The following is a 54,769-nucleotide window of genomic DNA, read 5'->3' as shown; positions in this document are numbered from 1 at the left end:
ACGCCAGGATCAGGTCCGTGCGCCGCTCCTGCAGGGCCGGGATCAGCTCGTCCCAGGCGAACCGCTGCAACTGGCAGTCGGTTTTCATCTGCTCGCACAAGGCATTGGCGATGTCGACATTGAAGCCCTTGAGCTGACCGTTCTGATCGAGCTCCTCGAAGGGCGGAAACTGTCCTTCCATGGCGATTCGCAGGGGCTCCGCCTGGACCGTGAAGGCCAGCAACCCTGCCACTAACAACCCGTACGCACGCATATCCACGCCTCCTTGTTGCAGGTCGGCCGGTACTGCCAGGTGCCCTCTACCGGAAAAAAACGGCGCCATACGGGCGCCGTAAGGTCAAAGGAGCAATCGGAGCAGACCTTAAGAAAAACGGCTGCAGCCCGTGGTTGCATGGCCACGGGCTGGACGACGCGTTACAGAATGCTCAGCGGGTAGTCGACGATCAGACGAAATTCGTTGATATCGCTGTAGTCGTTGGACGCTTCCGAGTTGCCGCGGTAGGTGGCAGCGCGAGCGCGGAAGGACAAGTCCTTGGCCGGCCCGTCCTGCAGCACGTACTTCACATCAACATCCAGCTCATGCCACTTGGCATTGTTGTAGCCGCCATAGGTGCTGTCGCCACCGCCGGCGAAGTTGTCGCCATCGACGCTGTAGTCACCGGCGTCTTCAGAGCCCTGCCCGGTGACATAGCGCGTCATGAACGTCAGGCCTGGCACCCCGAAGGTCGCCAGATCGAGGTCATAGCGGGCCTGCAGCGATTTCATGCCGGGGGCGTTGAAGTCGGAAATCTGCACGGCGTTGGCCAGGAAGATCGAGTCACCACCGACATAGTCAAACGGCGTGTCGCCGTTCACCTGCTGGTGCGCCAGGGTGAACTTGTGCGCGCCAATCTTGTAGGCGGCCGCCAGGCTCCAGGTGGTGTTGCTGACCTCGCCAGCCAGCTCCTCGCCGGTGGAGTCGGTGCGGTAGACGTTGAAGTCGAAGTTCAGCGACTGATCTTCAGCCAGACCGATGTGGTAGTTGGCATTGGCATAGTGCTGATACCAGTGATCTTCGGCTTCAGAGGTGTAGAGCATGACGCTGAGGTCATCGGTGATGCCGTAGGAGCCACCCACGAAGTCCAGGGTGCGCACATCGGTATCGGAGTAATTGGTGTGCAGGTTGTCGTCGCTGTTGGTCGAGTCACGGAAGTTGTACGCGGTGAAGTGACCCGCCTCCAGGCTCAGACCGGAGATGTCGCCACTGCTGAGGTGCAAGCCGGTAGCGGTTTCCGGCAGCAAACGGCTGTCGGCGGTGGCAAACACCGGCGCACCGGTACGCAGCTCACCCCACTTCAGCTCGGTGGAAGACAGGCGCGCCTTGAGCGCACCACCGACTTCACCGTAGGAGTCAGGCACTTCGGCGTCGGCGGTCTTGTTGTTGCTGATCGGCAGCAGACCCGTGCCGGTGCGGCCACGACCGCTATCCAGCTTGATGCCACCGAACGCATGGGCATCGACACCCACGCCAACGGTGCCTTGGGTGTAACCCGAGGCGAATTGTGCGTGCAGGCCCTGCGCCCACTCTTCACGGTAGCCATTGCGCTCATCCGCCGGCTTCGCGCGGTTGGTGCCCTGGCTGTTGCTTGCACCGTTACGGAAATCCCGATTGATGTAGAGGTTACGGTTGAGCAGGTTGAGCGAGCTGTCCTCGACAAAACCCTTGGATTCCTGCTGATCACCCGCCAGCGCCAGCTGGGTGCTGGCAGCGCTGATAGCCAGCGCGAGACAACTCAGTTTTACAAGGTTCATGACTTACTCCGTTTAGTGTTATTGAAAAGCCCCTCGCAGGGCTTCAGGTTTTTGCCGACCCGGTCAGACAAACAGTTCCGGTGTGAACACCGCTGGCCGTACGCCCCTGCTGATCACCGCCTCTAGGCACAACGTCGACTCGCCATCCAGCCAGCAGACGAAGTAACCCGCGCTTTTCAGGCGCTTGAGGCGAAACTTCCACTCGCGTTCCAACAGCTCCCCGGCACTGGCCAGGCGCTGCTGCAGCTGGATCACCGAGTAGAAGCCGGCTGGCGTTTCGACCCGTTCGAGGACCAAAGCGACCGGGCTTTTCAGGGCCTGCACCGCGGGCTCGTGGTCGTGCAGCAGCTTGTCCAGGGCGAACAACTCCAGATGGGTTAATTGCATGAGTACCTTCTCGACTGGCTTTTCTCGGGCACAAAGCGCCCCGCTCGCCCTGCCGCAGCAGGGCGAAATCAAGGTTTTTTCAGGGGGTCAGGACGGCTCGGCGAGACCGAGCAAACGCGCCAGGCTGTAGGCCACTTCCTCGCGGCTGACCACACGCTCGGGCTCGAAGCGGCCCTGCTCGGCACTCAGCCAGCCGGCGCCGACCGTCAGCGCGGCGGCTTCGGCCACGGCCGGATCCAGGCCTTGCACATCCTTCAGTTCGGCACGCTGGACCAGGCTGGTCTTGGCGAAGCCCTCGACCAGCGCCTTGCAGGCCAGCGCCCAGTCCTGGCGGGTGACCGGGCGCTCGCCCTCGAAGCGGCCATCGGCCTGCAGCCAGCCATGGGAAAGCACTACCTCGATCTGCTCGCGCAGTGGATGCTCGGCCGGCACGTCGGCCAGCTTGGGCAGCTTGTCCAGCGCCGGCTCGGCGGCCAGGGTCATCTGCAGGGCATTGGCCAGTTCGAAACGGGTCAGCGCGCGCTTGGGCTCGAAACGGTTGCTGGCATCGCTGGTCATCAGGCCGCGGAAGGTCACCGCGCGCACCGCCTCCGGCCAGCGGCTGCTGCCGACGTCCTGTGGGGTGCTGCGTGCCGGGTCGCGCAGGGCGGCATCGACCGGGGTGATGTCCAGGCGCACGCCACTGACCGTGTAGTTGGTCAGGGAATCCTGGAAGCGGCTGTGGGCGCTGAAACCCTCGGTTTCGCTGAACTCGAAACGGTAACCGTAGTGGTAGCCGTTGGCCGGGTTGTAGCGGGTCATCAGGCCCACCTGGCGGGTGGCGGTGTTGTCGGCCAGGCCATAGAGTACCGCACGCGACATGGCCGAAACGGCGGAGAGATCGGTGAGCAGCTGGTTGCCGACCAGGTATTCGTTGCCGGCGGTGATCGCCGCCTTGCCCTCGGCCGGCTGCACCTTGCCGCTGTTCAGGTCGTAGCGATCACCATGGCCGAGCATGGCCAGGCGCACGTTCTGCAGGCGCGTGCCGTAGACCCCGAAGTCCTTGCTGGCCTGGCTGGCATCCATCACGGTCAGGTAGCCCTCACCGAGCACTTCCAGCTGGCCATCAGGCTTGACCCAGATCGCGGTGTTGGTATCCAGGCCGAAACCCTTGGCCGGCTGCTGGCCCACCAGGTAGCTGGCCATGCGCGCGGCCCGCCCGCTGCTGGTTTCCTCGATCTGGTCGAAGTGCTGGTCGATGATGCCGGCCTTGAACAGCCCGGCGCCCTTGAGCAGGGCGGTACCACGCTGGTCGGCCTGCTGCGCGACGCCGAAGTCGAGGGTGTCCATGACCACCCCGTAGGCGGTCGGCATGGTCGCCCCGAGGATGCTCGCACCGGCACTGCTGCCCGCCACCACGCCGCCCTTGGCGAACACCTGGCGCACCGCCTTGAGGGTCAGCGACTCGCTGCCATCGGCGTTGTACAGGGCGCGGGCGATGCGCGCCTGGTCGCCGCCAACGAACCATACGGCGGTCGCCTCGGTCAGCGGTTTGACCGCAGCCGGGTCGTTCATGCTGGTCTGGTAGTTCTGCTTGTCGATGCCGACGATGCTGATGTGCTCGGCCGGTACGCCCAGGGCTTGCAGCTCGCCCTGGAAGCGCTTGCTCGAACTCAGGCTGCCGCTGGCGGTGGGCATGATGGCGATGCGAGCCTGGTCGGCACCGCCGGCCAGCTCGATGAGCTTCTCGTATACCGCCGTGTTGCTGGCGCGCAGCATGCCGCCCACGGCCAGCAGGTTGCCATCGGCCAGGGCCGGCGCAGAAAAACCGCAAAGGATCAGGGCGGCGACCAGGGCGCCACGTTTCGGCTGCATTGTCATTCTTGTTGCTCTTGTTGTTGTGAATACCACGGGCCCTGACGGCCCAGCCCAGCAGACCCAGCGCATCCTCCTGATCCCCCGGCACGCCAACCGCGCACCGACCACTCCCTTGCCCCGAAACCCGCTCGACGGGGCGCAACCGCGCTGAATGTTTTTTTTCAAATAATCATATTTTTGAAATCTTGTATATCAACAAAAAGCAGCAAGCAACCCCAGATTCAGGTCATTTAACCGACCAAACGATCAGGAAATTACTAACAAAAACACTATTAAACAGGCACTTAAGGCAAAATCGTCGAACCACTCAAACAATTCACGGACGAATCCTTATTGACACGTTTTTTTCTTATAAGTACCGTTAACGAACAAAAACGTATCACCAAACTACAAATTACTGATGGGCTTGCTGTACCGAGGCAGCCACCACAGGGCAGGCACCCACAAGGTTCCTGCTGCACCCATTCGCCAGCGTGCGAAGCAGCACCGCCCGCCAGACGGCCACCGGCCGCTCCGACGAGCTCAATCGCCACTTAAAGGAGTCATCACAATGAAAAAAATCGCACTTCTCGGCGCCCTGGCGCTCAGCGCATTCAGCGCCATGGTCCAGGCGGAGGAAGCCGACCTGCGTATCGGTATCGAAGCGGCCTACCCACCCTTTGCCTTCAAGACGCCGGACGGCAAGATCAGCGGTTTCGACTACGAGATCGGCAATGCCCTGTGCGAACAGATGCAGGTCAAGTGCCAGTGGGTCGAGCAGGCATTCGACGGCCTGATTCCGTCGCTGAAAGTGCGCAAGGTCGACGCCGTGCTGTCGTCCATGTCGATCACCCCGGACCGTCTGAAGTCGGTCGACTTCACCAAGAAGTACTACCACACCCCCGGCAAGCTGGCGATGAAGGCCGGCAGCGTGGTCAACGACCCGCTGGTCGACCTCAAGGGCAAGAAAGTCGGGGTGCAGCGCGCCTCGACCTATGATCGCTACGCCAGCGACAAATTTGCCGACGCAGGCATCGAGGTGGTGCGCTACGGTTCGCAGAACGAGGCCTTCCTCGACCTGGCCAACGGCCGTCTGGACGCCACCCTGGCCGACGTGGTCAACATCGGCGAAGGCTTCCTGAAAACCGACTCCGGCAAGGGCTTCGCCCTGGTCGGCCCGGACTTCAACGATCCCAAGTACTTCGGCAATGGTGCCGGTATCGCCGTGCGCAAGGGCGATACGGCCACCGCGGAGAAATTCAGCAAGGCCATCGCCGCCCTGCGCAGCAACGGCAAGTACCAGGAAATCCAGAGCAAGTACTTCGCCTACGACATCTACGGCCAGTAACAGCGGCCCGCGACGTGCACCCGACCAATCGGCCAGGTGCATGTCGCATTAAGGCCCCTCATTCAATCGCAGCGCCTGCCCGCCAAGCCCTCGCAGAAGGCAAAGCCATGTAGTGCACGCCTGCACAGACTCCAAGGAAGCGCCATGCAACACCTTGAGTATTCCCTGCCCTGGAGCGGTCTCGGCACACAGCGCAACCTGTCGGTGTTCCGTTTCGGCAGCGGTGCGCGCAAGGCCTATATCCAGGCGGCCCTGCATGCCGATGAGCTGCCGGGCATGCGCGTCGCAGTGGAGCTCAAGCGGCGCCTGCAGGAGCTGGAAAACGCCGGCTGTCTGCGCGGGGTGATCGAACTGGTCCCCGCCGCCAACCCTATCGGCCTGGCCCAGATGCTCCAGGCCACCCACCAGGGCCGCTTCGATTTTTCCAGCGGCAAGAATTTCAACCGCGACTTCCCCAACCTGGCCGCGCCACTGATCCACAGCCTGCAAGGCCAGCTGGGCGATGACCCGGCCAGCAACATCGAACTGATCCGCCAGGCCATGCGCCGCGCGATCAGCCAGCTGCCCGAGCCGCAATCGCAGCTCGACGGCCTGCAGCGCCTGCTGTTGCAACACGCCTGCGACGCCGACGTGGTGCTCGACCTGCATTGCGACTTCGAGTCGGTGATGCTGCTCTACGCCCTGCCGCAAGCCTGGCCACGCCTGCAGGGCCTGGCCGCGCGCCTGGAGGCCAAGGCGGCTCTGTTGGCCGAGGACTCCGGCGGCCAATCGTTCGACGAAGCCTGCGCCGCGCCCTGGCTGCAACTGGCCGAGGCCTTCCCCGGTGCGCCCGTACCGCTGGCCTGCCTGACCGCCACCGTGGAACTGGGCGGCATGGCCGATACCGAACCGCAACGCGCCAGTCGTGACGCCGAGGCGATCCTCGCCTTCCTCGCCGACCAGGGGCTGCTCGGCGGCAACTGGCCGGCCATCCCCGCCAGCACCTGCAGCGCCACCCCTTTCGCCGGCGCCCAGTACGCCTATGCGCCACACCCGGGCGTGGTCAGCTTCCTGCAGCCGCTGGGCGCCCAGGTCAAGGTCGGCGACCCGCTGTTCGAAGTGCTTGATCCGATCAGCGACCGCCGCTCCCTGGTGCGCGCCAGCACCGACGGCGTGCTCTACGCCCGCGAACGCCTGCGCTTCGCCCAGCCCGGCCTGTGGCTGGCCAAGGTCGCCGGCGCCACGCCGATCCGCACGGGTCGCCTGCTCAGCGACTGACCCAGGCGCGCAATGTTTCTGGCAAGGACGCCACCCTTTTCTTCCGCACCGACGGCCGGCCACAGGCTGGCGCTCGGCCACCGGCAACGCGCCTTCGGATACACTGCGGCCTAAGAGCCTATTCAAAGTCTCGCGAGCTAGAGCCAGGCAAGGCGAAATCGGGCGAAGAAGCGCAGTTTACGAGTTGTAAATGAGCATTCTGAGCCCGATTTCAACGCAGCATGGCCGACGCGCAGCAGACTTTGAACAGGTTCTTACCGTGGTGGTTACCGCCCTTCCCGAACAGGCCTGCACACGCATGACATCCACGCCCAGCAACGTCACCGTCTACGCCTCGCCAGTCATGCGCAAACTGGCGGCCATCACCCCGGACCTGCAACCCTCGCTGCGCAAGGTGGCCGACTTCATCCTGCGCCACCCGCTGAAAGCCGCGACCCTGACCATCGAAGAGCTGGCCCAGGAAACCGCCACCTCCGCCGCTGCGGTCAACCGCCTGGCGCGCGCCATGCAGCTGGGCGGCTACAGCGCCCTGAGGTCGGCACTGGTGGCCACCCTGCAGGAACTGGTGTCGCCGGTGGACAAGCTGCGCAACGAACTGGCCCATCGCCCGGACGGCACCTTCGGCCTGCAGGAACAGATGCAGATCGCCAGCAGCAACCTGGGCAGCACCGCCAACAGCAACAGCATCGCCGCCTTCGAGGCTTTCGTCGGCAGCCTGACCGCCGCCCGGCGCATCTACATCCTCGGCTTCGGCAACAGCGCCTACATGGCCGGCCTGGCCGCCGCCAACCTGGTGCCCTATTGCGCCGACGCGGTGGCAGTCAGCATGGAGGGCGGCAACGAGAACGCCGCCTATCGCCTGGCCAGCATCACCGAGCACGACGCCCTGCTCGCCATCTCCCTGCCCCGCTACTCGCTGGACACCCTGCAGCTGGCGCGCTTCTCCCTCGAACGCGGGGCCAAGGTACTGGCCATCACCGACTCGCCAGCCTCGCCGCTGGCCGCCATCGCCGACCACTGCCTGTTCGCCCCGGCCAGCCACCCGGTGCTGATCAGCTCCAACACCGCCGTGCTGGCGCTGATCGAAAGCCTGGTAGCGGCCGTGATGACGCGCAACAAGGAGGCGGTGAAGCTGGCCGCCGAGCTGACCGAAAGCGTGCTGTCCTATCTGCATGTGCCAAGCAGCGAGATGCCGGCACGCAAACGCCTGCGCAAGCGCAAGGAGCGCTGAGCCCCTGCCAGGCCAGGCGAAGAAAGGTAACTGCGGGTCGCTTCCTCGACCGTGACGAGCGATTACCGGGTGTAAGCTTATGACCAGGCAGTCATCAGGAGCACGGCATGGCCCTCAGCGTATTCGACCTGTTCAAGATCGGCATCGGCCCCTCCAGCTCACACACGGTCGGCCCGATGCGCGCCGCGGCGCGCTTCGTCGAGGGGCTCAGGCGCGAGCAGCTGCTGGCCGCCACGGCCAGCCTCAAGGTCGAGCTGTACGGCTCGCTCGGCGCCACCGGCAAGGGCCATGGCAGCGACAAGGCTGTGCTGCTCGGCCTGGAAGGCGAACAGCCGGACAGCATCGACACCACCACCATAGACCCGCGCCTGGCGGCGATCCGCGCCAGCGGCGAGCTGAACCTGGGCGGCGAGCGGCGCATCCGCTTCGTCGAGAAGGAGCACCTGGCGCTGATCCGCAAGCCTCTCGACTTCCACCCCAACGGCATGATCTTCCGCGCCTTCGACGCCGCCGGCCTGCAGATCCGTGCCCGCGAGTACTACTCGGTGGGCGGCGGCTTCGTGGTCGACGAGGAGGCCGCCGGCCTCGACCGCATCGTCGAGGACCAGACCGTGCTGGCCTACCCCTTCCACAGCGCCAAGCAGCTGCTGGCCCTGTGCGGCGAGCACGGCCTGTCGATCAGCCAGCTGATGCTGGCCAACGAGGCGGCCTGGCGCCCGGAAGCGGAGACCCGCGCCGGGCTGCTGAACATCTGGCAGGTGATGCAGGACTGCGTCGCCGCCGGCTGCCGCAACGAGGGCATCATGCCCGGCGGGCTCAAGGTGCGCCGCCGCGCCGCCGCCCTGCAACGCCAGCTCAGCGAGCACCCGGAAGCCAGCCTGCGCGACCCGCTGACGGTACTGGACTGGGTCAACCTCTACGCCCTGGCGGTCAACGAGGAGAATGCCAGCGGCGGCCGGGTGGTCACCGCGCCCACCAACGGCGCGGCCGGCATAGTGCCGGCGGTGCTGCACTACTATCGGCGCTTCGTGCCCGGTGCCTGCGACGACGGCGTGGTGCGCTTCCTGCTCACCGCCGCCGCCATCGGCATCCTCTACAAGGAAAACGCCTCGATCTCCGGCGCCGAGGTCGGCTGCCAGGGCGAGGTCGGCGTGGCCTGCTCGATGGCCGCTGGCGCCCTGTGCGAAGTGCTCGGCGGCAGCATTCAGCAGGTGGAGAACGCCGCCGAGATCGGCATGGAACACAACCTCGGCCTGACCTGCGACCCGGTCGGCGGGCTGGTTCAGGTGCCGTGCATCGAGCGCAACGCCATGGGTTCGATCAAGGCGATCAACGCCGCGCGCATGGCTCTGCGCGGCGACGGCCAGCACTTCATTTCCCTGGACCGGGTGATCCGCACCATGCGCGATACCGGGGCGGACATGAAGAGCAAGTACAAGGAAACGGCGCGCGGCGGCCTGGCGGTGAATATCATCGAGTGCTGAGCACCGGGTGCGACCGGCTCCCGCACCGACGCGTGAGCGAGTTGGACGCAACCGGAAAGGCGCCCTAGTCTTCTGCCCAGGATCGCCTCACCGGCAGACGCTCTGCCGGCCGCCGTGGATGGCTCAACCGGAGCAACTGAGCGCATGAAAGACTCCATTCGCTATGCCGACTACCTGCGCACGATAGGCGCAGGGCGCCGCGAAATCCCCCTGCGCGAATTGACCGCGGCACCGGTTCGCGATGCCGACGGGCGCTGGCGAGCCGCACCCTATCAGGCGGCGAAACTGCAGCGGGATGAGGTCGTCGCCGTCCTCAAGCCCTATATCAACATCCGCCTGATGGAACAGCTGCGCGCCGTGGTTCCCCTGGCGCTGTACCTGGCGCTGTTCCAGATCATCATCCTGCGCCAGTTGGTGGAAGACTCGCTGCTGGTCGCGGGCGGCCTGTTCGCGGTGATAGTCGGGCTGATGCTGTTCATGGAGGGACTGAAACTCGGCCTGATGCCGTTCGGCGAAATCATCGGCAGCAACCTGCCACGCAAGTCATCCCTGCCAGTCGTCCTGCTGGTCACCCTGCTGCTCGGCATCGGCGTGACCTTCGCCGAACCCGCCATCGGCGCATTGCGCGCCGCCGGGCAGAATGTTTCCGCAGAGCGTGCGCCCTACCTCTGGGCGATCCTCAACCAGTGGACCGGTGAACTGGTGCTGGTGGTTGGCGCCAGCGTCGGCCTGGCGGCGGTAACCGGCACGCTGCGCTTTCTCTATGGCTGGAGTCTGAAGCCATTGATCTATGCCTCGCTACTGCCGGTGCTGCTGCTGACGGTGTATATGGCCCGCGACCCGGAGCTGGCCAAGGTCATCGGCCTGGCCTGGGACGCCGGCGCGGTCACCACCGGCCCGGTCACGGTGCCGCTGGTACTGGCGCTGGGCATCGGCATCGCGGCGGCGGCCGGCAAGGGCGGCTCCGGGCTGTCCGGCTTCGGTATCGTCACCCTGGCTTCGCTGTTTCCGGTCATCGGGGTCATGCTGCTGACCCTGTACGTGGCGGGCAGCGCCACGCCGGCCGAGATCATCGCCGCAGCGCAGGCCGCGGCCGGTGCCGGGCAAGAGGCGGCCGCCTGGTACAGCGTCAGCCCCGGCCTGGAGATCGTCTCGGGGGTACGCGCCATCGTGCCGCTGGTGATCTTCCTGCTGATCGTCCTGAAGCTGCTGCTGCGCCAGAGCCTGCCACGGCGCAACGAGATCCTCCTGGGTATCGCCCTGACCGTGGTCGGCATGTGCGTGTTCAACCTGGGGCTGACCTACGGCCTGTCCAAACTGGGTGGCAGTGCCGGCTCGCTGATACCGGCGGCCTTCATGCAAATTCCCGGCGCCGACAAATCCCCGCTCTACCTCTATGAGGTGGGCCTGGTGCTGGCCCTGGCCTTCGCCTGGCTGCTCGGCTACGGCGCCACGGTCGCGGAACCCGCGCTGAATGCGCTGGGGGACACGGCGCAGACCCTGACCAACGGTGTTATCCGCAAGAGCAGCCTGATCCGCGCGGTGTCGATCGGGGTCGCCTGCGGCATCGCCGTGGGCGTGGCCAAGCTGGTGTTCGACCTGCCCCTGGTCTGGCTGGTGCTGCCGCCCTATCTGCTGGCCGCCGTGCTGACGGCGTTTTCCAGCGAAGAGTTCGTCAATGTGGCCTGGGACAGCGCCGGCGTCACCACCGGCCCGATCACCGTGCCACTGGTGCTGGCCATGGGCCTGGGGCTGGGCAATGCCACCAGCGCCGTCGAAGGCTTCGGCATTCTCAGCATGGCCTCGGTCGGCCCCATCATCAGCGTCATGCTGCTCGGGCAGTGGGCCCGGATTCAGATGTGGCGGCAGGCCAGGGCCGCCACCGCACAGCCTGCGAATCAATTACTGGCAAAGGGAGAATCGACATGAAAACGGAGGGCATCACCTACCTGACCGACGTTGCGCTGATCACCTGCATCGTCGCCGCCGGGCGCGCCGACCTGGTGATTCGTGCCGCCCAGGGCATGGGCGCGCCGGGGGCGATCGTCTACCACGCCCATGGCTTCGGCCCCCGGGAGCGTCTCGGCCTGCTCAGCATCGCCATCGATGCGGAGAAGGAAGTGGTCAGCCTGCTGGTGGCGGCCGACTATCAGGACGCCCTGCTGGAAACCATCTATCACGCCGCCGGGCTGGATGTTCCGGGCGCCGGGATGATCTATGCGACGCCGGTTGAAAAAGTGGCCACCTACATCCCCCGCGAAGTGCTGGAGAGGAGCAACCCTTCGTGAACGGGATGACTATCGGTATACCGGGCGGGGCAGCCAAGCTCATCACCTGCGTGTTGCCCGACAACGGCACGGATCGCCGGGTGCTGCGCATGCTGCGCGATGAATGGGGCATCACCCGGGCGCACAGCGTGCACTGCCGTGGCGTGGCCGTGCTGCAGGCGGCCAAGGCGCAGCCTAACAAGGTGCCGGAAGCCGCACTGGCGCGGGTCCTGAGCGTGGTCGTGGATGAGCAACAGGCCGACGAGGTGTTCGACTTCATCTGTGCGCAGGCAGGACTGGACCAGCCGGACAGCGGCTCGGTGTATATGACCGCGCTGCACTTCGCCACGCCGCTGACGATGCCGGCGGGCGTCCCGGAAGAACCCGGCGCGAAGACCTCGGAGGTTTAGCAGGAACGCGCTGCAGCAAGGTGCAGCGCGGGTGCGGCAAACTCTCTCTGGCCAGGGCTCATGCACCTGGCCAACCAGCGATCACTGACGCAGGCGATACCCGGTCTTGAACATCCAGCTGACGATCGCCACGCACAGCAGCAGAAAGCCCACCGTCATGCCCAGGCTGACCGCCACGTTGACGTCGGACACCCCGTAGAAGCTCCAGCGGAAACCGCTGATCAGGTACACCACCGGGTTGAACAGGGTCACCTGCTGCCACAGCGGCGGCAGCATGCTGATCGAGTAGAAGCTGCCGCCGAGGAAGGTCAGCGGCGTGACGATCAGCGCCGGCACCACCTGCAGCTTCTCCCAGCCATCGGCCCACACGCCGATGATGAAGCCGAACAGGCTGAAGGTGATCGCCGTCAGCACCAGGAACAGCGCCATGACCACGGGATGGGCGATCTCGAAATCGACGAACAGGCGTGCCGTGACCAGGATGATCAGGCCGAGGATCACCGACTTGGTGGCCGCCGCGCCGACGAAGCCGATGAGGATCTCCAGGTAGGAGATCGGCGCCGAGAGCAGCTCGTAGATGGTCCCCGAATACTTCGGCATGTAGATGCCGAACGAGGCGTTGGAGATGCTCTCGGTCAGCAGCGCCAGCATGATCAGCCCCGGCACGATGAAGGCGCCGTAGCTGACGCCCTGCACCTGGGTCATGCTCGAACCTATGGCCGAACCGAATACCACGAAGTACAGCGAGGTGCTGATCACCGGGGTGGCGATGCTCTGCAGCAGGGTGCGCCAGGTGCGGTGCAGCTCGAACAGGTAGATGGCCTTGATGGCATACAGGTTCATGCGCGCTCCTTTTCGTGCACCAGGCTGACGAAGATATCTTCCAGGGAACTCTCGCTGGACTGCAGGTCCTTGAAGTCGATGCCGTGCTGGGCCAGGTCCTTGAGCAGCTCGGCAATGCCGGTGTGCTCGCGCTGGGCGTCGAAGGTGAACACCAGGGCGTGGCCGGCATCGGCCAGTTCCAGGCCGTAGCTGTCCAGCTCGGCGGGCACGCTGGCCAGCGGGTGCTTGAGCTGCAGGCACAGCTGCTTCTTGCCGAGCTTGTGCATCAGCACGTTCTTGTCCTCCACCAGGATGATCTCGCCCTTGCGGATCACGCCGATGCGGTCGGCCATTTCCTCGGCCTCCTCGATGTAGTGGGTGGTGAGGATGATGGTCACCCCACGCTCGCGCAGGCGCCGGACCATGTTCCACATGTCGCGGCGCAGCTCCACGTCGACCCCCGCGGTGGGCTCGTCGAGGAACAGGATCGACGGTTCGTGGGACAGCGCCTTGGCGATCATCACCCGGCGCTTCATGCCGCCGGACAGTTCGAAGATCTTGGCGTCGCGCTTGTCCCACAGCGACAGGTCCTTGAGCAGCTGCTCCAGATACTGCGGGTCGGGCTTCTTGCCGAACAGGCCGCGGCTGAAGCGGACCGTGGCCCACACCGTTTCGAACACGTCGTTGACCAGCTCCTGGGGCACCAGGCCGATCTGCGAGCGGGCCGCGCGGTAGTCGGCCTTGATATCGAAGCCGGCCACCCGCACCCGGCCCTCGCCCGGATTGACGATGCCGCAGATGATGCTGATCAGGGTGGTCTTGCCGGCGCCGTTGGGGCCGAGCAGGGCGAAGATCTCGCCCTTGTCGATCTGCAGATTGATCTGTTTCAGCGCCGGGTGGCCGGACGCATAGGTCTTGCTCAGGTTTTCGACCGCGATCACCGATTCCACGGCGGCTCCTTGGCAGGCAGCAAAAGGGCGATTGTAGAGCAGGAGCCGCCACCGCTGCTTGGCAAGCTTGGCGCCGGCGTCAGGTTTTTTCGCCCTCGGCCAGCACCTTGAGGCTGGCCAGGCCCTGGTCGAAATCCTTGCCGACCATCCTGTCCATGTTGCACAGCAGGCCCATGGCCTTGCCGACGAAGTGGTTGCTGCCGCTCATGCTCCAGCTCACCCGCGTGCCGCCGGCCTCGGGCTGGAAGCGGAACTCGGCGATGTTGTCGGCCTGGAACGGCTTGATGAACTGCAGCTCCATGCGCACCAGCGCGCCGGGCTGGCTGGCGCTGATACGGCAGCTGCCCTCGCCCACTTCACGGTTTCCGAGCCAGCGATAGATCGCCCCAACCCCGCTCGCCGGGCCCTCGTAGCTGACCCGCATGGCCGGGTCGCGCCTGGCCCAGGGCGACCACTGGTGCCAGCGGTGGAAGTCGTTGACCCAGGCGAACACCTGCTCCGGTGCGGCCTGGACCAGCGCCGAGCGCTCGATGCGGAACGCCGCCGGACGCGAGGCGATGAATACCGCCAGACCGGCGAGCAGCAGTACCAGGAAGATCAAAAGGCTCATGGCTGCAGGCCGAACAGCGCCTGGCCGCTCTCGGGGTCGAACGGCACCGAGAAGTGCTCGTGGGCGATCAGCCAGCGCCCGCCCTGCTTGCGGTAGCCCTGGCTGACGCGCAACCAGCAGCCCTGGCTCTTGCCCTCGGCGTCGGTGCCGGCGCAGTAGGCGAGGAAGTGGCCGAAGCCCAGCTCGGCGCCGGCTTCCTGCTGCAGTTCGCGGACCTCGAAGGTGGTCGGCCCGGCACACATCTGCAGGCACATCTGCCAGTGCGCCCGGTAGGCGGCGCGGCCCTTGAATTGCAGCTGGAGGATGGCGTCGAAGGCCAGCACATCCTCGGCGTAGTGCGCGATGATGGCGTCCAGGTTCTTGGCCAGGTTGGCGGCGACCCAGCTGTCGATCAGGGTGCGCAGTTCGGTGTTGCTGCTCATGTTCTTCCCTCCTTTTGCGCTCAGGCGCAGCAGTCGTGTGGCGCCACTTCGGCCTCGCCATAACGGTCGTGGTGCCGGTTCCAGAACAGCCCCTTGCCGTCCAGGTCGGGCATGCCGTCCCAGCCTTCGCCACGGCCGAACGGCGTGAGGTCGAGGTAGTGGTAGGTGTTCATCAGCATGTCCAGGCCGCGGGCGTAGGTGGAGTAACAGTGGAATACCCGCTCGCCGTCGCGCAGGAACACGCTGGCGCCGGGCAGCTCGCCCTTGACCATATCCAGCTGGCCCAGGCGCTGCAGCTCGGCCTGGTCGCGGTAGTTGTATTCCACCGGCGCCTCGGCCGCGTCGATGCTCACGTGGAAGTCATAGTTGAAGCGGCTGCCGAACGACGAGTACCAGGGCAGCGTCCAGCCCATGCGCCGCCTGAAGGCCTCCAGCTCCGCCAGCGGCGCCCGCGAGACCAGCACCAGATGGGTGTCGCGAGCATGCAGGTGGGACTGATGGCCGATGTTGTCGACCAGGAAGGAACAGCCGGGGCAGCCCTCGCCTTTGTCGCGGTGGTACATGAAGTGGTAGACGATCAGCTGGCGCTGGCCGGCGAACAGCTCAAGCAACGGCACCTCGCCATCCGGGCCGTGGAAGCGGTAGTCCGCCGTGACTTCCACCATCGGCAGCTGCCGGCGCGCGGCATTCAGCGCATCGCGTTGATGGGTCAGGGCCTTTTCCTGCTCCAGCAGGGCCAGGCGTGCGGCCAGCCATTGTTCACGGCTGGCGATCTTCGGGTAATCGGCATTCATGGAGATTCCTCCCGGCAGCGACTGCCATGGGGTGCGCCGTGCGCACCAGTCAGGGTCCGAGTTCGCGGTGCGCGGCGCAGCCTACACCTGCAGCTGGCGCACCGGCCGTACCTCAACGCTGCCGACCCGCGCCGCGGGGATGCCGCCGGCGATCTGCAGCGCCTCGTTGAGGTCGCGCGCCTCGATCAGGTAGAAGCCGGCCAGCTGCTCCTTGGTCTCGGCGAACGGCCCGTCGGTGATGCTCAGCTTGCCGCCACGCATGCGCACCGTGGTGGCCGTGGCGACCGGCTCCAGCGGCTCGGCGGCAAGCATCCGGCCGCTCTGCTGGACGGTCTGCGCATAGTCCAGGCACTCCGCATCGCGCGGGCTCTCCGGCAGGCTGTGCAGCAGTTTTTCGTCGCTGTAGATCAGACACAGGTATTTCATCGGTTTCCTCCCTGGCAGCGTTTTTCGCTGCGGTTATCCACTAGTCGCCTGGCGCAGCGCAGGATCGACAGGCGCGGAAAATATTTTTCGGCGACCCACGACCGCTCCCACCACACCTGCTTTATGTAGGAGCCAGCTGGCTGGCGATCAGCGGCCCGCACAGAGCGATCGCCAGCCAGCTGGCTCCTACAACGCCGGCAACTCGGCCAGGCGGCGCTCGAGAAACTGCCGGTCGGCGCCCTGCTGGCTCAGCTGCAGGGCGCGCCGGTAGGCCGCGCGCGCCGCCTCCCAGCGCCCCAGGCGGCGGTTCAGGTCGGCGCAGGCGGCATGCGCCAGGTGGTAGTCGGCCAGCTCGCCGCGTGCCAGCAGCGCCTCGACCACCTGCAGGCCGGCCGCCGGGCCGTCGCGCATGGCCAGGGCCACCGCGCGGTTGAGCTCGATCACCGGCGACGGCGTGGCGCGCAGCAGCACGTCGTACAGGCCGACGATCTGCGCCCAGTCGGTGGCCGCCATGCTCGGCGCCTCGGCGTGCACCGCGGCGATGGCCGCCTGCAGGCTGTAGGGGCCGAAGCGCCGCGACTGCAGGGCGGCCAGCACCAGCGCCGCGCCTTCGGCGATCAGGCTCCTGTCCCATAGGCTGCGATCCTGCTCCTCCAGCAGGATCGGCTCGCCGGCCGCCGAGCTGCGTGCCGCGCGCCGCGACTCGTGCAGCAGCATCAGCGCCAGCAGGCCCTGCACTTCCGCCTCGGGCAGCAGCTCCAGCAACAGGCGGCCGAGGCGAATGGCCTCGGCGCACAGGTGCTGGCGGGTCAGCTCGGCGCCGGAGCTGGCGAAGTAGCCTTCGTTGAACACCAGATAGACCACCTGCAGCACCGCCTGCAGCCGCTCGGCCAGCTCGTTGCGCCCCGGCACTTCGTAGGGAATGCGTGCGTCGCGGATCTTGTTCTTCGCCCGTACGATGCGCTGGGCGATGGTGCCGGGCGTGGCGAGGAAGGCGCGGGCGATTTCCTCGGTGCTGAGGTCGCAGACTTCGCGCAGGGTCAGCGCCACCTGGGCCTCGAAGGCCAGGGCCGGGTGGCAGCAGGTGAATACCAGGCGCAGGCGGTCGTCCTGCAGATGCTCGCCATCCCAGGCCTCGCCCTCGGCGAGCGGTTCGGGGCCGTCGTCCAGGGCCTGGAAACGCGCCTGGCGGCGCAACTGGTCGATGGCCTTGAAACGCCCGGCCGACACCAGCCAGGCGCGCGGGTTGGCCGGCACGCCCTGGCTCGGCCACTGCTCCAGGGCGGCGCGGAAGGCCTCGTGCAGCGCCTCCTCGGCCAGGTCGAAATCGCCGAGCAGGCGAATCAGGGTCGCCAGCACCCGCCGCGACTCCTCGCGGTACAGGCGCTCCAGCGCCGTCTCGAATTGCTGCGTTTGCCGATCCATCGCCTCGTCCGTTTGCGCGGTAGACCCAAGAGCCTAACCACTGCAGCGCCGGGATGCACACAGAGTGACCAACGGCCCGGTTCAGAACCTGCTCAACGTCTCGCGAGCCAGAGGCCAGACTGTTGTTAACGACGCATGGCCGACACGCAGCAGACTTTGAATAGGTTCTCAGCGGCGCTTGAGGTTGGAGCGCAGCTTGTAGCGGTCGCCGGGATGGGTCAGGCGCGCGTAGCTGATCAGGTGCTCGTCGGACCAGGTGCGGCGGATCATCGACAGGCACGGCGCGGCCGGGTCGATCTCCAGCCAGGCGGCGGTCTGCGCATCCACCAGCACGGCCTCGACCACGTGCTCGACATCGCTGATCGGGCAGCTGGCCACCAGCACCTCGTTGGGCGTCTGCTGGGCAAAGTCGCTCTGCAGGTAGTGCGGCACCCAGCGCGGGTTGACGAAGCGGTCCTCGAGCTGGATCGGCACGCCGTTCTCGCGGTGCACCAGGATGCTGTGGAACACCTGGGCGCCCAGGCGCAGGCCGAGGCGCAGGGCCACCTCGTCGTCGGCCTCGATGGCTTCGCAGCGCAACACGTCGTTGCTGTAGGCATGGCCGCGGCCGCGCACTTCGGCAGCGATATTGAGCACTTCATGCAGCGAGGATTCGGCCTTGCGGTCGGTGACGAAGGTGCCGAGGCCGGCCTGGCGCACCAGGTAGCCCTGCTGCACCAGGTTGTTGATCGCCTTGTTGGCGGTCATCCGGCTGACCGAGAAATCCCGTGCCAGCTGTTCTTCCGGGGGGATCTGGTGATTGACCGGATAGTCGCCGCCATGGATACGCTCCAGCAGAAACTCTTCAATCGCCTTGTAGCGCGGGGTGGTACTGCTCACAACGGCTCCTTGAGGTGGTACCCGGTGCGCCGATGATAGCGAGCGCCCATGGGCGGCGCCATCTGCGCAACCCATGAGCGGCACGGCCGCGTCAGAGCAGCATGGCGGCGATCCAGCCGGCCGCGAGCAACGGCAGGTTGAAGTGCAGGAAGGTCGGCACCACGGTGTCCCAGATATGGTCGTGCTGGCCGTCGGCGTTCAGCCCGGCGGTTGGCCCCAGGGTCGAGTCCGAGGCCGGCGAACCGGCATCGCCCAATGCTGCGGCGGTGCCCACCAGGGCGATGATGGCCAGCGGCGAGAAGCCGAAGCTGATGCCCAGCGGCACATAGATGGCGGCGATGATCGGCACGGTGGAGAAGGACGAGCCGATGCCCATGGTGATCAGCAGCCCCACCAGCAGCATGATCAGGGCCGCCAGGCCGCGGTTGTCGCCGATCAGTTCGACCGAGCTGCTGACCAGCGTTGGCATTTCGCCGGTGGCCGTCATCACCGCGGCGAAGCCGGCGGCGGCGATCATGATGAAGCCGACCAGGGCCATCAGGCGCATGCCCTGGGTGAACACGTCGTCCTGCTCGGCCCAGCTGATCACCCCGCTGAGCGAGATCACGGCAAAGCCGATCAGGCCGCCGAACACCATCGAACCGCTCCACAGCTGCACGCCCAGGGCCAGCAGCAGGGCCAGGGCGATCAGGCCGAGCTGGCGCGCGCTCAGCGGCGTGCTGCTGGCGCTGAGGTGCTCGCCGGCCACCGCCAGCTCCTCATAGACACGCTTGCGCCGGTAGCTGTACACCGCGATGAGCAGCCCCAGCACCATGCCCAGGGCCGGGATCAGCATGGCGCGCGGAGCCATTTCGCGGCTGACGGTCAGCCCCTGGGCATTGCCGGCCTGGTTGATGTTGCCGATCAGGATGTCGTTGAGAAAGATGGTGCCGAAGCCGATCGGCAGCGACATGTAGGTCACGGTAATGGCGAAGGTGATGGCGCAGGCGGTCAGCCGACGATCCAGCTGCAGGCGGTTCATCACGTGCAGCAGCGGCGGCACCAGAATCGGGATAAAGGCGATATGCACCGGGATGATGGTCTCGGCGGCGAAGCCGGCGAGGATCAGGCTGGCCAGCATGCCCCATTTGACCAGGGCCAGCTCGCCGGCCTTATGGTGGCTGCGCCCCAGGTGCTCGACCACCCGCGCCGACAGGCGCTGGGCAATGCCGGTGCGCGACAGCGCCACGGCGAAGGCGCCCAGGGTGGCATAGGCCAGGGCTACCCCGGCGCCGCCACCCAGGCCCTGGTTGAAGGCCTCGATGATCGCGCCGATCGGCATGCCTGCCGCCAGCCCGCCAACCACGGCCGCCACCACCAGGGCGAAGACCACGGACACCCGCAGCATCGACAGGGTGACCATGACCAGTACCGCCAATACGATTGAATTCATTGCGACTCCTCTTGTTGTTGTTTTTTGCGCCAAGAAGCCCCCGTGGCCCGTGTCGGAACACGGGCCAGGAGGGTATTGCGGGGAACGGTCAGCCCAGCGAAGGGAGCATGCCGGCCGGCAGCAGCGGGTTCAGCACGCGGCTGGCCAGCAGCTCATTGGCCGCGGCGATGTCCGGGGCGAAGAAGCGGTCTTCCACGTAGTAGGGCACCTGCTCGCGCAGGGCCTGGCGGGCCTGCTCCAGGGCCGGCGAGCTTTTCAGGCCCTCGCGGAAGTCCAGGCCCTGGCAGGCGCCCAGCCACTCGATGGCCAGCACGCCACGGGTGTTGGCGGCCATCTCCCACAGGCGCTTGCCGGCGGCCGGGGCCATGGACACGTGGTCTTCCTGGTTGGCCGAGGTCGGCAGGCTGTCGACGCTGTGCGGGTGGGCCAGGGCCTTGTTCTCGCTGGCCAGGGCGGCGGCGGTGACCTGGGCGATCATGAAGCCGGAGTTCACCCCGCCATTGGCCACCAGGAACGGCGGCAGCTGCGACATATGCTTGTCCATCATCAGCGAGATGCGCCGTTCGGAGAGCGAGGCGATTTCGGCGATGGCCAGGGCGATATTGTCGGCGGCCATGGCCACCGGCTCGGCGTGGAAGTTGCCGCCGGAGATCACGTCGCCTTCGGCGGCGAACACCAGGGGGTTGTCCGACACCGCGTTGGCCTCGATGCCGAGCACTTCGGCGGCCTGGCGCAGCTGGGTCAGGCAGGCGCCCATGACCTGCGGCTGGCAGCGCAGCGAGTAGGGGTCCTGCACCTTGTCGCAGGCCTCGTGGGAGCGGCCGATCTCACTGCTGGCACCGAGCAGATGGCGGTAGATGGCGGCGGCGTCGATCTGCCCGCGCTGGCCGCGGGCGGCATGGATGCGCGGATCGAAGGGTGCGCGCGAACCCAGGGCGGCCTCCACGGTCAGGCCGCCACACACGGTGGCCGCGGCGAACAGGTCCTCGGCCTCGAACAGCCCGCGCAGGGCGTAGGCGGTGGACACCTGGGTGCCGTTGAGCAGGGCCAGACCCTCCTTGGCGGCCAGGGTCATCGGCTCCAGACCGGCAATCGCCAGCGCCTCGGTCGCCGGCAGCCACTGGCCCTTGTGCCGCGCCTGGCTTTCGCCGAGCAGCACCAGGGACATGTGCGCCAGCGGCGCCAGGTCGCCGGAGGCGCCCACCGAGCCCTTCTGCGGGATATGCGGGTAGACCTCGGCATTGATCAGGGCGATCAGCGCCTCGATCACCGAACGGCGGATGCCGGAGCAGCCGCGGGCCAGGCTGTTGACCTTGAGCAGCATGATCAGGCGCACCATGGCGTCGTCCAGCGGCTCGCCGATGCCGGCGGCGTGGGACAGCACCAGCGAGCGCTGGAGTTTTTCCAGGTCGTCGTTGGCGATGCGGGTCGAGGCCAGCAGGCCGAAGCCGGTGTTGATGCCGTAGGCGGTGCGGCCCTCGGCGATGATGGCGTTGACGCAGGCCACGCTGGCCTCGATGCCGGCATGGGCGCGCTCATCCAGGCGCAGCGTCAGCGGGGCCTGGTAGGCGGCGCGCAGCTGGGCCAGGGTCAGTTGACCGGGGGTCAGGGTAAACAGGCTCATGCTTGGGCTCCTTGGGTAGCGGCGATCATCGGCAGGTCGAGGCCCTGTTCACGGGCGCAGTCGACGGCAATTGCATATCCGGCATCGGCGTGACGCATCACCCCGGTGCCCGGGTCGTTGCGCAGCACGCGGCCGAGACGGGCGCGGGCTTCGGGGGTGCCGTCGGCGACGATGACCACCCCGGAATGCTGTGAGTAGCCCATACCGACGCCACCACCATGGTGCAAAGACACCCAGGTCGCGCCGCCTGCGGTATTCAGCAGGGCGTTGAGCAGCGGCCAGTCGGACACGGCATCGGAGCCGTCCTGCATGGCCTCGGTCTCGCGGTTGGGGCTGGCCACCGAGCCGGAGTCCAGGTGGTCGCGGCCGATGACGATCGGCGCCTTCAGCTCGCCGCTGGCGACCATGTCGTTGAAGGCCTGGGCCAGGCGCGCGCGGTCCTTCAGGCCGACCCAGCAGATGCGTGCCGGCAGGCCCTGGAAGCTGATGCGCTCGCGGGCCATGTCCAGCCAGTTGTGCAGGTGGGCATCATCCGGGATCAGTTCCTTGACCTTGGCGTCGGTCTTGTAGATGTCCTCCGGGTCGCCGGACAGCGCCACCCAGCGGAACGGGCCGATGCCCTGGCAGAACAGCGGGCGGATATAGGCCGGGACGAAGCCGGGGAAGTCGAAGGCGTTGGCCACGCCCTCTTCCAGGGCCATCTGGCGGATGTTGTTACCGTAGTCGAAGGTCGGCACGCCCATCTGCTGGAAGGCCAGCATGGCGCGCACGTGCACGGCCATGGACTGCTTGGCGGCCTTGACCACCACGGCTTCCTCGGTCTTGCCGCGGGCCACGTACTCGTCCCAGCTCCAGCCGATCGGCAGGTAGCCGTGGCGCGGGTCGTGGGCGCTGGTCTGGTCGGTGACCATGTCCGGGCGCACGCCGCGCTTGACCAGCTCCGGGAGGATCTCGGCGGCGTTGCCGCACAGGGCGATGGAGATGGCCTTACCTTCGCCGGTGTACTTGTCGATGCGCGCCAGGGCGTCGTCCAGGTCGCTGGCCTGCTCGTCGACATAGCGGGTCTTCAGGCGGAAATCGATACGCGACTGCTGGCACTCGATGTTCAGCGAGCAGGCGCCGGCCAGGGTGGCCGCCAGGGGCTGGGCGCCGCCCATGCCGCCGAGGCCCGCGGTCAGTACCCACTTGCCCTTGAGGCTGCCGCCGTAGTGCTGGCGGCCGGCCTCGACGAAGGTTTCATAGGTGCCCTGGACGATGCCCTGGCTGCCGATGTAGATCCAGCTGCCGGCGGTCATCTGGCCGTACATGGCCAGGCCCTTGGCATCCAGTTCGTTGAAGTGCTCCCAGGTGGCCCAGTGCGGCACCAGGTTGGAGTTGGCCAGCAGCACCCGCGGCGCGTCCTTGTGGGTCTCGAACACGCCCACCGGCTTGCCGGACTGGATCAGCAGGGTCTGGTTGTCTTCCAGGCGGGTCAGCACCTCGACGATCTTGTCGTAGCACTCCCAGTTGCGCGCGGCGCGGCCGATGCCGCCATACACCACCAGCTCCTTGGGGTTCTCCGCGACTTCCGGGTCGAGGTTGTTCATCAGCATGCGCAGCGGTGCTTCGGTCAGCCAGCTCTTGGCGGTCAGCTGGGTGCCACGGGCGGCGCGGATTTCGGTATCGCGGAAACGGCTCATTGCGGGCTCCTGTTGTTGTTCGGGGTCAGAGAGTCAGTAGATGGATCAGGCGCGCCGCCACCTTGGCGGTACGGCTGTCGATGTCGTGTTCGGGGTTGAGCTCGGCCAGGTCGGCCAGGCGCAGCTTGCCGCTGTCGCGGATGCCCTCCAGCAGCGGTTCGAGCAACGCCAGGCTTACCCCGCGGGCGGCCGGGGCGCTGACGCCGGGGGCCTCGCAGGCCGGCAGCACGTCGATGTCGATGGTCAGGTAGATGGCATCGCAAGCGGCGACAAAGGCGTCCAGCTCGGCGCCGATGGCCGCAAGGGTGGACTCGCGGATCTCGCGGTCCTCGCGCACCAGCACCTGCAGTTCGGCGGCGCGCTGGAACAGGGCGCGGGTGTTGCTGGCGCGGCTTACCCCTAGGCAGGCATAGGCAAAGGGCCAGCCGCGGGCGGCGCACTGCTCGGCGATCTGGGCGAAGGGCGTGCCGGAGGAATGCACATGCGCCGGGTCGCGCAGGTCGAAATGGGCGTCGAAGTTGATGATGCCGATGCGCGGCGCCGGCTGGCCCGAGAGGTGCTCGGCGATGCCCTGCCAGCTGCCGAAGGCCACCTCATGGCCGCCGCCCAGCACGATCGGCAGGTGCCCGGCATCCAGCAGGGTGCAGACCCTTTCGCCGAGGCAGGCCTGGGCGCCTTCCAGGTCGCCATCGGCGCAGAGCACATCGCCGGCATCATAGGCCGGCCCCTGGCGATGCCAGGCCAGGTTGGCCAGGGCCTTGCGCATGGCCAGCGGCGCACTGGCGGCGCCGACGCGGCCGTGATTGCGGCGCACCCCTTCGTCGCAGGCGAAACCGAGCAGGGCCACGCCCGGCTGGCTGTCTTCGGCCAGCGCCTGGATACGCTGGTGCCAGCGCGGGCTGTCCGGCTCGGGGTCGATGCGCCCGCGCCAGGCGGTCATGTCGTGACGATCAGCAGGCATGGGTGAGGTCTCCCTTGAAGATGCGTTGGCGCAGGCGCCCCGGCTGCACGGCGTAGGCCAGTTCGGCGGGCTGCTGGATATCCCACAGGCACAGGTCGGCGGGGGCCCCAACCTCGATCCGCCCCAGGTCGGGGCGGCCGAGGGCGCGAGCGCCATGGGCGGTCATGCCGCTCAGGGCTTCGCGCGGGGTCAAGCGGAACAGGGTGCAGGCCAGGTTGAGCACCAGGGTCGGAAAGCAGATCGGTGAAGTGCCGGGGTTGGCGTCGCTGGCCACGGCCATGGGCACGCCGTAGCGGCGCAGCAGCTCGATGGGCGGCAGCTGGGTCTCGCGCAGGCAGTGGAAGGCGCCGGGCAGCAGTACCGCCACGGTGCCGGCCGCGGCCATGGCCTGTACCCCGGCCTCGTCGAGGAACTCGATATGGTCGGCCGACAACCCGCGATAGCGGGCAGCCAGGGCGCTGGCGCCCTGATTGGACAGCTGCTCGGCGTGCGCCTTGACTGCCAGGCCGTGGCGCTGCGCCGCCTGGAACACCAACTCGCACTGGGCCGGGCTGAAGGCGATGTGCTCGCAGAACACATCCACCGCATCGGCCAGGCCCTCGGTGGCGGCCGCCGGGATCATCTCGTTGCACACCAGCGCGACATAGCCGTCGCTGTCGCCGGCGAACTCCGGCGGCAGGGCATGGGCGCCGAGCAGGGTGGTGAGCACCCGCACCGGCTGCAGCTCGCCCAGGCGGCGGGCCACGCGCAGCATCTTCAGCTCGTCGGCGACGCTCAGGCCGTAGCCGGACTTGATCTCGACCGTGGTCACGCCGTCGGCCAGCAGGGCCTGCAGGCGCGGCAGGCTGGCCTCGACCAGCTGCTCCTCGCTGGCGGCGCGGGTGGCGCGCACGGTGCTGAGGATGCCGCCACCGGCCCTGGCGATCTCGGCGTAGCTGACGCCTTCCAGGCGCTGCTCGAACTCGCCGGCGCGGTTGCCGGCGTACACCAGGTGGCTGTGGCAGTCGACCAGGCCGGGAGTCATCACCCCGCCACGCCCGCACTCGACGGCGCCAATGGCATGCCGCTCGTCGAACTCACCCTGCGACCACAGGCCGGCCACGCGGCCGTCCTCGACCAGCACCGTCATCGGCGCGGGCCGCACGCAGAGGCCGTCGAACAGGGTGACATCACGCCAGAGCCGGCGCAGCTGGGGAGACAGGGACATGGAAGCGCTCTCTCGTTTCAATGTATATACATTAAAAACGAAAAATCCGTCCGTCAAGCCTCTTTCGCTCGCCACGAATTCATGGGAACCGCACTGGAACCCGGAAAAGCAGGCGTAGCCCAGGGATTGCGGGGCAAGCGCGTTCGCCGCATTATGTATATACATTTGATTGGAAGACGAACGGCATGCCGATTCAGCGACTCGACCGCCGCCAGGCGCGGCAGATGCCCTGGAAGAATGGCGGCGGCATCACCTGCGAGCTGGCCATCTGCCCCGCCGGCGCCAGCCTGGAGGATTTCGCCTGGCGCATCAGCTGCGCCCAGGTCGCCAGCGGCGGGCCCTTTTCCCCCTTCGCCGGGGTCGACCGCAGCCTGGCCGTGCTCGCCGGCGCCGGCCTGCAGCTGTGCCTGGACGGCCAGCCCAGGCAGCTGCGCCCCGCCGATCCGCCCCTGGCATTCGCCGGCGAAGACCAGGTCAGCGCCGAGCTGCTGGCCGGCCCGGTCGCCGACTTCAACCTGATGACCCGGCGCAGCCTGTGGCGCCACCAGCTGCAGCAACTGCGCCTGGACGGCGCGCAGCCCCTGAGCCACGTCGCCGATATCCTGCTGCTCTACTGCCAGGCCGGCCCAGTCACCGTGCAGCTGCCGGGCGCGGCGGCACACGGCCTGGACGAAGGCCAGGGCCTGGTGCTGGAAGGCGAACACACCGAGCTGAAGCTGAGCGGCGCAGCCGGTGCCCTTCTCTATATAGGCCACCTGTACCGCCAGCCCTGAAACGACAAACCCCGCCAGAGGGCGGGGTTGGTCATCCAGCGATCAGCCTTATTCGGGCTGGGTCACCAGGGTGTTGCGGCGGTTGCTGCTCCACTGCGGCAGCAGGGTGCCGATCAGCATGCCCGCCAGGCTGAACAGCAGGCCGGCCAGTTGCGGCGGCCAGAAGGCCTCGTCGGTCAGGCTGTATTCCAGGTAGATCCACGAGCCCAGGCCAAAGAAGATGGCGAACAGGGCGCCCTGGGTGGTGGCGCGCTTCCAGAACAGGCCGGCGAACAGCGGTACCACGGCGGCCACCAGGGTCACCTTGTAGGCGTTGCCGACCATCTCGTAGATGCTCGCGTCCGAGTACAGGGCGAAGGTCAGGGTGGCGATGGCGCAAACCACGATGGTGGCGCGCATGGCCAGGAGGAACTGCTGGTCGCTCATCACCGGCACGAAACGCTTGAGCACGTTCTCGGTGAAGGTCACCGACGGTGCCAGCAGGGTGCCGGAGGCGGTGGACATGATCGCCGACAGCAGCGCGCCGAAGAACATGATCTGGGCGAACAGCGGGGTCTTCTCCAGGATCAGGTGCGGCAGGATCATCTGCGCGTCTTCGGCCAGCCAGCGCTGGACCATCGCCGGGTCGATCATCGAGGCGGCGTAGGCCAGGAAAATCGGCAGCATGCAGAAGCACAGGTAGAAGCCGGCACCGAACATCGAGGCGCGCGCGGCGATGTTCTCGGTCTTGGCCGACATCACCCGGGCGTACACGTCCTGCTGCGGAATGGAGCCGAGCATCATGGTCAGCGCCGCGCCGATGAAGGCGACGATGTCCTTGGCCTCGAAGCCGTGGATGAAGGTGAACTTGCCTTCGCTGGCCGCATGGGCGATGACCTTGTCGGCGCCGCCGGCCATGTCACCGATCAGCCAGGTCAGGTAGACCAGGCCGACGACGATGATGATCATCTGGAAGAAGTCGGTCAGGGCCACCGACCACATGCCGCCGAACAGGGTGTACAGCAGCACGATGAAGGTGCCGAGGAACATGCCCTGGGTGGTGCTGATGGCCCCGTCGGAGATCACGTTGAACACCACGCCGAGGGCGGTCAGCTGGGCGGCGATCCAGCCCAGGTAGGAAACGATGATGACCAGGCTGATGATCAGTTCGACATTCGGCCCGAAGCGCTTGCGGAAGTAGTCGCCGATGGTCAGCAGGTTCATCCGGTACAGCGGGCGGGCGATGATCAGGCCGACCAGCATCAGGCAGCCGAAGGAGCCGAACGGGTCTTCGACGATGCCGGCGAAGCCTTCCTCGATGAAGGTGGCGGGAATGCCCAGCACCGCCTCGGAGCCGAACCAGGTGGCGAAGACCATGGCGGCGACGACGGGGAAGCCCATGCTGCGACCGCCGGCGGCGAAATCGCGGGAGTTGTGTACCCGGGTGGCGGCGTAGAAGCCGATACCCACGGTGACCAGCAGATAGAGCGCAACGAACCAGATCAGCATGTTTTCCCGTTCCAGAGACTTCAGCCCGCCGCATGCGTGCCCGCACCGGGGCGGCGCGGGATGGAACGACGGACTACAGGTTTTTGTTATTACCCCTCATGACGGGAGGCTGCACGCGCCCATCACGGTCGCGCAGTCTGGCAAATACGTAAAATATGTCAAACAAAAACGACGAATAGTCTGCACAACGGCCAGCCACTCATCCGATAAAGCCGTGTAACAGACTGTAATTGCTGCAGTTACTGGCAAGGCGCCACAGCGGGGAGTTGTATATTTTTGACAGTTCCGCGCAGCCGGCGGAGCGAGCGCGGCCGCCCCGGCTGACGGCCGCCGCCCGGGTCGGTATCGCCTGCCACCGGCCAGCCCCGCCCCGCGCCTTCACTGACCTGCGGCAAGGCCCCGATGCCGGCGCTATGTTCTGATGTCGTAACAGCTGGTTACGCCCGACGCATGTGAACTGCTTGAGCCGGGCGCCTGCCTCCCTGATACTGCACCGCGCTTTGCGCCGATCGCCGCATTTATCCGGTCATCCGGCAGCCACACACCCCTTTCCGCACAGCCATCCCAGGATGACGTCCCAGGTTCAAGGAGCCACCGCCGATGATGAAAAGGAGCGACTGGATCTGGACCTTGATCGGTTTGGCCGCAGTCGTGTTTTCCTGCTACCTGCTGTACCAGGAAATCCAGACCATCTCCCTCGACGAACTCTCCGACAGCCTGCTGGCGATTCGCCCGCACAACTGGTTGATGGCCGCCGGCGCAACCCTGGGCGCCTATTTCGCCCTGGCCTGGTACGACCGCATCGCCATCGCCCACCTGGGCAAGAAGATCTCCTGGTGGTTCATCACCCTGTGTTCCTTCACCACCTACGCCCTGGCCCACAACATTGGCGCTTCGGTGTTTTCCGGCGCGGTGGTGCGCTACCGCGCCTACAGCAGCAAGGGCCTCGGCGCCCATGACATCGGCCTGCTGATCTTCTTCTGCTCCTTCACCTTCGCCCTCGGCACCCTGCTGTCCGGTGGCGCCGTGCTGGTCTGCCAGCCCGAGCTGATCAAGCGCGTCGCCGATGTCAGCCCCTGGCTGTCGGTGCTGATCGGCTCCGTGATGCTGGGCCTGGTGGCACTCTACGTGCTCGGTTCCTGGCGCCAGTTCCAGCCGTGGAAATGGGGCAAGCTGCACGTCGAATACCCGCGCCTGGGCGTGGTCGCCAAGCAGCTGCTGGCCGGCCCGCTGGAGCTGGCCTGCGCCGCGGCGATCATCTATTTCGCCCTGCCGGCCGAGAGCAACCCGGGCTACCTGGTGGTGCTCGGCGTATTCCTCGCCTCCTTCTCCCTGGCCCTGCTGTCCCACGCCCCGGGCGGCCTCGGCGTGCTGGAAGTGACCTTCCTCGCCGCCATGCCGGAACTGCCCAAGGCCGACGTGCTGGCCGCGCTCATCGTGTTTCGCGGCTTCTACCTGCTGCTGCCCTTCGCCCTGTCGCTGCTGGTGGTGATGAGCTTCGAATGGGGCCAGTGGACCAGCCGGCGCAAGCGCCACAAGTAACCCACGCAGGCCTGCGAAGCCCGCGCCAGAGCGGCTCGCGCAGCGCATCAAGCGCGTCGATGGTTACTATCAGAAGGCTCAACTTCTGTATTCAGGCTCCGTGAGTAGTATGGGCTCCGTACTCACTTACGCCCCCACAAGGAGCCCAAAATGAAACAGCACATCCTCGCCAGCCTGATCCTGGCCACCCTGACCACCAGCGCCTTCGCCCTGCCCGGCAAAGCCCAGCCGCCGCTGACCGAACTCAAGCCGGCCAGCAGCAGCGAGACCCTCGGCGAAAACGGCAGCGAGCGCAGCAAGACCCTGCGCGTGGCCGAAGACGGTGCCGAACGCACCAAGGCCTTCCGTGTTGCCGAAGGCGGCTCGGATCGCCTGATCCAGACTGACGATGTCGCCGAGAACGGCGCCGAACGCAACAAGGCCTTCCGTGTCGCCGAAGGCGGCGCCGAGCGCCTGCTCCAGCGCGACGATGTCGCCGAGAACGGTGCCGAGCGCAGCAAGGCCTTCCGTGTTGCCGAAGGTGGCTCGGACCGCCTGATCCAGACTGACGAGGTCGCCGAGAACGGCGCCGAGCGCAGCAAGGCCTTCCGTGTTGCCGAAGGTGGCTCGGACCGCCTGCTCCAGCGCGACGACATCGCCGAGAACGGCGCCGAGCGCAGCAAGGCCTTCCGTGTTGCCGAAGGTGGCTCGGATCGTCTGATCCAGACTGACGAGGTCGCCGAGAACGGTGCCGAGCGCACCAGGGCCTTCCGGGTCGCCTGAAGCCAGCCGGCCTCGCCCGCTGATCGATAGCCGCCAGCAGTAAGGTCCCGCACGTGAAGCCGCACACCCCACCCGAACGAGCCGGTGACTGCCCCCGCATTCACCGGCTTTTTACTGCCCGCCGGCAACCCAGGCTGGGCGCGCTGGAGCCGACTGCCTTATAGTCCCGCCATAAGGATCAGGCAGGGCAGCCATGCACACCATCGAACGGATCTACCCCAAGGATCTCGACCCGCACAGCCGCGACGACCAGAACACCCTGCGCATCCACATGGAGCGCTACGAGTTCGCCGCCGACAACCTCAGCGGCCAGCACATCCTCGACATGGCCTGCGGCTGTGGCTACGGCACCGCCCTGCTGGCCGAGCGCAATCCGCAGCGGCAGGTCACCGGAGTCGATATCGACCCGGACGCCATCGCCTACGCCCGGCAGCACTATCGCCTGCCCAACCTGCGCTATGTCTGCGCCGATGCCGAACGCTTCGCCGCCGAGCAGCCGTTCGACAGCATCGTCAGCCTGGAAACCATCGAGCACCTGCCCAGCCCGCAACGCCTGATCGACAACTACGCCCGCCTCTTGGCCGGTGGCGGCCGAGTGATCGCCTCGGTGCCGATCACCCCGACCCTGGATGGCAACCCGCACCATTTGCACGACTTCAGCCGCCGTTCGTTCTTCGCCCTGTTCCGCCAGCATGGCCTGCGGCCGCAGGCGCACTTCGAACAGATCCAGTGGTGGCAGTTCAAGGGGCTGTTTTCCAAACGCCCGGACCAGGCCAAGCAGCACCGTTCGGAAGGCGTCGGCAATGCCGTGCTGCAGTATTACCAGCGCCGCCCGCTATACCTGTTCGCCCGCCTCGGTTCGATGCTGCGCTACGGCTTCAGCAACCGTTACCTGACCTGCGCCTTCCAGCGCTAGGCCGAGGCGACGACCGCCGGCGGCAACCGGTACTTCCAGATGCGCCGCAGCACCGTGGCCAGCTGCGCGCCGAAACTGCCGCAGTTGTAGACCTGGCCATAGCGTGCGGCGATCTCGCGCACCTCCACCGCCAGCGCCGCATAGCGCCGCGCCGGCAGGTCGGGGAACAGGTGGTGCTCGATCTGGTGGCTGAGGTTGCCGGTGAGGATGTGAAACAACTTGCCGCCGCTCAGGTTGCTCGACCCGCGCAGCTGGCGCAGGTACCAGTGGCCGCGGCTCTCGCCGACCACCGAGTCCTTGCTGAACACCGCCGCCTGCTCGGTGAAATGGCCACAGAAGATCACCGCAAAGGTCCACAGGTTGCGCAGCAGGTTGGCCAACACGTTGCCCGCCAGCACGGCCAGGGCATTGGCGCCCAGCAGCAGGGCCAGCAGGGGGAAGCACAGGTAGTCCTTGCACCACTGGCGCAGCAGCTTGGCCTTGAACTGGCGCAATAGCGGGCGCAGCTCGTCCTTGCTCATCTTGCCCTTGTAGACCTGGTCCAGACGCAGGTGCTGGATGGCAATCGAGTACTGGAACAGCAGCGCCTGCAGGGTCACCCACAGCGGCTGCCAGCGGTAAAAGGGCTTCCAGCGTTGCTCGGGGAACAGCCGCACCAGGCCGTAGCCGACGTCGTCGTCCATGCCCAGCACATTGGTCCAGGTGTGGTGCACGTGGTTGTGGGTATGCCGCCAGAAATCGGCCGGGCCGGCGATATCCCACTCGTAGCGGCGCCCGGCGAATTCCGGGTCGTTCATCCAGTCGTACTGGCCGTGGATGACGTTGTGGCCCAGCTCCATGTTCTCGAGGATCTTGCCCAGCCCCAGCAGCAGGCTGCCGAGCAGCCAGGTCGGCGGGAACCAGCCGAGCATCAGCAGCGCCCGCCCGCTCCAGCAGCACAGCCGCACCGCACCGCGCACCCGGCGGATATAGCGCGCATCCGCTGCCCCCAGGTCGGCCAGGGTGCGGCTGCGCAGGGCATCCAGCTCGGCGCCGAAGGCATCCAGTTCCACGCGGCTCAGTTCGCGATCGCTACGCATAGTCACCTCGGTTGGCCTGCCGCAACGGCAGGCGGGAATTACAGATCGATGTCCACATCGCCCGCCGGCACACTGATGCACAGGCGGATCGGCTGGCCCGGTTCGGCGAACAGCGCGCCATTGCGCAAATCGCGCACCGTGCCCCTGAGCAGGGTGCAGGTGCAGCTGGCGCAGATGCCCTGGCGACAGCCGTGGGCCGGGCGCAGGCCGGCGGCCTCGGCCTGTTCCAGCAGGCTGCGCGCGCTATCCCCCGTGACCTGCAGGCGCGTGCGGGCAAAACCCAGGCGCACCGCGCTGCCCGGTTCAACACTGCGCTCGGCAGCGGTAAAGGCTTCCACCTGCAGCGGTCCGCGCCAGTGCCGGGCGACCGCCTCGACGAAGCCGGCCGGCCCGCAGGCCAGCACGTGCTCCAGCGCCAGCCCCTGCAGGTGTTCGGCGCTGAAGCGCCCGTGCAGCTGGGCGTCGGGCTGCGCCTGGCCGGTCAGCGCCCAGCGCACGCTCAGGTTCGGATGGCGCTGCATCAGTTGCTGCAGTTCCTCGACAAAAGGTCGCTGGCCCTGCTCGCGGATGTAGTGCAGCAGGCTGATGGGCGCGGTAAAGCCCCGGGTCAGGGCCTCGCGCAGTAGGCCGAGCAAGGGCGTGATGCCACTGCCGGCAGCCAGCAGCGCCACCCCGGCGGAGTCCTGCGGCCAATGCAGCTCGCCCTGGGCCTGGCTCAGCTCCAGCACGCTGCCGACAGCCAGGTGGTCGAGCAGGCGATTGGACAGGCGCCCGCCTGGCTGACGGCGGATCGCCAGTTCGATGCCGCCAGCCGGGCCGACCCGGGTCAGGCTGTAGCTGCGGCTGTGGCGCACGCCGTCCAGCTCCAGGTACAGCTGCACATGCTGGCCGGCGCGCCAGCCGCGGGCATTGCCGTTACAGCGCAGGCGCAGCGCGAGCATGTCCTCGGCCACCCACTCGCGCCCCTCGACCCAGGCGAACACCCGGTTCAGCCGCCAGCCTGGCTGCAGCCAGGCCAATACGGCATCCACCTCGGCCTCGCGCAACCAGCGCCGCTGCACCAGCCAGCGCAACGGCTGCAGCAGAGGACTCAGGGCTCGCGACCAGCTCAGCGGGATTATGGTCATGGCACGACTCCAGTGAACACTTGTACACAACAATGGCAGAGACACCATTTGTCAGTCAACGCTCGTACACTGAAATAGCGGTTCGACGCCTGCGAAGCGCATTTGTTAGAGTGCGGCGCAAACCTGCCCCATAGCAAAACACCGAGTCCCCATGTCGCCACGCGCCGCACAGAAACAGCAGACCCGACATGCCCTGATGGATGCCGCGCGCTGCCTGATGGACAGCAACCGCGGCTTCGACAGCCTCAGCCTGCGCGAGGTCAGCCGCGCCGCCGGTATCGTGCCGACCGGTTTCTACCGGCACTTCCACGACATGGACGAACTGGGCCTGGCGCTGGTCGACGAGGTCGATGCCACCTTCCGCGACACCTTGCGCGAAGTACGGCGCAACGAGTTCGAGCTGGGCGGCATCATCGAGGCCAGCACGCGGATCTTCCTCGACGCCATCAGCGCCAACCGCAACCAGTTCCTGTTTCTCGCCCGCGAGCAGTACGGCGGCTCGCAGCCGGTGCGCCAGGCCATCGGCCGGCTGCGCCAGCAGATCACCGACGACCTGGCGGCCGACCTCAAGCTGATGAACCGCATGCCGCACCTGGACGCTGCCGCGATCGACGTGGTGTCCGATCTGGTGGTGAAGACGGTCTTCGCCACCCTGCCGGAGCTGATCGACCCGCCGGCCGCCTCGCTGCCGACCCACCTCACCCCGGAAGCCAAGATGGTCCAGCAGCTGCGCTTCATCTTCATCGGCGCCAAGCACTGGCAAGGCCTGGGGCTGGGCCTGGACAGCGCCGGGAGCTAGGCGCACCAAAAAGCGGCGCACCGCCCAGCCAGGCACCAAAGCAAGGCGGCGCCAGGCCCCCTAATCAGGCACGCCGCCGCCAACCGCGGGGCCCCGCCGTTCTTGGCAAGCCCCTTGCTCTAGCACCAGCACAGTCTCAGGCCGGAAGCCCGCCATGCTGGTGATTCACCACCGCCTCGAACCCCAGGCGCACTGGGACGAAGAGCTGCACCTGACCTTCGATGCCCGCAGCAAGAGCCGCCTGCGCTGCTTCAGTGCGGCCGGTGAAGACGTCGGCCTGTTCCTCGAGCGCGGCCAGCCGCCGCTGCGCGATGGCGACTGCCTGCGCGCCGCGGACGGGCGCATCGTGCGAGTCTGCGCCCGTCCGGAAACCCTGCTGCACGTCACCTGTGCGAGCAATTTCGAGCTAACCCGCGCCGCCTACCACCTGGGCAACCGCCACGTCGCCCTGCAGCTGGGCGACGGCTGGCTGCGCCTGCTCGACGACTATGTGCTCAAGGCCATGCTCGACCAGCTCGGCGCCAGCACCTGCACCCTCGAGGCGCCGTTCCAGCCGGAACACGGCGCCTACGGCGGCGGCCATCACCATTCGCACGCCGGCGACGCCGAGTTCAGCTACGCACCGCGCCTGCACCAGTTCGGCGTGCGCCTGTGAACCAGGCCTGGGCGCTCCTCAGGCTGGCCAGCCCGCAGCTGGCGCATGGCCCGCTGGCGCCAGCCCGACGCGGACCACGCCATGAATAAAGCCTGGGCACTGCTGCGCCTGGCCAGCCCGCAGCTGCCGATCGGCGGCTACAGCTACTCGCAGGGCCTGGAAATGGCCGTCGAGCAGGGCCTGGTCGACAGCCAGGACAGCGCCGCGCGCTGGATCGCCGACCAGCTGCTGCTCAACCTGGCGCGCTTCGAGGCGCCGCTGCTGCTGGCCCACTGCACGGCCGCCGCCAGCGCCGACTGGCAGGCCCTGGGCGAGCTGGCCGAGCAACACCGTGCCAGCCGCGAGACCCGCGAGCTGGCCCTGGAAAGCCGGCAGATGGGCTACTCGCTCAGGCAACTGCTCGACGGCCTGCCGGAACTGGATCAGCCGGCCCGCGACTTTCTCGCCGGCCACGCCGAGATCGGCCTGGCTGCGGCCTGGGCCCTGGCCGCCCGCGCCTGGCAGATCGAGCCGCAGGATGCCCTGGCCGCCTGGCTGTGGGGCTGGCTGGAAAACCAGCTGGCGGTGCTGATGAAGACCCTGCCGCTCGGCCAGCAGGCCGCCCAGCGCCTCACCTCGCAACTGTTACCCCGGCTGGAGCAGGCGCAGCGCCTGGCCAGCGCACTGGAACCCGCCCACTGGGGCAGCGCCGCCTTCGGCCTGGCCCTGGCGAGCATGGCGCACGAGCGCCAGTACAGCCGTCTATTCCGCTCTTGATAAGGAAGCTCCCATGAACAGCCAACCCCTGCGCGTCGGCATCGGCGGCCCGGTCGGTTCCGGCAAGACCGCCCTGACCCTGGCCCTGTGCCTCGCCCTGCGCGAGCGCTACAACATCGCCGTGGTGACCAACGACATCTACACCCAGGAAGACGCACAGTTCCTGGTGCGCAACGAGGCCCTGGCGCCGGAGCGGATCATCGGCGTGGAAACCGGCGGCTGCCCGCACACGGCGATCCGCGAGGACGCCTCGATCAACCTGGAGGCGGTCGACCAGCTCAACCGGCGCTTCCCCGGCCTCGACCTGATCATCGTCGAGTCTGGCGGCGACAACCTCTCGGCCACCTTCAGCCCCGAGCTGTCGGACCTGACCCTGTACGTGATCGACGTCTCCGCCGGCGACAAGCTGCCGCGCAAGGGCGGGCCGGGCATCTGCAAGTCCGACCTGCTGGTGATCAACAAGGTCGACCTGGCGCCAATGGTCGGCGCCTCGCTGGAAGTGATGGACCGCGACGCGCGCAAGATGCGCGGCGACAGGCCCTTCGTCTTCAGCAACCAGAAGGTCGGTCAGGGCCTGGACCAGATCATCGCCTTCATCGAACGTCACGGCATGCTGACTGCTGCCTGAGCCACAAGGAGCCCGCCATGAACCTGCGTAAAAGCCTGTATGCCCTCGCCCTGTTCCTCACCCCGGCCGTGGCCTTCGCCCACCCCGGGCACGACCACGCCGGCCTGCTGGCCGGCCTGAGCCACCCGCTGCTGGGCCTCGACCACCTGCTGGCGATGCTCGCCGTCGGCCTGTGGGCGGCGCAGCAGAGCGGCGCGACGCGCTGGGCGCTGCCGCTGGCCTTCGTCGCCAGCATGCTGTTGGGCGGCCTGCTCGGCTTCGCCGGCCTGCGGCTACCGCTGCTGGAAACCGGCATCGCCGGCTCGCTGCTGGCCTTCGGCCTGCTGGTGGCCGTGGCCGCGCGCCTGCCGCAGACCGTGGCGCTCGGCCTCACCGGCCTGTTCGCCCTGAGCCACGGCGTGGCCCATGGCCTGGAGCTGCCGGCACTGGCCAGTCCCTGGACCTATGCCGCCGGCTTCGTCGCCGCCACCGCCGCCCTGCACGCCAGCGGCTACGCCCTGGTGCGCTACCTGCCGCAAGCGGCCGCGCCGCTGGTGCGCCTGGCGGGCACCGCCACCGCCGGCACCGGGGCCTGGCTGCTGGCCGGCTGAGTAGCGGCCGACGATCCCGCGAGCCAAAGCCTGTTGTTAACGCAGGCTGGCCGACGTGCAGCAGATCGTGGACAGGTTCCGAGGGAAGCTGGCGCTATCGCCATGATCGAGACAATCAACCGATCACCGGCGCCGGCAGCGACTAGGCTGCAACTGTAGCCCCCAGGAGATCCGCCCATGTCGCTCAGCAGCCTGCTGCACAACCTGTTCGCCGCCTATGCCGCCGGTGCCAGCGGCAACTGCCCGGACGAACACGCGCTGATTTGAACCGCGGCCCCGCCAAGGTCTACCCTGTGCGCCATTTCGCCCACAGGAGCCTGGCATGAGCCTCAAGTCCATCTGCGTGTTCTGCGGTGCCAGCACCGGCAGCAATCCGCTCTACCGTGAAGCCGCCGTCAGCCTCGGCCGCACCCTCGCCGAGCGCGGCCTGACCCTGGTCTACGGTGGCGGCGCCGTGGGCCTGATGGGCGTGGTGGCGGACGCGGCCCTGGCGGCCGGCGGCCAGGTCATCGGCATCATCCCGCAGAGCCTGGAGCGCTCGGAAATCGGCCACAAGGGCCTGACCCGCCTGGAAGTGGTCGACGGCATGCATGCCCGCAAGGCGCGCATGGCCGAACTGGCCGACGCCTTCATCGCCCTGCCCGGCGGCCTCGGCACCCTGGAGGAGCTGTTCGAGGTCTGGACCTGGGGCCAGCTCGGCTACCACGGCAAGCCCCTCGGCCTGCTCGACGTCAACGGCTTCTACCGGCAGCTCAGCGGCTTCCTCGATCACCTGGTGGCCGAAGGCTTCGTCCGCGCCCCGCACCGCGGCATGCTGCAGCGCAGCGAGGCGGCCGGCGACCTGCTGGACCATCTGGCCGCCTGGCAGCCGGACGTGGCGCCGAAATGGGCCGACAGCACGCCAAGCTGAACCCGGTCACAGACCCGCGCCTGACAGCCCGGCGGGCGCGTGGTACATAGAGGGCCCTCTCAGCACGGATGCCGAACCCCATGCCCCTCCTCGCCCTGTTACTCATCGCCTGCCAGGTGTTCTGCGGTCTGCACGTGGTACGCAGCGGCCAGGAACGCTACTGGATCTACCTGATCATCGCCCTGCCCGGCCTCGGCTGCCTGATCTATGCCCTCGGCATCATGCTCCCGGACCTGCTGCGCAGCCGGCGCGGGCGCCGCGCGGTCAACCAGCTGCAGGACCGCCTCGACCCCGAGCGCCACCTGCGCGCCCTGCGCAACGACCTGGAGATCAGCGACACCCGCGAAACCCGCATGCGCCTGGCCGACGAGCTGCTGCGTCTGGGCCAGGCCGCAGAGGCCGTCGAGCACTACCGCGCGGCCCTGCGCGGCATCCATGCCCAGGCTCCGGACATCCTCCTCGGCCTGGCCCGCGCCCAGCTGGCCAATGGCGAGCCAGGGGCCTGCCGGCTGAGCCTGGAGCAGCTGCGCGAACACAACCCGCAGTTCCGCAGCGCCGACGGCCACCTGCTGTATGCCCAGGCCCTGGCGCAGCAGGGCGAGGCGCTCAAGGCAGAAGAGGAGTACCGCGCCCTGCTCGGCTACTTCGCCGGCCCCGAAGCGCCCCTGCATTACGCCCTGCTGCTCAAGCAGCAGGGCCGCAGCCGCGAGGCGCGCGAGCTGCTGGAGCAGATCGAGCGCCACGCCCGCCGCGCGCCCAGGCACTACCGCAACCTGCACCAGGCCTGCCTGGCCCAGGCGCGCAGCGAGCTGCAGGCGCTGGGCAGGCCGCTCGACCAGCAGGCCTGAGCCCGTCAGGCGTTCGGCGCCTGCTGCATGATCACCCGCTGCGCCGCCATCGGCGCCGGGAAGCCGGCTTCGCCCAGGGCATCCTTGAGCACCTTGTTGCTGTCGAAGTAGACCTGCCAGTAGTGGTCGTTGTGGCAGTAGGGGCGCACCGCCAGCACCGGGCCGACCAGGTTGAACTCGAGGATTTCCACGTCCACCGCGGGCGTGGCCAGCACGTTGTCGATGGCGCCGATGCGCTGCTTGAGCAGGGCCACCGCCGCCTTCCAGTCCGCCGCGCCGGACAGCTGGGCCTGCAGGTCGACCCGGCGGAAGGCGTTGTGCGAATAGTTCTGGATGTTATCGCCGAAGATCTTGTTGTTGCCGACCAGGGTCAGCACGTTGTCCGGGGTGTTGATCGCGGTGGCGAACAGGCCGATCTCGGTCACCGTGCCGGTCACCCCGCCGGCGCTGATGAAGTCGCCGACCTTGAACGGGCGCAGGACGATGATGAAGCCGCCGGCGGCCAGGTTGGCCAGCAGTCCCGACCAGGCCATGCCGATGGCCAGGCCGACCGCGGCGATCAGCGCGGCGAAGGTGGTGGTCTGCACGCCGAAATAGCCGAGGATGCCGATCACCAGGATGATGTTGAGGGTCACGGTGATGAAGGAGCCGACATAACGCAGCACGGTCGGGTCGACTTTCTGCTTGCCCAGGGCCTTCTGCACCAGGCCGACGGCAAAGCCGATCAGCCAGCGGCCGATCACCCAGAAGGCGATGGCCGCGAGAATCTTCACGCCGAACGCCGCGCCATACTGGGCGACCAGGTCGAGCAGTTGATTGGCCTTGGCGGTACCGGCGCTGAGCAGGGTGTTCTCTTCCATGGCGGCATTCCCGTAGAAAGTGGCTGACCCGGAAAACGCTAGCACGCCCCGCCAGAATTACCCGCCGGCCCCCGCCAAGGCACCGAAAAGGGGCTGCGCAGACGGCTCGGCAAGGCAGATTGCCATCGTATACACTGCACAAGCTCCCTTGCTTTCGGCCTCGTCCATGACGTACCTGCGCCCGCTGCTGCTCGCCCTGCTCACCGCTCTGACTCCTGCCCTGGCTCATGCCGGCAGCCAGACGTTGCGCCTGCTCGCCTGGCCCGGCTATGCCGACGCGGACCTGGTGGCCGAGTTCGAGGCCCGGCACGACGTGCAGGTCGAAGTGACCCTGGTCGGCAGCGACGATGTCCTGCGCAAGAAATTGGCGCAGGAGCAGGGCGGCAACTACGACCTGATCGCCGCCAACACCGCGGAAATCGACTACTACATCGGCCAGCAGCTGCTGCAGCCACTGCGGCCCGAGCGCATCGCCAACACCACCCGCCAGCTCTGGCGCTTTCGCGACTACCCGAAGATTCCCGGCATCATGGCCGCCGGCAAGGTCTACGCGATCCCCTACACCTACTCGGACATGGGCCTGATCTACGACCGCCGACAGTTCGCCGAGCCGCCCACCTCCATCACCAGCATGTGGGACCCGCGCTACCGCGGCAAAGTACTGGCCTTCAATGGCAGCAGCCACAACTTCTCCCTGGCCAGCCAGGCCCGCGGCCGCGACCCGTTCAACATCGCCACCGAGGACTTCCCCCGGGTCAGCGAGCAGCTGATCGCCCTGCGGCGCAACGTGCTGACCTTCTATTCCCTGCCGGAAGAGTCCGTCGACCTGTTCCGCGAGCACTCGGTGGCCCTGCTCTTCGCCAACTACGGGCGCCAGCAACTCAAGCAGCTGCGCGATGCCGGCGCCGATGTCGGCTACGTGATCCCGCGCGAAGGCGCCCTGGCCTGGCTCGACTGCTGGGCGATCAGCCGCGGCGCCCGCGACGTGGCGCTGGCCGAGGCGTGGATCAACTTCACCCTGGAGGCCCATGTCAACCGCGCCCTGACCGAGCGCCAGGGGCTGTCCAATACCCTGGAAGAGCCGGCCGGCACGGACAAGCCCGGGCAACTGATCTGGCTGCGCCCGGTCGAGGACGACGCGCGCCGCGCCGCACTGTGGCAGCGTATCCTGTCCGGCGAACGGCCGCCGCTGCAGGAGGCGCCATGAAGTTCGGCATCGCCTTCAAGCTGGGCGCCCTGCTGGCCCTGTTCGGCATCCTGGTTTCCGGTCTGACCGGCTACTACTCCTACAACAGCAGCCGCAACATGCTGCTCAAAGCTGCAGAACGCGACCTGCTGACCGCCGCCCAGGTGCTCGGCCGCAACCTGGGCAGCAGCATAGAGAACATCGCCCACGATGCCCGCTTGCTGGCCGCCGCCCCGCAGATTCAGGAACTATCCACGTCCGGCAACCAGGCGCTGCGTGAGCATGTGGAAGAGCATCTGACGCAGCTGTTTCGCACCATGCTGCAGATCCACCCCGAGTATGTGCAGATCCGCCTGATCAGCACGGCCGGCCACGGCCTCGAGCGGGTGCGGGTGGACCGCGATGGCGAGCAGCTGGTCGCGGTCAGCGGTGCCGATCTGCAGGAAAAAGGCCACTACCCCTACGTTTTCGACGCCCTGCACCTGCCGCCCGGTGAAGTGCGCCTGTCGCCGATCGTGATCAACCATGAGCAGGGTGCCCACTCCGGACTGGGCAAGCCGACCCTGCATGCGTCCACCCCGGCGGCCGACAGCAGTGGCAAGGTGTTCGCCCTGATCGTGATCAACATCGACCTCGACCGCCTGTTCAGCCAGCTGCAGAGCGACCTGCCCGCGCACTACCAGGTGTACCTGAGCAATCGCTGGGGCGATCTGCTGATCCACCCGGACAAACAGCGCACCTTCGGCTTCGACCAGGGCCGCCGCCTGTTCCTCCAGGATGAGTTCCCGGGCGCCAGCCAACTGATTACCGGCGCAACCCGCGAGAGCCTGGTCGCCAGCAGTGCCGAGAAGACACAGCAGGGTCGCCTGGTGGCCGCCTTCGTGCGGGTGCAGGCCAACGTGCAGACCAAGGAACGCTTCGTCATCCTCGGTCTGGCCCAGCCGCAGCGCCATGTCCTGGCCGAAGCTACCGGCCTGGGACAACGCATCGCCCAGGTGGTCCTGCTGTTCAGCCTGCTTGCGCTGTTCATTGCCTTCATCGCCTCGCGCGCCCTGACCCGCCCGCTGAAGAGCATGACCCATGCCGTGCGGCTGTTCTCCCGGGAGCGGCGGATCAGCGAACTGCCGCGCCGCCAGGACGAGCTGGGCCAGCTGGCACACAGTTTCCGCGAGATGCAGGAGGAAATCCTCAGCCACCTCGACGAGCTGACCCGCAGCCGCAGCGCCCTCGAGCACCTGGCCCGGCACGACCCGCTGACCGGCCTGCCCAACCGCCGGGTGTTCTTCGAGCGCCTCGAGCATGCCCTGGCCACCTCAAGGCGCAGCGGCAAGCAGTTGGCCGTGCTGTTCGTCGACCTCGACCACTTCAAGCAGCTCAACGACAGCCTCGGCCACAGCCTCGGCGACCATGTGCTGCAGGCGGTGGCCAACCTGCTGCGCTCGGCCACCCGCGAGAGCGATACGGTGGCGCGCCTGGGCGGCGACGAGTTCGTCATCCTGTTCGAGGTGGTCGAGGATCCCCAGCACATCGTCGCCATCCTGGAAAAACTGCACGATCGCTTCCAGCTGCCCATGCTGATCGACGGCCACGAGGTACGGGTCCAGGCCAGCATGGGCGTCAGCCTGTTCCCGCGCGACGGCAACGACATCGAGGCCCTGGTGCAACAGGCCGACCGCGCCATGTATGCGGCGAAGAACGCCGGGCGCAACACCTACTCGTTCACGCCGAACTGACCCGCCCCCGCCCGGCCGCTATGCTGGGGCTATTGCCAACCAACCTCTGCTGCGTGGTGCTGCGGTGATTCCACTCCTGGTCTGTGACGACTCCGCCATGGCGCGCAAGCAGCTGATCCGGGCCCTGCCGCCCGAGTGGCCGGTGCGCATCAGCCAGGCCAGCCAGGGCGAAGAGGCCCTGGCCGCGATTCGCCAGGGCCTCGGCCAGGTGGTGCTGCTCGACCTGACCATGCCGGTGCTGGACGGCTACCAGGTGCTCGCCCGGCTGCGCGCCGAAGGCCTGCAGAGCAGGGTCGTGGTGGTTTCCGGGGACGTTCAGGCAGAAGCCCTGCGCCGCGTGCAGGAACTGGGCGCGCTGGGTTTCATCAAGAAGCCGGTGGCCGCCGAGGAACTGCGCGCCACCCTGATCCGCCTGGGCCTGTTCCACCCGCCGGCCGTCCAGGCGCCGCCCCAGCCGCGAGCCGAGCCGGCGCTCAGGGTCAACTTCCGCGACGCCCTGCGCGAGGTCTGCAACGTCGCCATGGGCCGCGCCGCCGCGCTGCTGGCCAAGGTGCTGAAGGTCTTCGTGCGCCTGCCGATCCCCAACGTCAACATCTTCGCGGTCAGCGAACTGCACATGGCGCTGCTCGACGCCCAGCGCGGCGAACGCCTGAGCGCGGTGTGCCAGGGCTTCATCGGCGATGCCATCGCCGGCGAGGCGCTGCTGCTGTTCCACGACGCGGAAACCGCCGACATCGCCAACCTGCTCGGCTGGCAACCGCAGGACGAGCGGGACACCTCGGAGATGCTCCTCGACCTGGCCAGCATCCTGATCGGCGCCTGCCTGTCCGGCATCGCCGAGCAGATCGACGTGCGCTTCTCCCAGGGCCACCCGCAGCTGCTTGGTCAGCACGCCTCCATCGAGCAGCTGATCAGCCTCAACCAGCGGCGCTGGAAGCAGACCCTGGCGGTGGAGATCAGCTACGGCCTGGAAGGCCATGCGGTGCACTTCGACCTGCTGCTGTTGTTCACCGAAGACTCGCTGGCTCGCCTGACCCAGAAAATCCACTACCTGATGGAGTAGCCATGCCGGCGCAGATCGATATCAAAGAAGTGCACTGGCTGCTCGACATCGTGCAGTGCCTGGATGTCGGGGTGATAGTGCTCGATCGCAGCTACCGCATCGAGGTGTGGAACAGCTTCATGGAGAACCACTCCGGCCTGGGCAGCGACGCGGTGCAGGGGCGCTGCCTGTTCGAGCTGTTCGGCGAAATCGACGAGCCCTGGCTGCGGCGCAAGGTGGAAAGCGTGGTGCAGCTGGGCACCCGCGCCTTCAGCCTGTGGGAACAGCGCCCCTACCTGCTGCACTTCAAGAGCTACCGGCCGATCACCGGCCAGGCCGACTTCATGTACCAGAACATCACCATCCTGCCGCTGGCCGCCGCGCTGGGCGAGGTCGAGCATGTCTGCCTGATGCTCTACGACATGACCGATGCGGCCATGCACAAGCTCGGCCACCAGGCCCCATAACCACGTCTCGGAGGCTGATCAGGGCTTCTTCTTCGCCTTGCCGCCGAAGCTCGGTGCCTTGCGCACGGCCCTGACCACGGGGGCAGCCGGCTCCTCGGTTTCCAGCCACTTGCCCAGGCCGGCCTTGCCGCCGACCACCTTGGGCTTCTTCGGCTTTTTCGGCTTCTTCAGCACCTGGCCGCTGGCGTCGGTCTGCGGCACCCGGTGATCCGGCTCGAAGCCCGGCTCGTCGACCCGGCGCAGGGTCTGGCGGATCAGCACTTCGATGGCCGACAGCAGTTGCACCTCGTCGGCGCACACCAGCGACACCGCCTGGCCGGTGGCGCCGGCGCGGCCGGTGCGGCCGATGCGGTGCACATAGTCCTCGGCGACGATCGGCAGGTCGAAGTTGACCACCAGCGGCAGGTCGTCGATATCCAGGCCGCGCGCCGCCACGTCAGTGGCCGCCAGCACCCGTACTTCGCCGTCCTTGAAGCGCTGCAGGGCGCGCAGGCGCGAAGGCTGCGGCTTGTCGCCGTGGATCGAGTCGGCGGCGATGCCTGCGGCCAGCAGCAGTTTCTCCAGCTCGTCGACGCCCTTGCGCGTCTTGACGAACACCAGCACCTGGTCCCAGCGCTGGCTGCGGTACAGGTGCAGGAACAGCTCGCTCTTGCGCTTCTTGTCCACCGTCACCAGCCACTGCTTGACGCTCTGCGCCGCGGCATTGCGCGGGCTGACCTCGACGCTCACAGGATCGCGCAGCAGCTCGCCGGCCATGCTGCGAATGGCCTCGGAGAAGGTCGCGGAGAACAGCAGGGTCTGGCGCTTTTTCGGCAGGGCACAGAACAGCTGGTCCAGCTCGCGGGCGAAACCCAGGTCGAGCATGCGGTCGGCCTCGTCCAGCACCAGCGCCTGCAGCTGGTTGAACTTCACCGCGTTCTGCCGGTACAGGTCGAGCAGCCGGCCGGGGGTGGCCACCAGCAGGTCGATGCCCTTGCGCAGTTTCATCATCTGCGGGTTGATGCTGACCCCGCCGTACACCGCGTAAGTCCGCAACGGCAGGTTCTGGCCGTACTGCAGGATGCTCTGGTGCACCTGCTCGGCCAGCTCGCGGGTCGGCACCAGCACCAGGGCGCGCACCGAATTGCTCGCCACCTGACCGCCCTCCAGGGTCAGTTTCTGCAGCAGCGGCAGGGCGAAACCGGCGGTCTTGCCGGTACCGGTCTGCGCCGCAGCAAGCAGGTCGCGGCCCTTGAGCACGGCAGGGATCGCCTCCTTCTGCACCGGCGTCGGGGTGCGGTAGGCGAGGCTGTCGAGGGCGCGCAGCAGGGGGTCAATCAGGCCGAGGGCGGCGAAAGTCATGGCAGGTAACCGGCAAGAGGAGAAACAGGGCGCAAGTTTACCTGCTGCGCACGCTCGGGGCCCAGCTAATGGCTGGCGGGCTACGCCTTGAGCAACGCCCGCACCTTGGCCGCCGAGAGCTTCTGCAGGCCGCACAGGTAGGCGTGGCTGACTTCGGCCACGCCATGGCGCTCGCGCAGGCGGCTGGCCAGCAGCAGGGTCAGGTTGGCGGCCATTTCCGCATCGGCCAGCGCGCGGTGGGCCTGGCCGGTGTCCGGCAGGTTGGCCCAGCGGTTGAGGTTGCCCAGCTTGTGGCTGGGCGCCTCCGGCAGCAGGCGCCGTGCCAGCAGCAGCGAGCAGGCGAATTCCTGCTGGCGCGTGCGGCGCAGCAGGGCCAGCTCGGCATCCCAGAACTTGGCGTCGAACGCGGCGTTGTGCGCCAGCAGCGGCGTGCTGCCGACGAAGTCGGCCACCTCGCCCATCACCTCGGCCACCGGCGGCGCGCTGCGCACCATGGCATTGCTGATGCCGGTGAGTTGCTCAATGAACGGCGGAATCCACGCCCCGGCATTCATCAGGCTCTGGTAGCGCTCGACGATCCGGCCACCCTCGATGATCGCCACGCCGATCTCGGTCGGCCGGGCACTCTGCGCCGGCGACATGCCGGTGGTTTCAAAGTCGATTACGGCAATACGGTCCTGCATCCGGCATCCTCAATTCTTCAGTAGCAGCGCGCCCTCGACCGGCACATAGCGGTCGGCGGCGCGGATCAGCGAGTTGGCGGTCAGCCCGGGCACGCCATACACGCAGCTGCTCACCCCGTGGGCGCTGCGCAGTTTGTCCAGCAACAGGTCGAAGTCGCCATCGCCGGAGGCCAGCACCACTTCGTCGACCCGCGCTGCGGCGTCCAGCACATCGATACAGATGCCCACGTCCCAGTCGCCCTTGGCCGAGCCGTCGCTGCGCTGGATGTAAGGCTTGAGCTTCACCGTGAAGCCCAGGTTGCGCAGGATCTGCTGAAACTGCCGCTGCTTGGCGTCGCCGCGGTCGATGGCGTAGGCGTAGGCTTCGACGATCTCCCCGCCGGCAATGACCTCGGCCCACAGGGCGGCATAGTTGAAGTGGCAGCCATGGGCCTGGCGCACGGTGTAGTAGAGGTTCTGCACATCGGCGAACAGGGCGATTTTCTTCACGGGGAAACCTGTAGTGAACGCGGCGGCCATTATGCGTCAGCCGGCGGTCATCCGCCCCATGTTCGCCGGCCCCGGCCATCGGCTAAAGTGAAAGCTGAAGTACTGCCGCGAACCCTGCCATGAACCCACTCAGCGTCCTGCGCGATTCATTCATCTTCTTCAGCCGCAACCTGCACAGCATTGCGCCGCTGTGCCTGCCGCTGATCGCCGTGGAGTGCCTGCTGCGCGCCGTGGTCGCCGGCCTGGTGCCGCCGGCGCACTCGCCCACCTACGAGCTGCTGGTCGGCCTGGTGGTCTACCCGCTGTACAGCGCCGCGCTGATCCTGTTCCTCGACGCCCGCAGCCAGGGCCGCCGGCCGAGCCTGCGCAACCTGCTGGCCGCCAGCGCGCTGCTGTGGCCGAGCTTCGCCGTGCTGGCCGGGCTGAGTACCCTGCTGATCATGCTGGCCGCCAGCGCCTTCGTGCTGCCGGCGCTGTGGGTGATGGTCAAACTGGCCTTCGCCGAATACCTGCTGGTGCTGCGCGGGCTGACGCCGCTGCAGGCCATGCGCGAAAGCTTCATGCTGACCATCGGCCACTTCTGGTCGCTGCTGGCCTGCGTACTGCTGGTGATAGTGCCGCTGTGGCTACTCGACGACTGGACCCTACAGCTGCTCGGCGAACAGCCGGATGCGGTCGGCAGCCTGCTGCTGGACATCCTCAACGGCTTCCTCCAGCTGTTCTCCACGGTGGTGCTGTTCCGCTGCTTCATGCTCTGCACCCCGCAACCGGCAGAGGAAAGCCAGAGCAGCTAGGCTGGCAGGACGGTTTATTCCACGAGGAAGACGCATGTCCGCTGCAAACCCAAGCATCCTGTCCCACGTCTCGATCGGCACCAACCGCTTCGAGCAGGCCGTGGCCTTCTACGACCAGGTCCTGCCGACCCTCGGCTGCAAGCGCCTCCTGGCCCATCCCGGCGCGGTGGCCTGGGGCCGCGAGTACCCGGAGTTCTGGGTGCAGACGCCGATCGACGGCCAGCCGGCCAGCGTCGGCAACGGCAGCCACTTCGGCTTCGTCGCCCCGGACAAGGCCTCCGTGCAGGCCTTCTACGCCGCCGCCCTGGAGGCCGGCGCCAGCCCCGACGGCCCGCCCGGGCCACGCCCGGACTACGGCGAGCCCTACTACGGCTGCTTCGTCCGTGACCTCGACGGGCACAAGATCGAGGCGGCCTACTGGGACATGGAGCAGGTCTACGAGCTGTATATCGAGCCGCACAACCACTGACAGCCGGCTTCAGGCCAGCCCCAGCCGCAAGGTGCGCCCCCTAGCGGCTGGAACCGGGCTTCAACCCGGACAGCCGCGGCAGCAGCACGCGCTCGAACAGGCGCGGGAAGAAGCGCGCCAGCAGGCGCGCCCGCCAGTTGACGTTGGACAGCACCAGCAGGCGCCGGCGACGCAGGGCGCCACGGTAGATGGCCTCGGCGACATCCTGGGCGGAAGCCACCTTACCGATCGCCAGCGGCGGTTGCTGGGCCACCGAGCCGTCGCCGACCAGGGCGTTCTTGCGCAGGTCGGTGGCGGTAAAGCCGGGACAGACCAGCATCACGTTCACTCCCGAGCCCTTGAGCTCGGCGCGCAGGGTCTCGAACAGGCCGTGCAGGGCATGCTTGCTGGCGTTGTAGGCGCTGCGGTAGAGCAGCGGGGCGAAGCCGGACAGCGAACTGAGCACGATGATCTGCCCGCGCCGCGCCACCAGGCTCGGCAACGCCGCCTTGGTGCAGTGCACGGCGCCGAAGTAGTTGACCGCCATGACCCGCTGGAACACCGCCAGCTCGGTCTCGGCGAACGTGCTGCGGTGGGTGATGCCGGCATTGTTGATCAGCACGTCGATGCCGCCGAAGCGTTCGCAGGCCTGCGCCACCGCCTGCTTCACCGCCTGCGCATCGGCCACGTCGCAGCACAGGCCGATGGCCTCGCAGTTGAGGTTGTCGCGCAGGTGCTGCAGCAGGCTGTCGAGCTCCGCCTGCTGCAGGTCGAGGATCACCAGGCGCGCACCGGCCTGGGCCAGGCGCATGGCCAGGGCGCGGCCGATGCCGGCACAGCCGCCGGTAATCAGCACCACCTTGCGTTCGAACACCTTGCTGGCGAATACCTTGCGATACATACGAGCCCCCTGGTTCTGCAATCTGCCGCCGCTCAATCGAACAGGCGAGCAGCAACAGCTTATGCCCTACAGATCGTTATGCGTACCGTCGCACAGCGGCGGCGTATGGCTGTGCTTGCAGCCGCAGAAAAACAGGGTCTCGCTGCGTTCGGCATGCAGCTTCAGCGGCCGCAGGCCGGTGCCCTGATGCGAGCCGTCACAGAACGGCTGCCTGGCGCTGCGCCCGCAGCGACACCAGAAGTAGTCCTGCCCGGCGCAGACATCCACCGCGTAGGGGCCTCGTTGAGCGATCCGTACCTCGTCCATTGGCGCACTCCTCGGTGGCTGCGAATGCCGCGGTGCAAGTGGCTGCGGGCATGCCCGGGCGGCGCTTCTCGGGTATGCTCGGGCACTTTCAGCATAGTCCAGCCCGGCCGATGACCCTGCCCCGCCCCCTGCGCTTATTCCTGCTCGGCCTGCTGAGCTGCGCCAGCGTCCTCGCGGCGCTGGTCTACAGCCTGACCTGGCACCCCGCCGCCCGCGAGCCGGCGCAGCTCGCCTGCCCGGCCGGCACCCCGCTGCTGCAACCCGGCCAGGCGCTCAAGGTGATGACCTGGAACGTGCAGTACCTGGCCGGCAAGCGCTACGTGTTCTGGCACGACCAGGCCGGCGGCCGCGACCTGCGCCCGAGCGCCACCGACCTGGCCTACAACCTCGACGAAGTGGCGCGGGTGATCCGTGACGAACAGCCCGACCTGGTGCTGCTGCAGGAACTGCACGACGGCGCCCGCGCCAGCGACTACCAGAACCAGCTGCAGCTGCTGCGCGAACGCCTCAACGACCTCTATCCATGCAGCGCCGCGGCCCTCTACTGGCAGGCGGCGTTCGTGCCGCACCCGCAGATCATGGGCAGCGTCGGCATGCGGCTGGCCACCCTCAGCCGCGTGCGCATCGCCCGCGCCGAACGCCTGCAGCTGCCCCGCCTGCGCGGCAACCCGCTGAGCCGCCAGTTCCAGCCGCAGCACGCCCTGCTCGCCAGCTACCTGCCGCTGGCCAACGGCCAGGAACTGGTGCTGATCAACACCCAGCTGGCCGAACCCAGCGCCAGCGGCGACGACGCGGCGCGCCAGGTGGCGATGACCGGCAGCCTGCTCGACCAGCTGGAAAGCCAGCGCACGCCCTGGCTGCTCGGCGGCGACCTGAACCTGCTGCCGCCCGGCCAGTACCAGCACCTGGCACCCCGCCAGCGCCGGCACTACCAGCAACCCAGCGAGCTGGCGCCGCTGCTGGCGCGCTACCCGAGCATCCCGAGCCCGAGCGAGACCAGCCAGCCGGCCTGGTACACTCAGCACCCCAACGACCCCGAGCTGCGCACGGCCGACCGCACGGTCGACTACCTGCTGCACAGCCCGCGCCTGGTACGCCTCGACGCGCGGGTACGGGATGCCGATACCCGCGGCATTTCCGACCATCTACCGCTCAGCGCCCGCCTGCTGTTGCCGCTCGACTGACCGGTCACCCCGACGACTGGACAAAGCCCGTGGCGGCCTCCATGCTCAGGGCGAATCGTCATCGCAATAACAACAAGACGGCCGCAGAGCCGCGAAATAGACAATGCCAAGATCGCTTTTAGTTGTTCTGCTGAGCTTCCTCTGCTGCGCCTTCGCGCAGGCACAAACCGGCGAAACCCTGCGCCCGGTTACCGTCGGCTATTACGAATTTCCTCCCTATTCCTGGACCGGCCGCGACGGCCAGCCGCGCGGCAGCGTGCTGGCCCTGACCGAACGCCTGCTGCGCCATGCCGGCTACCGCGGCGTCTACCGCTCGCTACCGGGCGCCCGCGTCTATGCCGGCCTGCAGGACGGCAGCGTGCAGCTGTGGCCGGGGGCCGGCGGCAAGGCCGAACTGGCCGGCCACACCCTGGAGGCGCGCAATCACTTCGGCGAGATCAACCTGGCCCTGTACTACCGCCCGGACACCCCGCCGCCGCAGATCCCCCGCGACCTGGCCGGGCGCGGGATCATCCTGATCAGCGGCTACAGCTACTGGAAGCAGGTCAACGACATGCTCGGCGACCCGGCCCTGGGCCTGCTCACCCACCGCACCAGCACCCACTCGGCCGCCCTGGAAATGCTCCTGCGCAAGCGCGGCGACTTCCTCATCGACTACCAGAGCCCGGTGGAGCAGGCGCGCAAGGAGCTGGGCATCGAACCGCTGCCCTTCACCGTGCTGCAGCACCTGAAGCTGCGCCTGATCGCCTCGCGCCACAGCCCCGGCAGCGCCGAACTGCTGGAGAGCCTGGACCGCGCCTACGAGGAACTGCAGGCCAGCGGCGCCGACCTCGACCTGCAGTAGCCATCACTTGCGCGGCTTGGCCCGCGCCGTCGGCTCGGCGATCAGCGGGTCGTCCGGCCAGTAGTGCTTGGGGTAGCGACCCTTGAGATCCTTCTTCACCTCGCCGTAGGTATTGGCCCAGAAACTGGCCAGATCCTGGGTCACCTGCACCGGGCGGCGCGCCGGCGACAGCAGGTGCAGCTTGAGCCCCAGGCGCCCGCCGCCGATGCGCGGGGTGGCGGCCAGGCCGAACAGCTCCTGCAGGCGCACCGCCAGCACCGGCGGTTCCTCGGCGTAGTCGATGGCGATGCGCGAGCCGGACGGCACCGTCAGGCTGCGCGGCGCCAGCTCGTCCAGGCGCTGCGGCAGCGGCCAGGGCAGCAGGCCGGCGAGGATGCCGGGCAGGTCCAGGCCGGCGAAGTGGCTGAGCCGGCTGACCTTACCCAAATAGGGCAAGAGCCAATCCTCCAGCGTCGCCAGCAGGGCGGCATCGCTGACATCCGGCCAGTCGCTGGCCGGCTTCTCGGCCAGGTCGAGGCGCCGCAGCAGCGCCACCCGCGCCTGCCACTGGCGCAGTTCGGGAGTCCAGGGCAGCAGTTCCAGGCCCTTGCGCCGCACCAGGCCGAGCAGGGCACGGGCGCGCGCCGCCTCATCAAGCTCTTTCAGCGGCTCGCGGCTGAGCACCAGCTCGCCGACCTTGCGCTGGCGCTCGGCACGCAGCACGCCCTCGCGCTCGTCCCACTCCAGCTCCTCGCGGCTGCTGACCTGCTCGGCCAGCACCCCGTCGAACAGCGCCGGATCGAGATCGGCCGCCAGGTAGATGCGCTCCTCGCGCTGGCCCTGGCGACTGCCGAGGTCGGCGATCACCAGCCATTCGTGTTTCATCAGCGCATCCGGCTCGCCGAACTGGGCGGCGCGGCCGTTGGCCAGGCGGTAGTCGCCGCCCCCGGCGCGGCGCTGGCGGGCGACCCGGTCCGGGTAGGCGAAGGCCAGCAGGCAGCCGAGCCAGCGCGGATGCTCGGGATCGGCCACCGCCTCATTGCGCGGGCCTTTCAGATAAGAGCGGAACTGGCGGGCCAGCTGGCGCGCGCGCTGCACGCCGCCCTGGCTGCCGCGCGAGGCCTTGTCGGCGCCACTGAGCAGGGCGATGCGGCTGTGCAGGTCGGCGCCGGCGCCGCGCAGGATGTCGCGCTCGCCAAGCAGCGCAGCCAGGTCGCAAGCCAGATTGTCGAGGCCCAGGGCCTGGCCGCGCAGCAGCAGATGGGCGATGCGCGGGTGCGCCGGCAACTCGGCCATGGCCTGGCCGTGGGCGGTGAGCACGCCGCGTTCATCCAGGGCGCCGAGGCGCGTCAGCAGGTCGCGGGCCTGGGCGAAGGGCGCGGCCGGCGGCGCATCGAGCCAGGCCAGCTCGGCAGGCGTCACGCCCCAGCGTGCCAGCTGCAGGGCCAGCCCGGCCAGGTCGGCCGCGAGGATTTCCGCCGTGCCGTAAGCGGCCAGCTGCTCGTGCTGGGCCTGCGACCACAGGCGATAGCACACCCCCGGTTCCAGGCGCCCGGCGCGGCCGGCGCGCTGGGTGGCGCTGGCGCGGGAGATGCGCTGGGTGTCCAGGCGGGTCATGCCGCTGGCCGGGTCGAAGCGCGGTACCCGCGCCAGGCCGGCGTCGACCACCACCCGCACGCCGTCGATGGTCAGGCTGGTCTCGGCGATATTGGTCGCCAGCACCACCTTGCGCTTGCCGGCCGGCGCCGGCTCGATGGCCGCGCGCTGGGCCGCCAGATCCAGCTCGCCGTGCAGCGGGCAGAGCAGGATCTCGTCGCGCCCGCCCAGGGCCTCGGCCAGCTGCTCATGCACCCGGCGGATCTCGGCCTGGCCGGGAAGGAACAGCAGCAAACTGCCCGGCTCAATGGCCAGGGCCTGCAGCACCGTCTGCACCACCCGCGGCTCCAGCCATTCGCCGGGCTGGAACGGGCTGCCCCAGCGGATATCCACCGGATGCATGCGCCCCTCGCTGGACACCACCGGCGCATCGCCGAGCAGGCGCGACAGGCGCTCGCCCTCCAGGGTCGCCGACATCAGCAGCACCTTCAGCGGCGGCTCGTCGCGCAGCAGCTCGCGGCCGTTGAGGCACAGGGCCAGGGCCAGGTCGGCGTCCAGGCTGCGCTCGTGGAACTCGTCGAAGATCACCAGGCCGACACCCTCCAGCGCCGGGTCGTCCTGCAGGCGGCGGGCGAGGATGCCCTCGGTGACCACCTCGATACGCGTGCGCGGGCCGACCTTGCTCTCCAGGCGGATGCGGTAGCCGACCGTTTCGCCGACCGGCTCGCCCAGCTCGCTGGCCAGGCGCTCGGCGGCAGCGCGGGCGGCCAGGCGGCGCGGTTCGAGCATGAGGATGCGCTGTCCGGCCAGCCAGGGCTCGGCGAGCAGGGCCAGCGGCACGCGGGTGGTCTTGCCGGCGCCCGGCGGCGCCTCCAGCACGGCCTCGTGGCGTTCGCCCAGGGCGGCGCGCAGGGCCGGCAGTACGGCATCGATAGGTAAGGGGGTCATGGCGGCTCCGCGAACAAGGCGGCGATTATAGAGGAGCCGGCCACTGAACCGGACGCTGCCGGGCGTGGTCTGCAATGGGCCATCCAACTGCAATGGCGGGCTTGGTATAGTGCCGGCTGATTTTTCTGGAGGTGCGTATGCGCTTGAGTTCCCGTGTCATCGGTGGCGTTCTGCTCGCCAGCCTGTTCAGCCAGCTGACCGCCTGTGGCAGCATTTTCTTTCCCGATCGGCGCGGCCAGATCGAAGGCCGCATCGACCCGCTGGTGGCCGGCCTCAACGCCGTCGGCATCCTGTTCTACGTGATCCCGGGGCTGATCGCCTTCGGCATCGACTTCGCCACCGGCGCCATCTACCTGCCCAACGACCAGTACTCGGTGGCCCCCGAGCAGCTGCAGGACGCCATCGGCGCCGACGGCCAGGTCGACCCGCTCAAGCTCAAGGCCATCATCCTGCGCGAAACCGGCCAGCAGCTGCCCCTCGACGATCCGCGCCTGATCCAGCACAGTGGCAGCAGCGCGCAACTGGCCGCCTACGGCCTGCGCCCGGAGGCCTGATGCACAAGGTACTCACCAATCACCTGCAGCGCCTGCTGGCCTACCACGGCTGGGCCTACGCCCGCCTCTGCGGACAGTTGGCGAGCCTCAGCGAGGAGCAGTACCGCGCGCCCTGCGGGCTGTTCTTCGGCAGCATCCACGGCACCCTCAACCACCTGGCGGTGGCCGACCGCCTGTGGCTGGCCCGTGCCCGCTTCGAGGTGCATCCGTTCGACCGTCTGGATGTCGAAGTGGCCAGCGAACTCGGCGCCCTGGAGAACTACCTGGAGATCGGCGTCGCCGCCTGGCGCGACCTGCTCCAAGACCTGGAAGACGCCGACCTGCTGGCGCCGATCGCCTACCGCAACCTGGCCGGCGAGCAGCAGCTGCGCCCGCTGGCGGAAATCGTCCCACACCTGGTCAACCACGGCACCCACCACCGCGGGCAGATCAGTGCCGCGCTGACCGCCATGGGCCAGCCGGCCCCCGTGCTGGACTACCTCTACGCCCTGCCCGAGCTGCCATGAGAATTGACCCGCAACACGCCCGCCTGCTGCGCCTGGCCACCGGCACCGCGCTGGCGGTGGCCCTGATCCTGGCCCTGGCCAAGGCTGTCGCCTGGTGGCTGAGCGGCTCGGTCAGCCTGCTCGCCGGCCTGACCGACTCGCTGTTGGACGGCGCCGCCTCGCTGCTCAACCTGATCGCGGTGAACTATGCCCTGCGCCCGGCGGATGCCGACCACCGCTACGGCCACGGCAAGGCCGAGGCCCTGGCCGGGCTCGGCCAGGCGCTGTTCATCGGCCTCAGCGCGGGGCTGGTCGGGGTGCACGGGGTCGAGCGCTTCCTCAACCCGCAGCCACTGAGCACCCCCACCCTCGGCGTGCTGGTGATGCTCGTCTCGCTGCTGCTGACCGGCGCCCTGCTGGCCTTCCAGCACCGCGTGGTGCGGATCACCGGCTCCACGGCGATCCGTGCCGACTCCCTGCACTACCGCTCGGACCTGCTGCTCAACGGCAGCATCCTGCTGGCCCTGGTGCTGGCCAGCTTCGGCTGGCCCCAGGTGGACGCGCTGTTCGGCATCGCCATCGCCTTCTTCATCCTGTGGAGCGCCGTGGGCATCGCCCGCGAGGCCTGCGCCGTGCTGATGGATCAGGAACTGGCCGCCGAACTCAGCCAGCGCATGCTCCTGCTCGCCTGCGGCGTGGACGGTGTGGTCGGCGCCCACGACCTGCGCACCCGCCGCTCCGGCATGCACTGGTTCGTCCAGCTGCACGTGGAGATTCCCGGCGAACTCAGCCTGCAGCAGGCCCATGAACTGTG

The 54,769-nt window shown here is 67.8% G+C and carries 56 protein-coding genes (2 of these 56 only partly in view); 29 read left to right on the top strand and 27 right to left on the bottom strand.

Annotated elements, in window-relative coordinates:
• From GV001_RS04955 to GV001_RS04940, 4 genes are all read right to left on the bottom strand, one after another.
• On the bottom strand, nt 1-181 hold the beginning of the coding sequence (locus GV001_RS04955) for a transporter substrate-binding domain-containing protein (RefSeq protein WP_256664866.1). Its footprint begins 509 nt before the window's first position; the window shows 181 of its 690 coding nt (coding positions 1-181); it begins with the start codon at nt 179-181; the stop codon falls past the left edge of the window.
• Nucleotides 182-414: 233 nt separating this feature from the next.
• On the bottom strand, nt 415-1,791 hold the full coding sequence (locus tag GV001_RS04950; protein WP_160078537.1) for an OprD family porin: 1,377 nt from the start codon (nt 1,789-1,791) through the stop codon (nt 415-417).
• 63 nt (nt 1,792-1,854) lie between these two features.
• Nucleotides 1,855-2,178: a hypothetical protein gene (locus tag GV001_RS04945; protein WP_160078536.1), complete on the bottom strand. Its 324-nt coding sequence runs from the start codon at nt 2,176-2,178 to the stop codon at nt 1,855-1,857.
• 87 nt (nt 2,179-2,265) lie between these two features.
• Complete coding sequence (locus GV001_RS04940; RefSeq protein WP_256664865.1) at nt 2,266-4,032, bottom strand: cyanophycinase; 1,767 nt, start codon at nt 4,030-4,032, stop codon at nt 2,266-2,268.
• Nucleotides 4,033-4,585: 553 nt separating this feature from the next.
• Here GV001_RS04940 and GV001_RS04935 point away from each other — a divergent pair.
• The 7 genes from GV001_RS04935 to GV001_RS04905 all read left to right on the top strand — a co-directional run bounded on the left by GV001_RS04935 (nt 4,586) and on the right by GV001_RS04905 (nt 12,011).
• Entirely contained in the window at nt 4,586-5,362 is a 777-nt protein-coding gene (locus GV001_RS04935) for an ABC transporter substrate-binding protein (protein WP_160078534.1), read from the top strand.
• A gap of 144 nt (nt 5,363-5,506) precedes the next feature.
• Nucleotides 5,507-6,619 carry a succinylglutamate desuccinylase/aspartoacylase family protein gene (locus GV001_RS04930; protein WP_160078533.1) on the top strand — a complete coding sequence of 371 codons (1,113 nt, stop codon included), beginning with the start codon at nt 5,507-5,509 and terminating at the stop codon, nt 6,617-6,619.
• A 298-nt stretch (nt 6,620-6,917) separates the two neighbouring features.
• Complete coding sequence (locus GV001_RS04925) at nt 6,918-7,850, top strand: MurR/RpiR family transcriptional regulator (protein WP_160078532.1); 933 nt, start codon at nt 6,918-6,920, stop codon at nt 7,848-7,850.
• A 107-nt stretch (nt 7,851-7,957) separates the two neighbouring features.
• Nucleotides 7,958-9,334 (top strand): L-serine ammonia-lyase, encoded by a 1,377-nt coding sequence (locus GV001_RS04920; RefSeq protein WP_160078531.1) that lies wholly within the window; start codon nt 7,958-7,960, stop codon nt 9,332-9,334.
• A 144-nt stretch (nt 9,335-9,478) separates the two neighbouring features.
• Nucleotides 9,479-11,263: a DUF1538 domain-containing protein gene (locus GV001_RS04915; RefSeq protein WP_160078530.1), complete on the top strand. Its 1,785-nt coding sequence runs from the start codon at nt 9,479-9,481 to the stop codon at nt 11,261-11,263.
• Nucleotides 11,260-11,622 carry a P-II family nitrogen regulator gene (locus GV001_RS04910; RefSeq protein WP_160078529.1) on the top strand — a complete coding sequence of 121 codons (363 nt, stop codon included), beginning with the start codon at nt 11,260-11,262 and terminating at the stop codon, nt 11,620-11,622. The genes GV001_RS04915 and GV001_RS04910 overlap by 4 nt, the downstream gene beginning before the upstream one ends.
• The gene (locus GV001_RS04905; protein ID WP_218582987.1) at nt 11,619-12,011 is read left to right on the top strand and encodes a hypothetical protein; all 393 of its coding nucleotides are present in this window, start codon (nt 11,619-11,621) and stop codon (nt 12,009-12,011) included. The genes GV001_RS04910 and GV001_RS04905 overlap by 4 nt, the downstream gene beginning before the upstream one ends.
• Nucleotides 12,012-12,092: 81 nt before the next feature.
• Here GV001_RS04905 and GV001_RS04900 read toward each other — a convergent pair whose 3' ends face one another.
• The 13 genes from GV001_RS04900 to hutI form a co-directional block, all read right to left on the bottom strand.
• Nucleotides 12,093-12,854 (bottom strand): ABC transporter permease, encoded by a 762-nt coding sequence (locus GV001_RS04900; protein WP_160078528.1) that lies wholly within the window; start codon nt 12,852-12,854, stop codon nt 12,093-12,095.
• A complete protein-coding gene (locus GV001_RS04895) occupies nt 12,851-13,783 on the bottom strand; it encodes an ABC transporter ATP-binding protein (protein ID WP_160078527.1) in 933 nt (310 codons plus the stop codon). The genes GV001_RS04900 and GV001_RS04895 overlap by 4 nt, the downstream gene beginning before the upstream one ends.
• Before the next feature lie 79 nt (nt 13,784-13,862).
• Nucleotides 13,863-14,393, bottom strand: a complete 531-nt coding sequence (locus GV001_RS04890) for an SRPBCC family protein (RefSeq protein WP_160078526.1) — start codon at nt 14,391-14,393, stop codon at nt 13,863-13,865.
• Nucleotides 14,390-14,815 carry a nuclear transport factor 2 family protein gene (locus GV001_RS04885; RefSeq protein ID WP_160078525.1) on the bottom strand — a complete coding sequence of 142 codons (426 nt, stop codon included), beginning with the start codon at nt 14,813-14,815 and terminating at the stop codon, nt 14,390-14,392. The genes GV001_RS04890 and GV001_RS04885 overlap by 4 nt, the downstream gene beginning before the upstream one ends.
• Before the next feature lie 20 nt (nt 14,816-14,835).
• Nucleotides 14,836-15,609 carry a DUF899 domain-containing protein gene (locus tag GV001_RS04880; protein ID WP_160078524.1) on the bottom strand — a complete coding sequence of 258 codons (774 nt, stop codon included), beginning with the start codon at nt 15,607-15,609 and terminating at the stop codon, nt 14,836-14,838.
• A gap of 81 nt (nt 15,610-15,690) precedes the next feature.
• Nucleotides 15,691-16,035: a YciI family protein gene (locus GV001_RS04875; protein ID WP_160078523.1), complete on the bottom strand. Its 345-nt coding sequence runs from the start codon at nt 16,033-16,035 to the stop codon at nt 15,691-15,693.
• Nucleotides 16,036-16,221: 186 nt separating this feature from the next.
• On the bottom strand, nt 16,222-17,460 hold the full coding sequence (locus GV001_RS04870) for an RNA polymerase sigma factor (protein ID WP_160078522.1): 1,239 nt from the start codon (nt 17,458-17,460) through the stop codon (nt 16,222-16,224).
• 168 nt (nt 17,461-17,628) lie between these two features.
• On the bottom strand, nt 17,629-18,339 hold the full coding sequence (gene hutC, locus GV001_RS04865) for a histidine utilization repressor (RefSeq protein ID WP_178091801.1): 711 nt from the start codon (nt 18,337-18,339) through the stop codon (nt 17,629-17,631).
• A 91-nt stretch (nt 18,340-18,430) separates the two neighbouring features.
• Nucleotides 18,431-19,771, bottom strand: coding sequence for a Na+/H+ antiporter family protein (locus GV001_RS04860; protein ID WP_160078520.1), 1,341 nt, complete (start codon nt 19,769-19,771; stop codon nt 18,431-18,433).
• An 88-nt stretch (nt 19,772-19,859) separates the two neighbouring features.
• On the bottom strand, nt 19,860-21,395 hold the full coding sequence (gene hutH, locus GV001_RS04855; RefSeq protein WP_160078519.1) for a histidine ammonia-lyase: 1,536 nt from the start codon (nt 21,393-21,395) through the stop codon (nt 19,860-19,862).
• A complete protein-coding gene (hutU, locus tag GV001_RS04850) occupies nt 21,392-23,074 on the bottom strand; it encodes a urocanate hydratase (protein WP_160078518.1) in 1,683 nt (560 codons plus the stop codon). The genes hutH and hutU overlap by 4 nt, the downstream gene beginning before the upstream one ends.
• 25 nt (nt 23,075-23,099) lie before the next feature.
• On the bottom strand, nt 23,100-24,035 hold the full coding sequence (gene hutG / locus GV001_RS04845) for a formimidoylglutamase (protein ID WP_160078517.1): 936 nt from the start codon (nt 24,033-24,035) through the stop codon (nt 23,100-23,102).
• Nucleotides 24,025-25,242, bottom strand: a complete 1,218-nt coding sequence (gene hutI / locus GV001_RS04840; RefSeq protein ID WP_160078516.1) for an imidazolonepropionase — start codon at nt 25,240-25,242, stop codon at nt 24,025-24,027. The genes hutG and hutI overlap by 11 nt, the downstream gene beginning before the upstream one ends.
• Before the next feature lie 185 nt (nt 25,243-25,427).
• Between hutI and GV001_RS04835 the strand changes: the two genes are divergently transcribed.
• Nucleotides 25,428-26,015, top strand: a complete 588-nt coding sequence (locus GV001_RS04835) for a HutD family protein (RefSeq protein WP_160078515.1) — start codon at nt 25,428-25,430, stop codon at nt 26,013-26,015.
• A gap of 48 nt (nt 26,016-26,063) precedes the next feature.
• On the opposite strand, the gene GV001_RS04830 is transcribed toward GV001_RS04835, so the two are convergent.
• The gene (locus GV001_RS04830) at nt 26,064-27,503 is read right to left on the bottom strand and encodes a sodium:solute symporter family protein (RefSeq protein ID WP_160078514.1); all 1,440 of its coding nucleotides are present in this window, start codon (nt 27,501-27,503) and stop codon (nt 26,064-26,066) included.
• A 600-nt stretch (nt 27,504-28,103) separates the two neighbouring features.
• On the opposite strand from GV001_RS04830, the gene GV001_RS04825 reads away from it, so the two are divergent.
• From GV001_RS04825 to GV001_RS04815, 3 genes are all read left to right on the top strand, one after another.
• A complete protein-coding gene (locus tag GV001_RS04825; RefSeq protein ID WP_160078513.1) occupies nt 28,104-29,045 on the top strand; it encodes a YbhN family protein in 942 nt (313 codons plus the stop codon).
• A 150-nt stretch (nt 29,046-29,195) separates the two neighbouring features.
• Nucleotides 29,196-29,807, top strand: coding sequence for a hypothetical protein (locus GV001_RS04820; RefSeq protein WP_160078512.1), 612 nt, complete (start codon nt 29,196-29,198; stop codon nt 29,805-29,807).
• 193 nt (nt 29,808-30,000) lie between these two features.
• Entirely contained in the window at nt 30,001-30,723 is a 723-nt protein-coding gene (locus GV001_RS04815; protein ID WP_160078511.1) for a bifunctional 2-polyprenyl-6-hydroxyphenol methylase/3-demethylubiquinol 3-O-methyltransferase UbiG, read from the top strand.
• Here GV001_RS04815 and GV001_RS04810 read toward each other — a convergent pair.
• Together GV001_RS04810 and GV001_RS04805 are read right to left on the bottom strand one after the other, a co-directional pair.
• Complete coding sequence (locus GV001_RS04810) at nt 30,720-31,802, bottom strand: fatty acid desaturase (protein ID WP_160078510.1); 1,083 nt, start codon at nt 31,800-31,802, stop codon at nt 30,720-30,722. The genes GV001_RS04815 and GV001_RS04810 overlap by 4 nt on opposite strands.
• A gap of 38 nt (nt 31,803-31,840) precedes the next feature.
• Nucleotides 31,841-32,929, bottom strand: coding sequence for a ferredoxin reductase (locus GV001_RS04805; protein WP_160078509.1), 1,089 nt, complete (start codon nt 32,927-32,929; stop codon nt 31,841-31,843).
• A 151-nt stretch (nt 32,930-33,080) separates the two neighbouring features.
• On the opposite strand from GV001_RS04805, the gene fabR reads away from it, so the two are divergent.
• The 7 genes from fabR (at nt 33,081) to GV001_RS04770 (ending at nt 38,115) form a co-directional block, all read left to right on the top strand.
• Entirely contained in the window at nt 33,081-33,728 is a 648-nt protein-coding gene (gene fabR / locus GV001_RS04800; protein ID WP_160078508.1) for an HTH-type transcriptional repressor FabR, read from the top strand.
• A 154-nt stretch (nt 33,729-33,882) separates the two neighbouring features.
• A complete protein-coding gene (gene ureE / locus GV001_RS04795) occupies nt 33,883-34,383 on the top strand; it encodes an urease accessory protein UreE (protein WP_160078507.1) in 501 nt (166 codons plus the stop codon).
• An 81-nt stretch (nt 34,384-34,464) separates the two neighbouring features.
• Entirely contained in the window at nt 34,465-35,139 is a 675-nt protein-coding gene (locus GV001_RS04790) for an urease accessory protein UreF (protein WP_160078506.1), read from the top strand.
• 13 nt (nt 35,140-35,152) lie between these two features.
• Nucleotides 35,153-35,767 carry an urease accessory protein UreG gene (ureG, locus tag GV001_RS04785; RefSeq protein WP_160078505.1) on the top strand — a complete coding sequence of 205 codons (615 nt, stop codon included), beginning with the start codon at nt 35,153-35,155 and terminating at the stop codon, nt 35,765-35,767.
• A gap of 17 nt (nt 35,768-35,784) precedes the next feature.
• A complete protein-coding gene (locus GV001_RS04780) occupies nt 35,785-36,357 on the top strand; it encodes a HupE/UreJ family protein (RefSeq protein ID WP_160078504.1) in 573 nt (190 codons plus the stop codon).
• A 322-nt stretch (nt 36,358-36,679) separates the two neighbouring features.
• Nucleotides 36,680-37,267: a TIGR00730 family Rossman fold protein gene (locus GV001_RS04775; protein ID WP_160078503.1), complete on the top strand. Its 588-nt coding sequence runs from the start codon at nt 36,680-36,682 to the stop codon at nt 37,265-37,267.
• Between the two features lie 80 nt (nt 37,268-37,347).
• Nucleotides 37,348-38,115 carry a tetratricopeptide repeat protein gene (locus tag GV001_RS04770; protein ID WP_160078502.1) on the top strand — a complete coding sequence of 256 codons (768 nt, stop codon included), beginning with the start codon at nt 37,348-37,350 and terminating at the stop codon, nt 38,113-38,115.
• A 5-nt stretch (nt 38,116-38,120) separates the two neighbouring features.
• Here GV001_RS04770 and GV001_RS04765 read toward each other — a convergent pair whose 3' ends face one another.
• Entirely contained in the window at nt 38,121-38,975 is an 855-nt protein-coding gene (locus tag GV001_RS04765) for a mechanosensitive ion channel family protein (RefSeq protein ID WP_160078501.1), read from the bottom strand.
• Between the two features lie 166 nt (nt 38,976-39,141).
• Here GV001_RS04765 and GV001_RS04760 point away from each other — a divergent pair, with 166 nt between their 5' ends.
• The 4 genes from GV001_RS04760 to GV001_RS04745 all read left to right on the top strand — a co-directional run bounded on the left by GV001_RS04760 (nt 39,142) and on the right by GV001_RS04745 (nt 43,403).
• Nucleotides 39,142-40,182: a PotD/PotF family extracellular solute-binding protein gene (locus tag GV001_RS04760; protein ID WP_160078500.1), complete on the top strand. Its 1,041-nt coding sequence runs from the start codon at nt 39,142-39,144 to the stop codon at nt 40,180-40,182.
• Nucleotides 40,179-41,894, top strand: coding sequence for a diguanylate cyclase domain-containing protein (locus GV001_RS04755; protein ID WP_160078499.1), 1,716 nt, complete (start codon nt 40,179-40,181; stop codon nt 41,892-41,894). Before GV001_RS04760 ends, GV001_RS04755 begins: the two co-directional genes overlap by 4 nt.
• A 64-nt stretch (nt 41,895-41,958) precedes the next feature.
• Nucleotides 41,959-42,957, top strand: coding sequence for a response regulator (locus GV001_RS04750; protein WP_160078498.1), 999 nt, complete (start codon nt 41,959-41,961; stop codon nt 42,955-42,957).
• A gap of 2 nt (nt 42,958-42,959) precedes the next feature.
• Entirely contained in the window at nt 42,960-43,403 is a 444-nt protein-coding gene (locus GV001_RS04745) for a PAS domain-containing protein (protein WP_160078497.1), read from the top strand.
• A gap of 18 nt (nt 43,404-43,421) precedes the next feature.
• Here GV001_RS04745 and GV001_RS04740 read toward each other — a convergent pair whose 3' ends face one another.
• The 3 genes from GV001_RS04740 to GV001_RS04730 form a co-directional block, all read right to left on the bottom strand.
• On the bottom strand, nt 43,422-44,744 hold the full coding sequence (locus tag GV001_RS04740; RefSeq protein ID WP_160078496.1) for a DEAD/DEAH box helicase: 1,323 nt from the start codon (nt 44,742-44,744) through the stop codon (nt 43,422-43,424).
• 80 nt (nt 44,745-44,824) lie between these two features.
• Entirely contained in the window at nt 44,825-45,427 is a 603-nt protein-coding gene (locus tag GV001_RS04735; protein ID WP_160078495.1) for a PolC-type DNA polymerase III, read from the bottom strand.
• Between the two features lie 9 nt (nt 45,428-45,436).
• Nucleotides 45,437-45,946, bottom strand: coding sequence for an NYN domain-containing protein (locus GV001_RS04730; RefSeq protein ID WP_178091800.1), 510 nt, complete (start codon nt 45,944-45,946; stop codon nt 45,437-45,439).
• 89 nt (nt 45,947-46,035) lie between these two features.
• Between GV001_RS04730 and GV001_RS04725 the strand changes: the two genes are divergently transcribed.
• Both GV001_RS04725 and GV001_RS04720 read left to right on the top strand, forming a co-directional pair.
• Nucleotides 46,036-46,710 (top strand): YciC family protein, encoded by a 675-nt coding sequence (locus GV001_RS04725; protein ID WP_160078493.1) that lies wholly within the window; start codon nt 46,036-46,038, stop codon nt 46,708-46,710.
• A gap of 34 nt (nt 46,711-46,744) precedes the next feature.
• Nucleotides 46,745-47,179, top strand: a complete 435-nt coding sequence (locus GV001_RS04720) for a VOC family protein (protein ID WP_160078492.1) — start codon at nt 46,745-46,747, stop codon at nt 47,177-47,179.
• 40 nt (nt 47,180-47,219) lie between these two features.
• On the opposite strand, the gene GV001_RS04715 is transcribed toward GV001_RS04720, so the two are convergent.
• A complete protein-coding gene (locus tag GV001_RS04715; protein WP_160078491.1) occupies nt 47,220-48,059 on the bottom strand; it encodes an SDR family oxidoreductase in 840 nt (279 codons plus the stop codon).
• Between the two features lie 66 nt (nt 48,060-48,125).
• Entirely contained in the window at nt 48,126-48,365 is a 240-nt protein-coding gene (locus GV001_RS04710; protein WP_160078490.1) for a CDGSH iron-sulfur domain-containing protein, read from the bottom strand.
• Between the two features lie 110 nt (nt 48,366-48,475).
• Here GV001_RS04710 and GV001_RS04705 point away from each other — a divergent pair, with 110 nt between their 5' ends.
• Nucleotides 48,476-49,549 carry an endonuclease/exonuclease/phosphatase family protein gene (locus GV001_RS04705; protein ID WP_160078489.1) on the top strand — a complete coding sequence of 358 codons (1,074 nt, stop codon included), beginning with the start codon at nt 48,476-48,478 and terminating at the stop codon, nt 49,547-49,549.
• 103 nt (nt 49,550-49,652) lie between these two features.
• Nucleotides 49,653-50,393 (top strand): ABC transporter substrate-binding protein, encoded by a 741-nt coding sequence (locus GV001_RS04700; protein ID WP_160078488.1) that lies wholly within the window; start codon nt 49,653-49,655, stop codon nt 50,391-50,393.
• Between the two features lie 3 nt (nt 50,394-50,396).
• Here the strand turns inward: GV001_RS04700 and hrpB are convergent, their stop codons facing one another.
• Nucleotides 50,397-52,916, bottom strand: coding sequence for an ATP-dependent helicase HrpB (hrpB, locus tag GV001_RS04695; protein WP_160078487.1), 2,520 nt, complete (start codon nt 52,914-52,916; stop codon nt 50,397-50,399).
• A gap of 137 nt (nt 52,917-53,053) precedes the next feature.
• Here hrpB and GV001_RS04690 point away from each other — a divergent pair, with 137 nt between their 5' ends.
• The 3 genes in view from GV001_RS04690 to GV001_RS04680 are tightly spaced (each overlapping or abutting the next) and all read left to right on the top strand, a layout consistent with a single transcriptional unit that may run on beyond the window.
• Nucleotides 53,054-53,470, top strand: coding sequence for a polyribonucleotide nucleotidyltransferase (locus tag GV001_RS04690; RefSeq protein ID WP_160078486.1), 417 nt, complete (start codon nt 53,054-53,056; stop codon nt 53,468-53,470).
• Entirely contained in the window at nt 53,470-53,976 is a 507-nt protein-coding gene (locus tag GV001_RS04685) for a DinB family protein (RefSeq protein WP_160078485.1), read from the top strand. The genes GV001_RS04690 and GV001_RS04685 overlap by 1 nt, the downstream gene beginning before the upstream one ends.
• On the top strand, nt 53,973-54,769 hold the 5' portion of the coding sequence (locus GV001_RS04680) for a cation diffusion facilitator family transporter (protein WP_160078484.1). The gene runs 88 nt beyond the window's last position; 797 of the gene's 885 nt are visible here — the first part of the coding sequence; the start codon lies at nt 53,973-53,975; the stop codon falls past the right edge of the window. The genes GV001_RS04685 and GV001_RS04680 overlap by 4 nt, the downstream gene beginning before the upstream one ends.

Source organism: Pseudomonas sp. 8AS (assembly GCF_902506505.1).
In the GTDB taxonomy this organism is placed as follows: domain Bacteria; phylum Pseudomonadota; class Gammaproteobacteria; order Pseudomonadales; family Pseudomonadaceae; genus Aquipseudomonas.
This window is presented reverse-complemented; position numbering and strand designations above follow the sequence as displayed.

What these genes read in the sequence shown, in the direction of transcription:
- GV001_RS04950 (WP_160078537.1), bottom strand. Translation starts at nt 1,791, where the DNA reads ATGAACCTTGTAAAACTGAGTTGTCTCGCGCTGGCTATCAGCGCTGCC.
- GV001_RS04945 (WP_160078536.1), bottom strand. Translation starts at nt 2,178, where the DNA reads ATGCAATTAACCCATCTGGAGTTGTTCGCCCTGGACAAGCTGCTGCAC.
- GV001_RS04940 (WP_256664865.1), bottom strand. Translation starts at nt 4,032, where the DNA reads ATGCAGCCGAAACGTGGCGCCCTGGTCGCCGCCCTGATCCTTTGCGGT.
- GV001_RS04935 (WP_160078534.1), top strand. Translation starts at nt 4,586, where the DNA reads ATGAAAAAAATCGCACTTCTCGGCGCCCTGGCGCTCAGCGCATTCAGC.
- GV001_RS04930 (WP_160078533.1), top strand. Translation starts at nt 5,507, where the DNA reads ATGCAACACCTTGAGTATTCCCTGCCCTGGAGCGGTCTCGGCACACAG.
- GV001_RS04925 (WP_160078532.1), top strand. Translation starts at nt 6,918, where the DNA reads ATGACATCCACGCCCAGCAACGTCACCGTCTACGCCTCGCCAGTCATG.
- GV001_RS04920 (WP_160078531.1), top strand. Translation starts at nt 7,958, where the DNA reads ATGGCCCTCAGCGTATTCGACCTGTTCAAGATCGGCATCGGCCCCTCC.
- GV001_RS04915 (WP_160078530.1), top strand. Translation starts at nt 9,479, where the DNA reads ATGAAAGACTCCATTCGCTATGCCGACTACCTGCGCACGATAGGCGCA.
- GV001_RS04910 (WP_160078529.1), top strand. Translation starts at nt 11,260, where the DNA reads ATGAAAACGGAGGGCATCACCTACCTGACCGACGTTGCGCTGATCACC.
- GV001_RS04900 (WP_160078528.1), bottom strand. Translation starts at nt 12,854, where the DNA reads ATGAACCTGTATGCCATCAAGGCCATCTACCTGTTCGAGCTGCACCGC.
- GV001_RS04890 (WP_160078526.1), bottom strand. Translation starts at nt 14,393, where the DNA reads ATGAGCCTTTTGATCTTCCTGGTACTGCTGCTCGCCGGTCTGGCGGTA.
- GV001_RS04885 (WP_160078525.1), bottom strand. Translation starts at nt 14,815, where the DNA reads ATGAGCAGCAACACCGAACTGCGCACCCTGATCGACAGCTGGGTCGCC.
- GV001_RS04880 (WP_160078524.1), bottom strand. Translation starts at nt 15,609, where the DNA reads ATGAATGCCGATTACCCGAAGATCGCCAGCCGTGAACAATGGCTGGCC.
- GV001_RS04875 (WP_160078523.1), bottom strand. Translation starts at nt 16,035, where the DNA reads ATGAAATACCTGTGTCTGATCTACAGCGACGAAAAACTGCTGCACAGC.
- GV001_RS04870 (WP_160078522.1), bottom strand. Translation starts at nt 17,460, where the DNA reads ATGGATCGGCAAACGCAGCAATTCGAGACGGCGCTGGAGCGCCTGTAC.
- GV001_RS04860 (WP_160078520.1), bottom strand. Translation starts at nt 19,771, where the DNA reads ATGAATTCAATCGTATTGGCGGTACTGGTCATGGTCACCCTGTCGATG.
- hutH (WP_160078519.1), bottom strand. Translation starts at nt 21,395, where the DNA reads ATGAGCCTGTTTACCCTGACCCCCGGTCAACTGACCCTGGCCCAGCTG.
- hutU (WP_160078518.1), bottom strand. Translation starts at nt 23,074, where the DNA reads ATGAGCCGTTTCCGCGATACCGAAATCCGCGCCGCCCGTGGCACCCAG.
- hutG (WP_160078517.1), bottom strand. Translation starts at nt 24,035, where the DNA reads ATGCCTGCTGATCGTCACGACATGACCGCCTGGCGCGGGCGCATCGAC.
- hutI (WP_160078516.1), bottom strand. Translation starts at nt 25,242, where the DNA reads ATGTCCCTGTCTCCCCAGCTGCGCCGGCTCTGGCGTGATGTCACCCTG.
- GV001_RS04835 (WP_160078515.1), top strand. Translation starts at nt 25,428, where the DNA reads ATGCCGATTCAGCGACTCGACCGCCGCCAGGCGCGGCAGATGCCCTGG.
- GV001_RS04830 (WP_160078514.1), bottom strand. Translation starts at nt 27,503, where the DNA reads ATGCTGATCTGGTTCGTTGCGCTCTATCTGCTGGTCACCGTGGGTATC.
- GV001_RS04825 (WP_160078513.1), top strand. Translation starts at nt 28,104, where the DNA reads ATGATGAAAAGGAGCGACTGGATCTGGACCTTGATCGGTTTGGCCGCA.
- GV001_RS04820 (WP_160078512.1), top strand. Translation starts at nt 29,196, where the DNA reads ATGAAACAGCACATCCTCGCCAGCCTGATCCTGGCCACCCTGACCACC.
- GV001_RS04815 (WP_160078511.1), top strand. Translation starts at nt 30,001, where the DNA reads ATGCACACCATCGAACGGATCTACCCCAAGGATCTCGACCCGCACAGC.
- GV001_RS04810 (WP_160078510.1), bottom strand. Translation starts at nt 31,802, where the DNA reads ATGCGTAGCGATCGCGAACTGAGCCGCGTGGAACTGGATGCCTTCGGC.
- GV001_RS04805 (WP_160078509.1), bottom strand. Translation starts at nt 32,929, where the DNA reads ATGACCATAATCCCGCTGAGCTGGTCGCGAGCCCTGAGTCCTCTGCTG.
- fabR (WP_160078508.1), top strand. Translation starts at nt 33,081, where the DNA reads ATGTCGCCACGCGCCGCACAGAAACAGCAGACCCGACATGCCCTGATG.
- ureE (WP_160078507.1), top strand. Translation starts at nt 33,883, where the DNA reads ATGCTGGTGATTCACCACCGCCTCGAACCCCAGGCGCACTGGGACGAA.
- GV001_RS04790 (WP_160078506.1), top strand. Translation starts at nt 34,465, where the DNA reads ATGAATAAAGCCTGGGCACTGCTGCGCCTGGCCAGCCCGCAGCTGCCG.
- ureG (WP_160078505.1), top strand. Translation starts at nt 35,153, where the DNA reads ATGAACAGCCAACCCCTGCGCGTCGGCATCGGCGGCCCGGTCGGTTCC.
- GV001_RS04780 (WP_160078504.1), top strand. Translation starts at nt 35,785, where the DNA reads ATGAACCTGCGTAAAAGCCTGTATGCCCTCGCCCTGTTCCTCACCCCG.
- GV001_RS04775 (WP_160078503.1), top strand. Translation starts at nt 36,680, where the DNA reads ATGAGCCTCAAGTCCATCTGCGTGTTCTGCGGTGCCAGCACCGGCAGC.
- GV001_RS04770 (WP_160078502.1), top strand. Translation starts at nt 37,348, where the DNA reads ATGCCCCTCCTCGCCCTGTTACTCATCGCCTGCCAGGTGTTCTGCGGT.
- GV001_RS04765 (WP_160078501.1), bottom strand. Translation starts at nt 38,975, where the DNA reads ATGGAAGAGAACACCCTGCTCAGCGCCGGTACCGCCAAGGCCAATCAA.
- GV001_RS04760 (WP_160078500.1), top strand. Translation starts at nt 39,142, where the DNA reads ATGACGTACCTGCGCCCGCTGCTGCTCGCCCTGCTCACCGCTCTGACT.
- GV001_RS04755 (WP_160078499.1), top strand. Translation starts at nt 40,179, where the DNA reads ATGAAGTTCGGCATCGCCTTCAAGCTGGGCGCCCTGCTGGCCCTGTTC.
- GV001_RS04745 (WP_160078497.1), top strand. Translation starts at nt 42,960, where the DNA reads ATGCCGGCGCAGATCGATATCAAAGAAGTGCACTGGCTGCTCGACATC.
- GV001_RS04740 (WP_160078496.1), bottom strand. Translation starts at nt 44,744, where the DNA reads ATGACTTTCGCCGCCCTCGGCCTGATTGACCCCCTGCTGCGCGCCCTC.
- GV001_RS04735 (WP_160078495.1), bottom strand. Translation starts at nt 45,427, where the DNA reads ATGCAGGACCGTATTGCCGTAATCGACTTTGAAACCACCGGCATGTCG.
- GV001_RS04730 (WP_178091800.1), bottom strand. Translation starts at nt 45,946, where the DNA reads ATGGCCGCCGCGTTCACTACAGGTTTCCCCGTGAAGAAAATCGCCCTG.
- GV001_RS04725 (WP_160078493.1), top strand. Translation starts at nt 46,036, where the DNA reads ATGAACCCACTCAGCGTCCTGCGCGATTCATTCATCTTCTTCAGCCGC.
- GV001_RS04720 (WP_160078492.1), top strand. Translation starts at nt 46,745, where the DNA reads ATGTCCGCTGCAAACCCAAGCATCCTGTCCCACGTCTCGATCGGCACC.
- GV001_RS04715 (WP_160078491.1), bottom strand. Translation starts at nt 48,059, where the DNA reads ATGTATCGCAAGGTATTCGCCAGCAAGGTGTTCGAACGCAAGGTGGTG.
- GV001_RS04710 (WP_160078490.1), bottom strand. Translation starts at nt 48,365, where the DNA reads ATGGACGAGGTACGGATCGCTCAACGAGGCCCCTACGCGGTGGATGTC.
- GV001_RS04705 (WP_160078489.1), top strand. Translation starts at nt 48,476, where the DNA reads ATGACCCTGCCCCGCCCCCTGCGCTTATTCCTGCTCGGCCTGCTGAGC.
- GV001_RS04700 (WP_160078488.1), top strand. Translation starts at nt 49,653, where the DNA reads ATGCCAAGATCGCTTTTAGTTGTTCTGCTGAGCTTCCTCTGCTGCGCC.
- hrpB (WP_160078487.1), bottom strand. Translation starts at nt 52,916, where the DNA reads ATGACCCCCTTACCTATCGATGCCGTACTGCCGGCCCTGCGCGCCGCC.
- GV001_RS04690 (WP_160078486.1), top strand. Translation starts at nt 53,054, where the DNA reads ATGCGCTTGAGTTCCCGTGTCATCGGTGGCGTTCTGCTCGCCAGCCTG.
- GV001_RS04685 (WP_160078485.1), top strand. Translation starts at nt 53,470, where the DNA reads ATGCACAAGGTACTCACCAATCACCTGCAGCGCCTGCTGGCCTACCAC.